Source organism: Streptomyces venezuelae (genome assembly GCF_008642275.1).
Classification (GTDB): Bacteria; Actinomycetota; Actinomycetes; order Streptomycetales; family Streptomycetaceae; genus Streptomyces; species Streptomyces venezuelae_E.
On sequence record NZ_CP029189.1, the window covers coordinates 5,788,358 to 5,845,176 of the forward strand.

Here is a 56,819-nt window from a genome sequence, read left to right on the forward strand (position 1 = left end):
TCCTTCGACTACGCGGGCACGCACTACCAGGTGGAGAACTCGCCCGCGCTCCCCAAGCCCGCCCAGGCCAAGGTCCCCGTCCTCGTCGGCGGCCACGGAGCCAAGCGCACCCCGCGGCTCGCCGCCCGGTACGCGGACGAGTTCAACATGCCCTTCGCGTCGATCGCCGACAGCGAGCGGCAGTTCGCCCGGGTCCGGGAGGCCGCAGAGGAGGCCGGCCGCAAGGCCGACGACCTCCGCTACTCCAACGCCCTCGTCGTCTGCGTCGGCAAGGACGACGCCGAGGTGGCCCGGCGGGCCGCCGCCATCGGCCGCGACGTCGACGAGCTCAAGGCGAACGGCCTGGCCGGCTCCCCGGCCGAGGTCGTGGAGAAGATCGGTGCCTACGGAGCCGTCGGCGCCTCACGGGTCTACCTCCAGCTGCTCGACCTCGACGACCTGGACCACCTGGAGCTGATCTCCGCCCAGGTGCTCTCCCAGCTCCGATAGGCGGGCGGCGACCATGTCACGCGCGTCCGGCCCGCTCGCCGAAGCCCTGGCCCGCAGGGCCGTACTCCTGGACGGCGGGCTCAGCAACCAGCTCGCCGCCCAGGGCTGTGACCTGTCCGGCGACCTCTGGTCGGGCCGGGTGCTGGTCGAGCACCCGGAGCAGGTGGCGGCCGCCCACACGGCGTACGCCCGGGCCGGCGCCGAGGTACTGATCACCGCCAGCTACCAGGTCGGCTACGAGACCTTCGCCGCCCACGGCCACGACCACGCCGAGACCACCGCCCTGCTGCACCGCGGCGTGCGCCTGGCCGCCAGGGTGGCCGAGGCCGCCGACCACGAGGTGTGGGTGGCCGCCTCCGTGGGCCCGTACGGAGCGGTGCTCGCGGACGGCTCCGAATACCGCGGCCGCTACGGGCTGAGCGTGCGGGAGCTGGCCGCCTTCCACCGCCCCCGCATCGAGGCCCTGCTCGCCGCCGGCCCCGACGTCCTGGCCGTGGAGACCATCCCGGACAGCGACGAGGCCGAGGCGCTGCTCGGCGTCCTCGCCGACACCGGCGCATCCGCCTGGCTCTCGTACACGGTGGCCGCCGGCCGTACGCGGGCCGGACAGCCCCTCCGCGAGGCCTTCGCCGTCGCAGCCGCATCCCCGCAGGTCATCGCGGTCGGCGTCAACTGCTGCGATCCGGCCGACGTGCTGCCCGCGCTGGAGGCGGCGGCCGGCGAGACCGCCAAACCGCTCGTGGCCTACCCCAACGACGGCTCGGCGTGGGACGCCGGCACCCGCACCTGGCACACCCCGCACACACCCGTCCCCTGGCCCGCGCAGGCCTGGTACACGACCGGCGCCCGCCTCATCGGCGGCTGCTGCCGCATCGGACCCGACGGCATCGCGGCGATGGCCGCGGAAATGCCCCACAATACAGGGGACGATTCGTCAAACTCATTCAAGAACGGTCGAGTTGGGGGCGGAGGGGCATCAACGTAGCGGCGCCCGGAGTTGCCGGACGCCACCTGCACGGGCTGCGGCGCCCCCGGCACCGGACAGCGCCTTCGCCGAATGGCAGCAGTCGTACCGGTACTTGGCTGAGGAAAGCGCGTCCTGAGTTCCTCAGTTCCTGAGTTCCTGCGTTCCTGCGTTCCTTCCGCCGGTCCCGGGAGGGCGGTTCGTGTTTCCCGGGGAGCGATCCGGTCATCGGCGGCATATCGCGCGTCTCGCTCTCCGCCGGGTGACGCCTCACGAAAAACCGGAGGCGTACGGTACGGATGACCGGCGACAATCGGTCATGTGTTCCTGACGATCTCCACCACCGGTTCCTCTGAACGACCCGCCACCGACCTGGGCTATCTGCTGCACAAGCATCCCGGCAAGACGCAGGCGTTCTCCACCTCGCACGGCGCCGCTCACGTGTTCTATCCCGAGGCCTCGGCCGAGCGGTGCACGGCGGCCCTGCTGCTGGAGGTGGACCCCGTCGCGCTCGTGCGGCGCGGCCGGGGCAAGGGCCGGGGCGGGGCTCCGGACGCCGCGCTCGCGCAGTACGTGAACGACCGGCCGTACGCCGCGTCCTCGCTGCTCGCCGTCGCGCTCAGCGGAGTGTTCCGTACCGCCCTCAAGGGGCAGTGCGCCGCCCGCCCCGAGCTCCCGGAGCAGACCCGGCCGCTGCGCGTCGAGATCCCGGTGCTGCCCGCCCGCGGCGGGGCCGAACTCGTGCGCCGGCTGTTCGGCCCGCTCGGCTGGGACCTCGTACAGGCCGAGGCCGTACCGCTCGACGAGCAGTTCCCGGAGTGGGGGGACTCCCGCTACGTACGGCTCGTCCTGGAGGGCGAGCTGCGCCTGGCCGACGCCCTGCGCCAGCTCTACGTGCTGCTGCCGGTCCTCGACGACGCCAAGCACTACTGGATCTCCCCGGACGAGGTCGACAAGCTGCTGCGCGCCGGAGAGGGCTGGCTCGCGACGCACCCCGAGCACGGGCTGATCACCTCCCGCTACCTGGCCCGCCACAAGCGGCTGACCCAGAACGCCATCGAGCGCCTGGAACTGGTCCGCCTCGCCGAGGCCGACGGCAGCGAGGTCGAGGAGATCGACAACGCGGTCGACGAGACCCGCGACACCGAGGAGCGGCCCGTGCCGCTCGCCGTGCAGCGGCGCGAGGCGATCCTGGCCGCCCTGCGGGTGGCCGGAGCCCAGCGGGTGCTGGACCTCGGCTGCGGCCAGGGGCAGTTGCTCCAGGCGCTGCTCGGGGACCCGGCGTACTCCGAGATCGTCGGTATGGACGTGTCCGTACGGGCCCTGCAGATCGCGGCCCGGCGGCTGCGGCTGGACCGGATGGGCGAGCGGCAGAGCGCGCGCCTGAAGCTCCTGCAGGGCTCGCTCGCGTACACCGACAAGCGGCTGGCCGGCTACGACGCGGCCGTGCTCAGCGAGGTCATAGAGCACCTGGACCCGGAGCGGCTGCCCGCGCTGGAGTACGCGGTGTTCGGCTCGGCCCGGCCCCGTACGGTCCTCGTCACCACCCCGAACGTCGAATACAACGTGCGCTGGGAGACCCTGCCCGCCGGGCACGTCCGCCACGGCGACCACCGCTTCGAGTGGAGCCGCGAGGAGTTCCGCGCCTGGGCCGACGAGGTCGCGCGGCGCCACGGCTACGGGGTCCGGTACGTGCCCGTCGGCGACGACGACCCCGAGGTCGGGCCGCCGACCCAGATGGCCGTCTTCACCCAGCACGACGGCACCGACACCACCGACACCCCGAAGGAGGGCGAGGCAGCATGACCGGCACCGAAACCCCCCGTACGCGCACACTTCCCGTCACCGACCTGTCCCTCGTCGTCCTGATCGGGGCCACCGGATCGGGCAAGTCCACCTTCGCCCGCCAGCACTTCAAGGCCACCGAGGTCATCTCCTCCGACTACTGCCGGGGCCTGGTGTCGGACGACGAGAACGACCAGAGCGCCAGCCGCGACGCCTTCGACGTCCTGCACTACATCGCGGGCAAGCGCCTCGCCGCCGGCCGCCTCACCGTCGTCGACGCCACCAGCGTCCAGGCCGACGCCCGCCGCCAGCTCGTCCAGCTCGCCCGCGAGCACGACGTCCTGCCGATCGCCATCGTCCTGGACATGCCCGAGCAGGTCTGCGCCGAGCGCAATGCCGCCCGCCCCGACCGTGCCGGTCTGCCCCGCGCGGTCATCCAGCGGCACCGCCGCGACCTGCGGCGCTCGCTGCGCGGTCTGGAGCGCGAGGGCTTCCGCAAGGTCCACGTACTGCGCTCCGTCGAGGAGGCCGAGACCGCCGAGGTGGTCCTGGAGAAGCGGTTCAACGACCTCACCCACCTCACCGGCCCCTTCGACATCGTCGGCGACATCCACGGCTGTTCCTCCGAACTGGAGACCCTGCTCGCCAAGCTCGGCTACGAGGACGGGGTCCACCCCGAGGGCCGCACCGCCGTCTTCGTCGGCGACCTCGTCGACCGCGGCCCCGACAGCCCCGGCGTGCTGCGCCGCGTCATGGGCATGGTGAAGTCCGGCAACGCCCTGTGCGTGCCCGGGAACCACGAGAACAAGCTCGGCCGTTATCTCAAGGGCTCCAAGGTCCAGCGGACCCACGGCCTCGCCGAGACCATCGAGCAGCTGGAGAAGGAGCCGGAGGAGTTCGTCCAGGAGGTGCGGGAGTTCATCCGCGGCCTCGTCAGCCACTACGTCCTCGACGGCGGCAGGCTGGTGGTCTGCCACGCCGGGCTGCCCGAGAAGTACCACGGCCGCACCTCCGGCCGGGTCCGCTCGCACGCTCTCTACGGGGAGACCACCGGCGAGACCGACGAGTTCGGCCTGCCCGTGCGCTACCCGTGGGCCGAGGACTACCGGGGCAAGGCCGTCGTGGTCTACGGCCACACCCCGGTCCCCGACACCACCTGGATCAACAACACCATCTGCCTCGACACCGGCGCCGTCTTCGGCGGCCGGATGACCGCCCTGCGCTGGCCCGAGCGCGAACTGGTCGACGTACCGGCCGAGAAGGTCTGGTACGAGCCGGTCAAGCCGCTCGTCGCCGAGGCGCCGGGCGGGCACGACGGCCGCCCGCTCGACCTGGCCGACGTGCACGGCCGCCGGGTCGTGGAGACCCGTCACCTCGGCAACGTGAACGTGCGCGAGGAGAACGCGGCGGCGGCCCTGGAGGTCATGAGCCGCTTCGCGGTGGACCCCCGGCTCGTCCCGTACCTGCCGCCCACCATGGCGCCCACCGCCACCTCCCGCGAGGAGGGCTACCTGGAGCACCCGGCCGAGGCCTTCGCCCAGTACCGGGCGGACGGCGTCGCCCAGGTGGTGTGCGAGGAGAAGCACATGGGCTCCCGCGCCACCGTCCTCGTCTGCAAGGACGCCGACGCGGCCCGCGCCCGCTTCGGGGTCGACGGCCCGACGGGCTCCGTCTACACCCGCACCGGGCGGCCCTTCTTCAAGGACCCGGAAGTCACCGAGGAGGTCCTCACCCGGCTGCGCTCGGCCGTCACCGCCGCCGGTCTCTGGGAGGAACTCGACACCGACTGGCTGCTGCTCGACGGGGAACTCCTGCCCTGGTCCCTGAAGTCCGCCGGCCTGCTGCGCAACCAGTACGCCGCGGTGGGTGCGGCTTCCGGCGCCGTCTTCCCGGGCGCCCTCGCCGCCCTGGAGGCGGCCACCGCCAGGGGCGTCGACACCGGTGAGCTGCTGGAGCGCCAGCGCGGCCGGGCCGCCGACGCGGCCGCGTTCACCGACTCCTACCGGCGTTACTGCTGGACCACCGACGGTCTGGACGGCGTACGGTTCGCACCGTTCCAGCTGCTGGCGGTGGCCGGGCGGTCGCTGGCCGCGGTGCCCCACGACGAGCAGCTGTTCTGGCTGGACCGGCTGGTCGATGCCGACGGCGCCGACCGGCCCGCCGGTACCGGGCTGCTGCACCGCACCGGCCGGATCCTGGTGGACACCGCGGACGAGGACTCCGTACGGGCCGGCACCGACTGGTGGCTGGAGCTGACGGCCGCCGGCGGCGAGGGCATGGTCGTCAAGCCCCTGCAGGCGTACGCCAGGGACGGCAGGGGCCGACTGGTCCAGCCCGGGGTCAAGGTGCGCGGGCGCGAGTACCTGCGGATCATCTACGGGCCGGAGTACACGCGTCCGGACCACCTGGAGCGGCTGCGCGAGCGGTTCCTCGGTCACAAGCGTTCGCTGGCCCTGCGCGAGTACGCGCTCGGGCTGGAGGCGCTGGACCGGCTGGCGGCCGACGAGCCGCTGTGGCGGGTCCACGAGGCGGTCTTCGCGGTCCTCGCGCTGGAGTCGGAACCGGTCGACCCGCGCCTGTGAGCCGAATCCGGTACCGCCCCGGACCGGGCCGCCTCGTCAGCACGGCCCGTAAAGGGACGGCCCCCGTACGGCCTCGAATTAGGTCGTATGGGGGAACTTTCACGGAGAAGGCCGGGAAAACCACCGGCGGGATCGTTCAACCAGGGCAGCGGAATGTCCGCGACCCTGGAAGGACGGAACGTCACCTATGAAGATGACCGCGCGCGGAAGCATTGCGGCACTCATGACCTGTATGGCCGCGGCCGGAGCGGCCACCCCGGCCATGGCCCAGTCGGTGCCGGTCGGTGTCCCGCTGGACGCCGTGAAGACCACGCTGGGCGTGGACACCCCGCGCGTGGGCACCAGCGTGCCGGTGCCGGTGACGGGAGCGCCCGAGGCGCCCCGCTTCCACAAGGGGAACATGCTCCCGACCCCACTGCTCCCGTCGGTCCCGGTCGGCACCGAGCTCGGCGGCACCCTCGTCACCTCCCCGGTGCCGAACCTGCTGGGCAAGCCCGAGACGGACGGAGAGGGTTCCGTCGAGGCGCCGGCCACCGACCTGCTCGCCCGGACCCCCGGCCTGGTCGCCGGCGGCCTGCTGACGATGCCGGACGCCTCCAACTCCGGTGTGCCGAACCTGACCATGCCCGAACTGGGCCTGACCACGCCGGAGCTCACGGGCGCGCCCTCGGCGCTTCTCGGCCTCGGCACCCCTCGCTGAGCGGACGCAGGGTCAAAAAGCCGTTCGGTCTGGGAATGTGTACGGCATGGGATTCCATGTCGACTCCGAGACCGGGCGGCTTCGCCGCGTCATCCTCCACCGGCCCGACCTGGAGCTGAAGCGGCTCACACCGAGCAACAAGGACGCGCTCCTCTTCGACGACGTGCTGTGGGTGCGCCGGGCCCGCCAGGAGCACGACGGCTTCGCGGACGTGCTGCGGGACCGGGGCGTGGAGGTCCACCTCTTCGGGGACCTGCTGTGCGAGGCCCTCGACATCCCCGAGGCGAGGCACCTCGTACTGGACCGGGTCTTCGACGAGAAGGAGTACGGGCCGCTCGCCACGGACCACCTCCGGGCGGCCTTCGACGGGCTGACCTCGGCCGAGCTGGCGGAGGCACTGGTCGGCGGGATGACCAAACGGGAGTTCCTGGAGCGGCACGCCGAGCCGGTGTCGGTGCGCTTCCACGCCCTCGATCTGGACGGCTTCCTGCTGGGCCCGCTGCCCAACCACCTCTTCACCCGGGACACCTCCGCCTGGATCTACGACGGGGTGTCCATCAACGCGATGCGCTGGCCCGCCCGGCGGCGCGAGACGGTCCACTTCGAGGCGATCTACAAGCACCACCCGCTCTTCACCACCTCCGGCGCCTTCCACTACTGGTCGCAGGGGCAGGCGGACTACCCGTCGACGATCGAGGGCGGGGACGTACTGGTCATCGGCAACGGGGCGGTGCTGATCGGAATGAGCGAGCGGACCACCCCGCAGGCGGTGGAGATGCTGGCGCGCGGCCTGTTCGCCGCCGGTTCGGCGACGTCCATCGTGGCGCTGGACATGCCGAAGTCGCGGGCCTTCATGCACCTGGACACGGTGATGACGATGGTCGACGGAGATACGTTCACTCAGTACGCCGGGCTCGGGATGCTCCCCTCGTACACGATCGAGCCGGGCGGCGGGCCGCAGGAGCTGAAGGTGACCGACCACCCGGAGGACCACATGCACCGGGCCATCGCGGCGGCGCTCGGCCTGGACTCGATCCGGGTGCTGACCGCGACGCAGGACGTGCACTCGGCGGAGCGCGAGCAGTGGGACGACGGGTGCAACGTGCTCGCCGTGGAGCCGGGGGTGGTGGTCGCCTACGAGCGCAACGTGACGACCAACACGCACCTGCGCAAAATGGGCATCGAGGTGATCGAGATCCCGGGCAGCGAGCTGGGCAGGGGCCGGGGCGGGCCCCGCTGCATGAGCTGTCCCGTCGAGCGGGACGCGGTCTGAGGCGGACCGGGCCGGGGGACGGGGCCGGGGGTCTCGGCCAGGGGTCTGGGCCGGGGGTGCTCCCCGGTCCGCCCCTCGGACGGTCCGTATATCAATACAGGGCATCGTATAGACTTCCAGCATCCCCTGACATCGTGACGCTGGAGCAACCCCATGGCCACCGACCTCGCCGGCCGCAGTTTTCTCAAGGAGCTGGACTTCACGGCGGCCGAGTTCCGCGGTCTGGTCCAGCTCGCCGCCGACCTGAAGGCCGCGAAGAAGGCCGGGGCCGAGCAGCGTCTGCTCCAGGGCAGGAACATCGCGCTGATCTTCGAGAAGACCTCCACCCGGACCCGGTGCGCCTTCGAGATCGCCGCCGCGGACCAGGGGGCGCACACCACCTACCTCGACCCCGCCGGCTCCCAGATGGGCCACAAGGAGTCGGTCAAGGACACCGCCCGGGTCCTCGGCCGGATGTTCGACGGGATCGAGTACCGGGGTGACAGCCAGCAGGCCGTCGAGGAGCTCGCCGTCCACTCGGGTGTGCCCGTCTTCAACGGGCTCACCGACGACTGGCACCCCACCCAGATGCTGGCCGACCTGCTCACCATGACCGAGCACACCACCAAGCCGCTGGACCGGATCGCCTTCTCCTACCTCGGCGACGCCCGCTTCAACATGGGCAACTCCTACCTCGTGACCGGTGCGCTGCTGGGCATGGACGTGCGGATCGTCGCGCCCCGGTCCTACTGGCCCGCCGAGTCGGTGGTGGCCGCGGCCCGGGAGCTCGCGACGGAGAGCGGAGCGCGGATCACGCTGACCGAGGAGGTGGCCGAGGGGGTCGCCGGGGCGGACTTCGTCGTGACCGACATCTGGGTGTCCATGGGGGAGCCCAAGGAGGTCTGGGACGAGCGGATCGCGGCCCTGTCCCCGTACGCGGTGACCATGGACGTGCTGCGCGCCACCGGGAACCCGGACGTGAAGTTCATGCACTGCCTGCCGGCCTTCCACGACCTCGGCACCAAGGTGGCCCGGGAGATCCACGAGCGGCACGGGCTCGACTCCCTGGAGGTGACGGACGAGGTGTTCGAGTCGGAGCACTCGATCGTCTTCGACGAGGCCGAGAACCGGCTGCACACCATCAAGGCCGTACTCGTCGCCACCCTCGCCCGGCCCGGCCGCTCCGGCCTGAGTGACGCATAGTCATACAGGCGTCACGGTCACGCGTCACGCGCCGGCGGGGCCGGTCCGCCGTGCGGGCAGGGTGAACCAGACGGCCTTGCCGTGCGGGGTGGGGCGGTGGCCGCAGTCGGAGCTCAGGCTCCGGATCAGCAGCAGGCCGCGGCCGTGCTCCTGCCAGGGGTCGGGCCGGCCGGCGTCGGGACGGGCCGACAGGCCGCCGGGCGGGCAGGGATCGCCGTCGTGGACCTCGACCTGGCAGCCGTTCGGGCGCAGTTCCACGACCAGCTCGATCGGGGCGCCGGAGCTCGTGTGCTCCACGGCGTTGGCCACCAGTTCCGCCGTCAGGAGTTCCGCCGTGTCCCGGTCGGCGGAGGCGTCGGTGTCGGCCAGTGCGGTACGCACGAGGGCGCGGGCCATGGGGACGGCGGCCGCCGAGTGCGGCAGGGCGATCCGCCAGGCGGAGGCGTCGGGCAAGGAGGGGCCATCCGTTCCGGGGTCGGGGTCGGGATCGGGGTCGGGTAGGGCGGGAGTGGTGAACTCCTGGTTTCAACGATACGAAGTCGAATTCTCGTTCCGCAGGGCACCCCGTCACGGCCGCGGCGGACCACGGTCGCCCGGGACCGGGGCCTTCGCCCCGTGGGCCCGCATCCGGCCGACGGGGCGAATATGTCGCGCTTCTGTGACGGCAGTCACGATCTGGTGATACCGTCGGTGAGGTGAGCCCCTTCACCGGTTCCACACCAGCGACCGAACGGTGGCACCACCTCCGGGTCACCCGGCAGGACGGCGTCGCCACCGTCACCTTCGACCGCCCCCAGAAGCTGAACGCGCTCACCTTCGGCGCCTACGCCGACCTGCGCGATCTGCTCGGCGAACTGACCCGCGAGCGCTCCGTACGCGCCCTCGTCCTCGGGGGCGAGGGCCGTGGCTTCTGCTCCGGCGGGGACGTCGACGAGATCATCGGCGCCACCCTCGCCATGGACACCGCCCAGCTCCTCGACTTCAACCGCATGACCGGCCAGGTGGTGCGCGCCATCCGCGAATGCCCCTTCCCGGTGATCGCCGCCGTGCACGGTGTGGCCGCCGGCGCCGGAGCGGTCCTCGCACTCGCCGCCGACTTCCGGATCGCCGATCCCACCGCACGCTTCGCCTTCCTCTTCACCCGCGTCGGCCTCTCCGGCGGCGACATGGGCGCGGCCTACCTGCTGCCCCGGGTCGTCGGCCTCGGCCACGCCACCCGCCTGCTGATGCTCGGAGAGCCCGTCCACGCGGCCGAGGCCGAGCGGATCGGCCTGCTCAGCGAGCTCACCGAGGAGGGCAAGGCCCACGTACGGGCCGCCGAACTCGCCGCGCGCCTGGCCGCGGGCCCCGCCCTCGCCCACGCGCAGACCAAGGCGCTGCTCACCGCCGAGCTCGACATGCCCCTGGCGGCGTCCGTGGAACTGGACGCCAACACCCAGGCCCTGCTGATGCACGGCCAGGACTACGCCGAGTTCCACGCCGCCTTCACCGGGAAGCGGCCGCCGGAGTGGAAGGGCAGGTAGCCACATGACTCCTGGTGCCATGCGGGTCGCCGTCGTCGGCGGGGGACCGGGAGGGCTCTACGCCGCCGCGCTGCTGGCCCGCCAGGGCCACACGGTGGAGGTCTGGGAGCGCAACGCCCCGGACGACACCTTCGGCTTCGGCGTGGTGCTCTCCGACGAGACCCTCGGCGGCATCGAGCGGGCCGACACCGTCGTCCACACCGCCCTGAGCGCGGAGTTCGTGCGCTGGGACGACGTGGACATCGTGCACCGCGGCCGGCTGCTGACCTCCGGCGGCCACGGCTTCGCGGCCATCGGACGGCGCCGGCTGCTGGAGATCCTGCACGAGCGCTGCGCGGGCCTCGGCGTCCGCCTCCGCTTCCGCTCAGAGGCCCCGCCGGCCGACGAGCTCGCCGCCTCGCACGACCTGGTGGTCGCGGCCGACGGAGTGCACAGCCAGATCCGGGAGGCCGGCGCCGCGCACTACGGGCCGGCGCTGACCGGCGGACGCTGCCGCTACATCTGGCTCGCCGCCGACTTCGCCTTCGACGCCTTCCGCTTCGAGATCGCGGAGACCGAGCACGGCGTCATGCAGCTGCACGCCTACCCCTACTCGGCCGACGCCTCCACCGTGATCGTGGAGATGCGCGACGAGGTGTGGCGGGCGGCCGGCTTCGACCTGTGCGACGAGGAGGAGTCGGCGGCCCGCTGCGCCAAGATCTTCAGCGAGGCCCTGCGCGGGCGCCCGCTGCGCGGCAACCGCTCCGCCTGGACGCAGTTCCGTACCGTCGTCAACGAGCGCTGGTCGCACGGCAACACGGTGCTGCTCGGCGACGCCGCGCACACCGCCCACTTCTCCATCGGCTCCGGAACCAAACTGGCGGTGGAGGACGCACTCGCGCTCGCCGAGGCCGTGGCAGCCGCACCGGACGACGTCCCGGCCGCCCTCGCCGCGTACGAGACGGCCCGCCGTCCGGCGGTCGCCAGCACCCAGCGGGCGGCGGCCGCGAGCCGGCACTGGTTCGAGGAGCTCGCCGGCTACGTCGACCAGTCCGCCCGGCAGTTCGCCTTCAACCTCCTCACCCGCAGCCGCCGGGTGACCCACGACAACCTGCGGCTGCGCGACGCACGGTTCACGCGGGCCGTCGAAAGGGACTTCGGCTGCCCCGAAGGCACCCCCGCGATGTTCACGCCCTTCACCCTGCGCGGCCTGACCCTGCGCAACCGGGTCGTCGTCTCACCGATGGACATGTACTCGGCCGAAGACGGAGTACCGGGCGACTTCCACCTCGTCCACCTGGGCGGGCGGGCACTGGGCGGGGCCGGGCTGGTGATGACGGAGATGGTCTGCGTGTCCGCCGAGGGCCGCATCACACCCGGCTGCACCGGCCTCTACACCCAGGAGCAGACGGCCGCCTGGAAACGGATCGCCGACTTCGTCCACACCTCCGCGCCCGGTACCGCCCTCGGCGTCCAGCTCGGGCACGCCGGCCGCAAGGGCTCGACCCGGGTGATGTGGGAGGGCATGGACGACCCCCTGCCCGAGGGCAACTGGCCGCTGGTGGCGGCCTCCGCGCTGCCCTACCGGCCGGGCGTCTCGGCGCTGCCGCGCGCCCTGGAGCGCGCGGACATGGCGGCGCTGTGCTCCGATTTCGCCGCGGCCGCCGTCCGTGCCGCCGACGCCGGATTCGACCTGCTCGAACTGCACTGCGCCCACGGCTACCTGCTCTCCGGCTTCCTGTCCCCGCTGACCAACCACCGCGACGACGAGTACGGCGGCTCCCTGGAGAACCGGCTGCGCTTCCCGCTGGAGGTCTTCGACGCGGTCCGCGCGGTGTGGCCGGCCGACCGCCCGATGACGGTCCGCCTCTCGGCCACCGACTGGGCACCCGGGGGCACCTCGCCCGAGGAGGCGGTGCGGATCGCGGCCGCCTTCGCCGCCCGCGGCGCGGACGCCATCGACGTCTCGACCGGCCAGGTCGTCGCGGACGAGGCCCCCGAGTACGGGCGCTCGTACCAGACCCCGTACGCCGACCGGATCCGGGGCGCGGTCGGCGTCCCCGTCATCGCGGTCGGAGCCATCTCGTCCTGGGACGACGTGAACTCCCTGCTGCTGGCCGGCCGGGCCGACCTCTGCGCCCTCGGCCGTCCCCACCTCTACGACCCCCACTGGACCCTGCACGCGGCCGCCGAGCAGTCCTACGAGGGCCCGGGCGCGCCCTGGCCGGCCCCGTACCGTGCGGGCAGCCGCACACCGCCGACGGGCCGCGGCTGAACCCGATTCGTGCGGTGCCGCGGGCGGCGACGGGAGCGGTCAGACGTCGAAGGCCGGGCCTGCGTCACCGGTGGTGCCGGCTCGCGCGCGGTCCGTACGCAGGGCGCTGGGAGTCAGGCCGAGGTGGCGGCGCATGGTGCGGGTGAGGTGGCTCTGGTCGGCGAAGCCGCACGCGTCGGCGACGGCCGCGATCGCGGTGTCGGTGGTGAGCAGGGCCCTGCGGGCCTGTTCGAGCCGCTGACCGAGGACGTACTGGTGCGGGGACCGTCCGGTGGAGGCGCGGAAGACGCGGGTGAAGTGGGAGGGGCTCACGCCGGCGACCCGGGCGAGGTCGTCCAGGGTGACGCGCTCCGCGAGATGGGTGTGGATGTAGTCGGTGACCTGCGCCAGCCGGCGCGGCGGCAGACCGGACGGCGCGGGCGCGAGGCCGGCTCCCCGGGATGCCGAGGTCTTGATGACGTGTGCGGCGACCGCCTGCACCAGTGACTGGGCGTAGAGGGCGTCGGCGGGATCCTTCTGCTCGTACTCGAGGACGAGGCGCTCCACCATCATCGCGAGGAACGGGTCGTTGCGGTGGTAGTCGGGGGTGATCTCCAGGGTGCCGCCGAAGCCGCCCTCGTCGGCGAGCTTCTCCAGCCAGGCCGGGTCGAAGGCGACGAGCATCAGCTCCACGTCGTCCTCCCAGCGGGGGCGGGATGCCCAGCCGGCCGGATTGATCAGGGACTGCCCGCGGTGGAAGCGCTCCCTGCGGGCGTGCCCGTCGGCACTCCAGCGCAGATTCGTCGACGTGCCCGAGTGCACCACCAGGACGTGCGCACTCGGGCCGACGGGCGGCTGGGCGCCGGGGCGCTTCCCGGCGGCCAGCTCCGTGTCGCGTTCCACGACGGCGTGGTCCAGGTCGGGTCCGCTGCCCGACAGGTGGACGAGGTGGGGCTTGATCAGGGACGTCGCAGGGCTGGGCACATCCCCATTATCGGTGCGCGGGTGCCCGATCGCACGGGTCGGGCCGGGCGGCGGTGCGGTGCGTGGCGGCCCGGAGCGATCGCGTGATGCGTTTGTTCCAGGGCGGCCGGATCGTTCAAGAACGGCCGGGGCCGGGCGGGCGACATTGGTGGCGCACCTCGTGCGGACACCGGAAGGAACCAACCATGAGCTCGAACCACTCGCTGTCCGGCAAGACCGTCCTCGTCGGAGCCGGGGCGAAGAACCTCGGTGGTCTGATCAGCACCAGCGTGGCGCGGGACGGCGCCGACGTCGTGATCCACTACCACTCCGACGCCACCGCCGCGGACGCGCGCAAGACCGCCGAGGCGGTCGAAGCGGCCGGCGGCAAGGCCCTGACCGTCCAGGGCGACCTGTCGCGGGTGAGTGAGGTGGAACGGCTCTTCGCCACAGCCAAGGACCACTTCGGCGGCATCGACGTCGCGGTCAACACCGCGGGCATGGTGCTGCGCAAGCCGATCGTGGAGACCGCCGAGGAGGAGTACGACCGGATGTTCGCGGTCAACTCCAAGGCGGCGTACTTCTTCATCCGCGAAGCCGGCCGGCACCTCAACGACAACGGCAAGGTGATCACGGTCGTCACGTCGCTGCTCGCGGCGTTCACCGACGGCTACTCGACGTACGCCGGCGCGAAGGCCCCGGTGGAGCACTTCACCCGGGCCGCCGCCAAGGAGTTCGCCGCCCGCGGCATCTCCGTCAACAACGTGGCGCCCGGCCCGATGGACACCCCGTTCTTCTACGGCCAGGAGACCCCCGAGCGCGTGGCGTTCCACAAGTCGCAGGCACTGGGCGACGACCTCACCAAGATCGAGGACATCGTGCCGCTGGTGACCTTCCTGGCCACCCACGGCTGGTGGATCACCGGCCAGACGATCTTCGCCAACGGCGGCTACACCACCCGCTGATCCGGACCGCGCCGCGCCCGCGCCGCGCCCGCACCGCGCCCGCGCCGCGCCCGCGCCGCGCCCGCGCCGCGCCCGCACCGCGGGCCGGGCCGGGGTGCACCCGGCCACGGGGCACCTCCGGCCCGGCCCCGGCCCGCGGCTCTACGCCTTCGACACCTGGGTGTTCTGGCAGACGGTCAGCAGCCAGCGGCCGTCCTCGTCCTTGGTCATCACGTACGTCGGGACGCCCTCGTCCCCGGGCCCGTCGGCCGAGTGGTAGACCTGGCTGACCTTGACCGCGGCCACGTCCGGGCGCAGGAACTGGAGGTGGGTGACGGTGTACCCGACCCGGCCGTCCCAGCTCGCGCCGGGCAGGACCGCGCGGGTGAAATCGGAGATGGCGTCGAGGCCGATGAGGACCTTGCCGCCGCCGGTGGTCCAGAGGGCGTCGGGATGGAAGAGGGAGAGGAAGGCGTCGGGGTCCTTGGCCTGCTGGGAGGCCTCGACGGCGGCCACCACCTGGTGGATGGCCTCGATGTCGGCGGTCAGGGCCGTGCTTTCGTTCGTCATGCGGATCATCATGCAACCTCAAGGGAAGTTGAGGTCAAGGTCCGTCTCGTGCAGCGATCACCGCCGGAACTCGCCTTCAGGGCACTAGGATCGACCGCGCCGGCATGGCTTGAGTGACGCTCCGGGAGAGCGGTCCGGCCGAAGCGGACCCTCCACGCCCGGAGCTGATGGAAGCGGACCGACCGGCTTCGGTGAGGGCGACTAGGGATCCAGGGGGCGCACGTGCAGTTCATGCTCATCGGCCAAGACGGGAGCGACGCAGGCGCGTCGGCCCGCCGTTCGGCGGTGCGTGAGGCTCATATCGCCCTCGGCGACAAGCTCGTGGCCGAGGGAAAGATGCTCTTCGGGACGGCTCTGCTCGGGGACGACGGCGGCATGATCGGTTCCATGCTCGTTCTCGACTACCCGTCGCGGGCCGAGCTCGACCAGTGGCTTGCCATCGAGCCGTATGCCACCTCGGGAGTATGGGAAGAGATCACGATCACCCCGGTGCGGGTCGGCCCCTCCTTCGAGGGCCTGCACAAGTAGCGGCGGATCCGGTCCGCCCCGGCACCCGCGCCCGTGTTCACGCCGGGACGATCTCGGCGCGGTCCTCGACCGGGGTGTAACCCAGGCGCTGGTAGACGCCGTTGCTGGTGGGGTTGGCCAGGTCCGTGAAGAGGAGGACCTCGCCTGCGCCGGCCGCGTACGCCGCTTCGCTCACCGCGTGCGTGACCCCGGCGGCGTATCCGCGGCCCCGGTGCTCGGGCGGGGTGTAGACGGGGCCGACGCGTGAGGCGGAGCCGATCGGGCGCGAGAAGCCGGCCAGGGAGACGGGAACACCGGCGTGCTCCCACAGCCGGACCCCGCCGTAGGAGATCCGGTCGCGCAGCCTGGCCTCGGAGGCAGTGCCCGGGACGTTCACCTCCGTGTTGAAGGCCGTGACCCACTCCAGCAGCAGCGGGAGGTCGGCCACGGAGGCGGGCCGGGCCCGGCCCGCCGGTGCCGGATCCGGGGGGACCAGGCCGGCCAGCCGGTACAGGCGCAGCTCCTCGGCGATCCGGGTCGGTCGCCCCCAGGCCTCGGCCAGCACGTCGGCGTCCGGGCGGCGGGCGTTGAACCCGTGCGCCCCGGCGAGCAGCGGTTCGCCGGCGAGCGCGGCCCCGAGCGCCCGGACCGCCTCCCCGGGCAGCACGCCGAGCACGACCGGGTACGGCGGCGTGCACAGCAGACCACCGGCGACGGCGCCGTCGGCCCCCGTCCACCAGCCGAAGAAGGGGGCGCCGTCGCCATAGGCGTCGGTCCCGCGCCGCCGCAGCCCGTCTGCCACGGTCAGCAGCAGGGTGTTGGACACGGGCAGCGCGGCCGCGGCCGGGCCCGCCGCGGCCAGGTAGGCCGTCAGATCCGTGGTGAAGGTCCAGGTCATGGCCCATCGTGGCGCGACGGGGCGGGCGCCCGCACCTGGAGGGCAGCCAGTTCGGCCACCACGGCGGCACGTCGTCCGGGCCGCACCGCTCCGGGTCCCCGGGGCAGCCGTCCAGCGTCCCCGTCGTGGCGAAGAACGCGAGCACCACCGCCGCGCGCACGAGCAGGACCGGCACGGGCCGCAGCAGCACGGGCAACCGCCTATGCCGGCGGTTCCACGAACCCGGCCCCGACGTCCCGCAGCCGGGAGTGGAGTTCACCGAAGACGGCCGCCGCCCGGTCGCCCGGCCAGTCCGCCGGGAGCAGGTCCCGCGGCAGGCCCGGGTCGGCGTACGGCAGCCGGCGCCAGGTGTCCAGGGCGAGGAGGTAGCCCCGGTAGGCCTCCTCCGGAGTCGGCCCGGGGCCCGAGCGCAGGGCGCGCAGGACGGGTTCGTGGAGGTCGAGGAACTCCTCGTGCTGCTTGGCCAGGGCCGCCAGGTCCCACCAGCGGGCCACCGCCTCGGCGGTCGGGGCGAAACCGAGGTGGGCGCCGCGGAAGAGTTCCACGTACGGCGTCAGGTGCAGGCGCTCCAGGGTGTGCGCGGTCTCCTCGGCCAGCCGGGCCGGGGCGATCCACACGCCCGGCGCCACCGCGCCGAAACCGAGCCGGGCGAGCCGCGAGCGGAGCAGGTGCCGTTTGTTCCGCTCCTGCTCCGGGACCGAGAACACCGCCACCAGCCACTCGTCCGACAGCCGGGTGCTGCCGTAGATCCGGCGGTCGCCGTCGTCCAGCAGCTGCCGCGCCTCCTCGGAGAGCCCGTACGCAGCCGAGCCGTCCGCCGCGCGTTCGGGCAGCAGGAAGCCGCGCCGCTTCAGCCGGGACACCGACGAGCGGACCGACGGGGCGTCCACGCCGGCCGCGCCCAGCAGGCGGATCAGCGCGGCCACCGGGACGGGGCCCTCGAAGGCCCGCCCGTAGGCTCCGTAGAACGTGACGATCAGGGATCGCGGAGTGTGCTGCTCGACCACGGGTTCACTCTAGGCCGTCTCTTCCGGACCTTGCCGGGCCCGCGACGCCCGGCACCGCACCCGGCCGCGTTGTCGGGGCCGCCCGGGTACGTCCAGTACACGGGCGCCCCTCCGCCTTGCCGGCCACGGCACCGGACGCCGCGGGCTCGGCCGGCAAGGTCCGGAAGAGACGTCCTAGGTGTATTGCCCAGTGAGGTTGGGGACGCGGCTGGCGGGTGGTTTGCCTGCGAGCGCGGTGTGTCCGCGGTGGTGATTGTAGGTGTGTAGCCATTGGGGGAAGGCGTCGCGTCGTTCCTGCTCGGAGCGGTAGGGGCGGGCGTAGGCCCACTCGTCCAGCAGGGTCCGGTTCAGTCGTTCGACCTTGCCGTTGGTCTGGGGCCGGTAGGGCCGGGTTCGCTTGTGGGCGATCCCGGCCGCTGCCAGCAGGTCACGCCAGGCGTGGGACTTGTAGCAGGAGCCGTTGTCGGTCAGGACCCGTTCGACGGTGATTCCGGCACTGGCGTAGTAGGCCTGGGCCCTGCTCCAGAAGGCCGTGGCGGTTTCCTTCTTCTCGTCGGCGTGGATCTCGCTGTAGGCGAGGCGGGAGTGGTCGTCGACGGCGGTGTGGATGTACTGGTAGCCGACGCCGGTCTTGGTTTTGCGGCCGGCCTGCCGGCCGAGGGTCTTGTGGCCGCCGCCGTCGGGGATGTTGCCGAGCTTTTTGATGTCGACGTGGACGAGTTCGCCCGGACGCTCACGTTCGTAGCGGCGTATGACACGGCCGGTGGCCCGGTCCAGATGCGTCAGGCGGGCCAGGCCGAACCGGGCCAGCACACGGTGCACGGTCGAGGGCGCCAGGCCCAGCAGGTGGGCGATGCGGGCCGGACCCCACCGCCGCTGGATGCGGACCTTGATGATCCGGCGTTCGGTGCGGGTCGCGGTCCGGCGAGGGCTGTGGTGCGGTCGGGAGGAATGGTCGGCCATACCGGCCTCGCCCAGGGCCCGGTAGCGGATAGCCCACCGCTGGGCGGTGGTCGGCGAGACCTGGAAACGCTCGGCAGCCCGCCGAAGGGGCCAGCCGTCCACGACCACACAACGGGCCAGGCGTAGTCGTCCGGTCTCGGTCAGGGGTGCATTACGGTGGGGCACGAGGGCCTTTCTGGTCGCCGGTGCAGATGTCGCAATCCACACCAGGCCAGAAGGCCCTCACCCATTTCAAGATCCCTCAACCGAGACCTGCATCACCCGTCCACAACCTCCCCGGACAGAACACCTAGGCCGTCCCTTCCGGACCTTGCCGGGCCCGCGGCGTCCGGCACCGCACCCGGCCGCGTTGTCGGGGCCGCCCGGGTACGTCCAGTACACGGGCGCCCCTCCGCCTTGCCGGCCACGGCACCGGACGCCGCGGGCTCGGCCGACAAGGTCCGGAAGAGACGACCTAAGCCGTCCCTTCCGGACCTTGCCGGGCGTCGGGATCGCGCAGCCGGAAGCGCTGCAGTTTGCCCGTCGCGGTACGGGGGAGGGCGGGGAGGAAGACGAAGGAGCGCGGACACTTGTGCGGGGCCAGTTCCGCCCGCATGAAGGTGCGCAGGACCTCCTCCGTCAGCACCGCGCCGTCACGGGCCACGGTGTACGCCACCACGACCTGCCCGCGGCGCTCGTCCGGGAGGCCCACCACCGCAGCCTCCACCACGTCCGGGTGGCGAAGCAGGGCCTCCTCCACCTCGGGGCCCGCGATGTTGTAGCCGGCCGAGACGATCATGTCGTCGGCCCGGGCGACGTAGCGGAAGTAGCCCTCCGGATCGCGCACGTAGGTGTCACCGGTCAGGTTCCACCCGTTCTGTACGTACTCCGCCTGCCGGGGATCGGCCAGATATCGGCAGCCCACCGGGCCGCGCACGGCCAGCAGGCCCGGCTCGCCGTCCGGGAGCGGACGGCCGGCCCGGTCCACCACCCGGGCCTCCCAGCCCGGGACCACCCGGCCCGTCGAACCGGGCCGGATGTCCTCGTCGGCGGCGGAGATGAAGATGTGCAGCAGCTCGGTCGCCCCGATGCCGTTGATGATGCGCAGGCCGGTGCGTTCGTACCAGGCCCGCCAGGTGGCCGCGGGCAGGTTCTCCCCGGCCGAGACGCACCGGCGCAGCGCCGACAGGTCGTACATGCCCACGTCGTACGGGCCCAGCGCGTCCAGCATCGTCCGGTAGGCGGTGGGCGCGGTGAACAGCACCGTCACCCGGTGTTCCGCGAGCGCGGGCAGCAGCCGGCGCGGCACCGCCTCCTCCAGCAGCAGCGCCGACGCCCCGGCCCGCAGCGGGAAGACGACCAGTCCGCCGAGGCCGAAGGTGAAGCCGAGCGGCGGGCTGCCCGCGAAGACGTCGTCCGGGCGGGGCCGCAGCACGTTCCGGGAGAAGGTGTCGGCGACGGCTAGCAGGTCGCGGTGGAAGTGCATGCAGCCCTTGGGCCGGCCGGTGGTCCCCGAGGTGAAGGCGATCAGGGCGACGTCGTCCGCGGAGGTCGGGGCTGCCGGGAAGGGGTCGGGATGTCTCTCGGCCAGCCGGAGCAGGTCGTCCGGGGCGGTGCCCCCGTACGCGGTGATCCGCAGCCCCGGCACCTCCGCCTTGACCAGGTCGTCCAGCACGTCCGCATGGCACAGGGCGTGCCCCACCCGGGCCATCGCGCACACCGTGGCCAGCTCCTGCGCGCGCTGCTGGGGCAGTACGGTGACGGCCACCGCGCCCGCCTTCATCACCGCGAGCCAGCAGGCGGCGAGCCAGGGGCCGGTGGGCCCGCGCAGGAGCACCCGGTTGCCGGGGACCACGCCGAGGTCGGCGGTGAGGGTGTGCGCCAGGCGGTCCACCCGCTCGCGCAGCCCGCCGTACGTCCACACCTCACCCGACCCGCTGCGGAAGGCCGGGCGGTCGGCGCCCGCCGGACCGAACCGGTCGATGGTGGCGTCCAGCAGCTCGGCCCCGCAGTTCAGGCGGTCCGGGTAGGCCAGTTCGGGCAGATCGAAGAGGAGCTCCGGCCACGTGTCCGCGGGTGGCAGATGGTCGCGGGCGAAGGTGTCGGTGTGAGCGGAAGGCTTGAGGTCCAAGGCGGGTCGCCCCCCCTTGCAGCGGTCCGGGGTGGGATGGAGCCGGCCGTGCGGTGTTCTCCCGGCCACGGCCGGAAGGTCCTTCCAGGAGCGTATCGTGATGGTGACGGCAGTCAACAGGACGCGATAGATGCGGGGATGTTCGGATGACCGGATTCGCGCTCGGGGTGGACCAGGAGGAGTGGTGCGGGCAGTTGCGCGCACTGGCGGTGGAGCGGCTGCGGCCACTGGCCGAGAAGGGGGAACCGGGGAGGGTCAACCGGCCGCTGCTGGCGGCGCTGGGGGAGCTGGGCCTGCTGGAACGGGTGTTCGCCTCGGGCGCGCTGGAACTCTGCCTGCTGCGGGAGTCCCTCGCCTACGGTTGCACCGAGGCCGAGACGGCGCTCGCCCTGCAGGGGCTGGGGGCGTACCCGGTCCTGCGGGCGGGCAGCGAGGAGCAGCGGGAGCGCTGGCTGCCGCAGGTGCGTGCGGGGCGGGCGGTGGCGGCCTTCGCGCTGAGCGAGCCGGGGGCGGGGTCGGACGCGGCGGCGCTCGCGCTGGCGGCGACGGCCGACCCCACCGCCGATCCCACCACCGGGGCCGGCTGGCGGCTCAGCGGTGAGAAGTGCTGGATCTCCAACGCCCCCGAGGCGGATTTCTACACCGTGTTCGCCCGAACGGGCGAAGGGCCGGGGGCGAAGGGGGTCTCGGCCTTCCTGGTCCCGGCCGACCGTCCCGGACTCTCCGGCGCGGCCCTGGACATGCTCTCCCCGCACCCCATCGGCTCCCTCGCCTTCGACGGCGTGCCGGTCGGACCGCGGGACCTGCTGGGCGAGCCAGGGCGGGGCTTCCGTGTCGCGATGGACACCCTGAACCTCTTCCGGCCGAGCGTCGGTGCCTTCGCGGTGGGCATGGCCCGGGCCGCGCTGGACGCGACCCTCGCGTACACGGCGGACCGGGCGGCGTTCGGCGGAACCCTCAGCGACCTCCAGGCGGTGGCGCACCGGGTGGCCGAGATGGCGACCCGCACGGAGGCGGCCCGGCTGCTGGTGTACGCGGCGGCGGGCGCATACGACCGGGGCGCCGGGGACGTCCCGCGCCGGGCGGCGATGGCGAAGCTGCTGGCCACGGAGACGGCCCAGTACGTGGTCGACCACGCGGTCCAGCTGCACGGCGCGGTCGCCCTCCGGCGCGGCCACCTCCTCGAACACCTCTACAGGGAGGTGCGGGCGCCGCGGATCTACGAGGGGGCGAGCGAGGTGCAGCGCACGATCATCGCGAAGGAGCTGTACGCGGGCGTGGCGGGCGTTCCGGGCGCGGCGGGCGTGGCGGGCGCGGCGGGGGTGACGGCGCGATGAGCCTGGACCGGATCAACCCGGCGGAGCTGTCGCCCGCGACGGGTTTCTCGCACGCGGTCGCGGCGACGGGCACCCGACTGGTGTTCCTGGCGGGCCAGACCGCGCTGGACGGAGCGGGCAAGGTGGTGGGGGAGAGCCTGCCGGAGCAGTTCGAGGTCGCCCTGGCCAACCTGTTGACGGCCCTCGCCGAGGCGGGTGGCACCCCTGCGGACCTGGCCCGGGTGACGGTGTACGCGGTGGACGTGTCGGCGTACCGGACGCACGCGGCCGAACTGGGCCGCATCTGGCGGCGGTTGGCGGGCCGCGACTATCCGGCGATGGCTGTCATCGGCGTGGTCCGTCTCTGGGACGAGGAGGCCCTGGTCGAACTGGACGGCGTCGCGGTCCTTCCCTAGGCGTGGGGGTGGCGAGGGCGACGTCCGCGGCGGCCGGCCCGCGGCGGCCGTGAAACTCGCTGTCCGATCACCGGAGCAGGGTGATAGACATCCGGAGTGGAAAAGAATCTTGAATTCCCCGACCTGCTGCGCCTGATCGACGAACGGTCGACCGCCTTCCGCGCCGCGGTGGCCGCCGCGCCCAGCCTCGACGTTCAGGTGCCGACCTGCCCCGAGTGGACGCTCTTCGATCTGGTGAAGCACCTGGGCGGGGGAGACCGCTTCTGGGCCGCGATAGTCGGCGCGGGGCCCGCCGACGCTCCCCCCGCCGAGGCCGCCGCCGCGCGCGCCGCTCTGGAGGTGCCGCGGGAGCGTGAGGCCCTGCTGGCCTGGCTGGCCGAGTCGACGGAGCTTCTGCTGAGCACCCTGCGCGAGGCCGGCCCGGACGCCGGCTGCTGGGCGTGGTGGAGCGGCCTGCAGACGCCGCGGACCTCCGGCGGGGTCGCCCGGCACCGGGTCCAGGAGAGCGCGGTGCACACCTACGACGCCCGGCTCGCCGCGGGCGCCCCGGAGCCGCTGCCGGCCGAGGTCGCCCTCGACGGTGTCGAGGAGTTCCTGTTCACCTGCGTCGCGACGTCCAGCGCCTGGCCGCACAAGCCCACGGCCTTCGACTTCCACGCCACCGAGGGCCGCTCCTGGCGCCTCACGCTCGACGGCGACGGCGCACGTTCCGCCCGCATCCCCGCGCCCACCGCCGCGACCGGCGAGGACCAGGGCGCAGCAGGCATCTCCATCCACGGCACGGCGAGTGAGCTGGTTCTCCACCTGTACGACCGTCTCCCGTCCGACTCCTTGCGCGCTGACGGGGACGCAGGGCTGTGGGACGTGCTCCGTGCTTGGGAGCCGGAGAACTAGGCCCTCTCCTCCGGATCTTGCCGGGCGTCGCGGGCCCGGCAAGGTCCGGCAGACGCACACCTGGGCCTTTGCGGGGGCCAGGGGATGGCCGGGTGCCCGTTCTAGCGGAGCAGCCGGCCCATCCACTCCTCGATCCCGGCCACCGTGCGCGGCAGCGCGCCCGACATCAGGCGGGCGCCGTTCGCCGTGATCACCAGGTCGTCCTCGATGCGCACGCCGATGCCCCGCAGTTCGGCGGGGAGGGTCTCGTCATCGGGCTGGAGGTAGAGGCCCGGTTCCACCGTCAGGACCTGGCCCTCTTCCAGGACCCCGTCCAGGTAGGTCTCCGCCCGGGCCTTCGCGCAGTCGTGCACGTCGAGCCCCAGCATGTGGCCGCTGCTGCACAGCGTGTACCGCCGGTGCAGGTCGCCCTCCGCGTCCTTCAGGACGCCCCAGTCGGCCAGGCCCTCCGCGATCACGCGCATCCCGGCCCGGTGGAAGTCCCCGAAGCTCGCGCCCGGGCGCAGCGCGGCGATGCCCGCCTCCTGTGCGGCCAGGACCAGTTCGTACACCTGGCGCTGGACGGGGGAGAAGCGGCCCGACAGCGGCAGGGTGCGGGTGATGTCCGCGGTGTAGAGGGTGTCCGTCTCCACGCCCGCGTCCAGGAGCAGCAGTTCCCCGCCGTTCAGCCGGCCGTCGTTGCGGATCCAGTGCAGGGTGCAGGCGTGGGCGCCGGACGCCGCGATCGTCTCGTACCCGGTGCCGTTGCCCTCCGCCCGCGCGCGCAGGCCGAAGACCCCCTCGATCCAGCGCTCCCCGCGCGGGTGCGCCAGCGCGCGCGGCAGGGCCCGTACGACGTCCTCGAAGCCCGCCGCCGTGTGGTCGACGGCCAGCTGGAGCTGCTCGACCTCCCACGCGTCCTTCACCAGGCGCAGCTCGGAGAGGGCGGAGGCGAGTTCGGCGTCGGAGGCCGCGCTGCGGCCGGCCGGTGAGCCGAGGGTGTCCAGGTGGGCGCAGCGGATGCCGGTGAGGCGTTCGGCCTCCGCGAGGTCCGGCCGGCGGCCCACCCAGAACTCCCCGTACCGGCGGTCGCGGTAGAACTCCCCGTCGCCGTCCGCCCGCGGCGAGCGCGGCCGCAGGTACAGCACGGCCTCGTGGGCGTGCGGGCCCGACGGTTCCATGACCAGGACGTGGCCCGCCTGGTCCTCGCCGGTGAGGCCGGTCAGCCAGGCGTACGCGCTGTGCGGGCGGAAGCGGTGGTCGCAGTCGTTGGAGCGGACCTTCAGTTCCCCGGCCGGGACGATCAGCCGCTCGCCCGGGAAGCGGGCCGAGAGCCGGGCCCGGCGGGCCGGGGTGACGTCGTGGCCGGGGACCCGGTCGGAGTCCGGCAGCGGGGTCGCGGCCCAGTTGCCCGCCATGTACCGGGACAACTCCGGGGATACCGGGCGGTCGTGACTGCCCGTGTTGAGGCGGGCGGACGCGTCGGTCACGAGGACTCCCTCAGGAAAGATGCGAACTGGTGGGCGCACAGGTCTTGTCAGTGCAATTTCACATTACTATGTTACAGCTCACATCGCGGCACGTTAACCCCCGTCAAACGCCGTGTGACGCAGGGCAGTTCACGCACCACCCCCCACCTCCCCTTCTCCGATCAGGAGTTCTCGGTGCTCAAGCACAGAGCTGTGCGCTCTTCCCTCCTCGCCTCCGCCGTGGCCGTCACCCTCCTCGCCACCGCGGGGCAGGCCGCCACGCAGGCCGCCGAGTCCAAGGCCCCCGCCGCCTTCGCCGGTGCACGAGCCGTTCCCGCCCCCGGCCCCACGGGGAACCCGTTCGACGAGGTCGACCGCCTGGCCGACGCGAAGGACAGCACGCCCGCCCCGGCCCCGGCCCCCGGCGGGCAGAACATCGCCGGGCAGGTCCCCGGGGCCGCCACGGCCGCCGCCCAGCCCGCCGACGACCTGCAGAAGCGCGGCAAGGCGGTCGAGGCGGCCCCCACCGCGAAGAGCGTCGCCGCAGGCGTCCCCTGCACCCTCGACGGGATCACCGGTCTCACCCCGGAGCAGTTCGCCGACTTTCTCGCCGACCAGGCCGTCCTCGCGGACGGATGTCTGCGCGGTCTCATCTGGACCTGGGACGCCCGCCTGGCCCCCGTCATGTCGGACGCGCACGTACAGGCCGTCTCCCGGCGGATATCCGGCCTGGCCGCCGCCCACGACGGCCGTAACTCCTCCCACCTGGAGGAGATGTTCACCTACCTGCACGCGGTGGCCTACCACGACTACTCGCGCTCCGAGATCGACGTCACCGACGCCCCCACCGTCGACGCCATGCGCCGCGCCATCGCCGACTTCGGCGCCGCCGCCCGCACCTTCGACGTGACTCCCTCCAACGCCCGCACCCTGCGCGAGGCCCTCTACGCCGGCAGCGCGCCCGGCCTGCGCCAGCACCAGCTCGGCCTCATCAAGAAGGTCCTGGCCACCATGGACCCGGCGCACCCGGCCACCCACCTCGACGCCGGCTGGGCGGGCGCCGCGCTGGCCGCCCTCTCCGTCACCTACCTGGGCGTCTATCCCGGCAACCAGGACGCCGTCTTCCACTCCGCGGTGGCCGCCGACGCCTCCTACCGCGACGCCTTCAAGGCCTTCTCCACCTACACGCACCTCAAGGACACCGGCAACGCCTGGGTGGTGCGCGACGCGCTGAGCGAGTACGCCCGCTTCGGCCAGGTCGAGGGCCTGCGGGACCGGGTCGTCGCCGACCTCGGCGCGATGCTGGAGCCCGTCAAGGCCGCCTTCGGCGCCGGCAGCGAGCCGTGGGCCAAGATCGTCTCCTGGCTCAACTTCTACGAGGCCTGCAAGCCGTACGGGGTGTGCAAGGAGGACATCGAGAAGCAGCTGTTCCCCTACACCTACTCCTACGACAACGGCGCCATCAAGGTCCGCACCGCCCTGGACCGCGCCACCGTCGACCAGCTGTACTACGCGAGCAAGCAGGTGAAGGCCCAGTACCACCGCGTGCTCGGCACCGACCAGCCGCTCGCGGGCGACCCCAACTCCACGCTGAACATCGTGCTCTACGCCTCCCGCGCGGACTACGTGAACTACCACCCGATCCTGACCGGCTACGGCACCAACAACGGCGGCATCTACATCGAGAACGGCGCCACCTTCTACACCTACCAGCGCCGCGTCCCGCAGGACTCCTCCCTCACCCTTGAGGAGCTCTTCCGCCACGAGTACACGCACTACCTCAACGGCCGCTTCGCCGTCCCCGGCTTCTTCGGCCAGGGCCCCTGGTACGAGAGCGACCGGACGACCGCCATGGACGAGGGAACGGCCGAGTTCTTCGACGGCGCCACCCGCGACAACGGCATCGCCGTCCGCAAGTCCCTCGTCAAGAGCATCATCGGCGACACGGCCGGCGGCGGCCCGCGCATGAGCGTCGAGCAGCTGCTGAACGCCACCTACGACGGCGACGGCTTCCGCTTCTACAGCTACGCGGGCACCTTCTTCGAGTTCCTGTGGACCGAGAAGCCCACGCTGCTGCGCGAGATGTACACGCACCTGCGGAACGACGACGTGGCGGCGTACGACGCCTGGCGCTACCGGATGGGCACGGACACCTACCTCCAGCGCGACTACGACCGCTTCCTGGACGCGCAGATCGCCAAGGTCGACCAGCTCTACGTGCCGAACACCTCCTTCACCCCGAACGACCGGCTGCGGGACGCGGCGCTCGCCTCGGTGAAGTCCTCCTTCGCCGCGGCCACGTACAACACCCCGGACTGCGTGGAGAACGGCGACCCGGGCAAGCGCCGCTTCACCTGTACCGGGCGGATCACCGCGAACCTGAAGAACTGGCGCAACGACGACCAGAACTTCAAGGACATGTCGGAGACGGTCGACTACTTCATCCTCGACCGGGCGGGGGCGGCCTCCAACAACCTCGCCGACATGAACTGTTCCTTCGGGCCGGTGGAGATCTGGAGCAACAAGGTGGCGGGCACCTCCGGTTACAGCTGTGAGGGGCCCCTCCGCAGCTGACCGGTACTGCCCGGCGCCGGCATCTGACCGCACCGGTACCTGTCCGGCGCCGGCATCTGACCGGTACCTGCCCGGCGCCCGTCCGTCCCGCATCCGAGGGGGGTGCGGGACCGGGCCGGGCATCTGGGCAGCTTCTAAAGAATGTGACATATTACTGTCGTGCTCAAGAGACACTCCCTGGACGCCGTGATCATCGGCGCAGGCGTCGTCGGGGCGGCCTGCGCCTACTACGCGGCCCGCGCCGGACTCTCCGTGGCCGTGGTGGACCGGGGACCCGTCGCGGGCGGCACCACCGGTGCCGGCGAAGGCAATCTGCTCGTCTCCGACAAGGAGGCCGGACCCGAACTCGACCTCGCCCTGCTGTCCACCCGCCTGTGGACCGAACTCGCCGCGGTCCTCCCGCGGGAGATCGAGTACGAGCCCAAGGGCGGGCTCGTCGTCGCCCCTGACGAGCGGACCGTCAAGGCCCTGCGGCACTTCGCGGAGGGCCAGCGCGCGGCGGGCGTCGACACGGCCGAGGTGGCGGCCGACGCCCTGCGCGACCTGGAGCCGCATCTGGCCCCGGGCCTGGCGGGCGGCTTCCACTACCCGCAGGACGCCCAGGTCCAGCCCGCCCAGGCGGCGGCCCGGCTCCTGGCCGCCTCGGGAGCCGAGACGTACCTCGGTGAGGAGGTGACGGAGATCCTGCTGGACCGGGGCGCCGTACGCGGGGTGCGCACGCCGCGCCGTGAACTCCTCGCCCCGGCCGTGGTGAACGCGGCCGGCACCTGGGGCGGCCGCATCGCCTCGCTGGCCGGGGTCACCCTGCCCGTCCTCCCGCGCCGCGGCTTCGTCCTGGTGACCGAACCGCTGCCCAGGGTGGTCCGGCACAAGGTCTACGCCGCCGACTACATCGCGGACGTCGCCAGCGGCTCCGCCGCCCTGCAGTCCTCGGCGGTCGTCGAGGGCACCCCGTCCGGCCCGGTCCTGATCGGCGCCACCCGGGAGCGGGTCGGCTTCGACCGGAGCCTGTCCACGGAGGCCCTGCGCCGACTGGCCGCCCAGGCGGCGGGGCTCTTCCCCGTCCTGGCCGACGTCCGGGTGATGCGCAGCTACCACGGCTTCCGCCCCTACCTGCCCGACCACCTCCCGGCGATCGGCCCGGACCCGCGGCGCCCCGGGCTGCTGCACGCCTGCGGCCACGAGGGCGCCGGCATCGGCCTGGCCCCCGCCACGGGGCTGCTGATCGCCGCCGCCCTGACGGGAACCGAACCCCCGCTCCCGGTCCACCCGTTCCGCCCGGACCGCTTCGGGGCGCACGCGGAAGACGCCGAAGAGGGCCCGGCGGGCGTCGGCGGCGGGCCGCGGTGAGGCCCGCCGCGTCGCACGCGATCCGCAGCGGCCGCCGGCCCGACCCCGGCGCCGGCCGGAAGGCCCCCCGCGCACCGCACCGTCCCCGGCCCGCCTGTACCACTTCGAGGAGGACCCCCTGATGCGCAGCCCCCGCTCACTCGTAGGCGGCAGTCCGGCGTCCTGCTTCACGGTCGACTTCGACGGCCGGGAACTGCCCGCGCAGGAGGGGCAGAGCGTCGCCGCCGTGCTCTGGGGCGCCGGCATCCTCGCCTGGCGCACCACCCGGGAGGGCGGCGCCCCGCGCGGCGCGTTCTGCGGGATCGGCAGCTGCTACGACTGCCTCGTCACCGTCAACGGCACCCCGAACCAGCGCGCCTGCCTGGTCCCGGCCCGGCCGGGGGACTCCGTCACCACCCAGGAGGGGACCGGCCGTGCCGAACTCGCCGTCTGAGCCCGCCGAGCCCGCCCGCCCCGCGGAGCGGCCCCGGTCCGCGCAGCCGTCCGGCGCCGCCGGGCCGGCCGCTGCTTCCGGGCCGTCGACGTCCGCGGAGCCGGGTGCGCACGCCGGGCCCGCGCCCTACGGGCAGGCCGGCGCCGCCGGGAGGCCGGGGTCCGACGGGCCGCCCGCTTCCGCCGCGGCCGTGGACCCGGTCGACCTGGCCGTCGTCGGGGCCGGGCCGGCCGGGCTGGCCGCGGCCGTCACCGCCGCCGGGCTCGGGCTGCGGGTCACGCTCCTCGACGCGGGCGACCGCCCCGGCGGGCAGTTCTACCGCCACCCGGCCCCCGGGCTGGGAGCGGCCCGCCCCGAGGCGCTCCACCACGGCTGGCCGCAGTTCGCCGCCCGTGAAGCCGCCCTGCGCGCCCACGAGTCGGCCGGCCGGATCGCCTGCCTCACGGGCCACCACGTCTGGTCGGTGCTCCCGCACGAGGGCGCCTGGACGCTGCACGCCGTCGCCGGCCACGCCCCCGAGGAGCGGCCCGCCGTCGTCACGGCGCGGGCCGTGCTCATCGCCACCGGAGCCTACGAGCGCCAACTCCCCTTCCCCGGCTGGACCCTGCCGGGAGTGGTCGGGGCCGGTGGGGCGCAGGCCATGCTCAAGGGCGGGCTGGTCCTGCCGGGCAAGCGGGTCGTCGTCGCCGGAAGCGGGCCGCTGCTGCTGGCCGTGGCCGGGTCGCTCGCCGCTGCCGGAGCCACCGTGCCCGCCGTGGTGGAGGCCGCCGCCTACACCGCGTACACGGGCCAGGTCCCCGCCCTGCTGCGCAACCCCGGCAAGATCGTCGAGGCCGCCGGCTACGGCGGGGCGCTGGCCCGCCACCGGGTCCGGCTCCTCACCCGGCACGCCGTCACCGAGGCGCACGGCACCGACCGGGTCGAGGCCGTCACCGTGGCCCGGCTCGACCGCGACTGGCGGCCGCTGCCCGGCACCGCCCGCCGGATCCCCTGCGACGCCCTCGCCGTCGGGCACGGGCTGGTGCCCCAGCTGGAACTCGCCACCGGCCTCGGGTGCGAGACCCGTCCGTCCCCCGACGGCACCGTCGCGCTCGTCCTCGACGCCGAGCAGCGGACCTCCGTCCCCGGCATCTGGTCGGCGGGCGAGACCGGCGGCATCGGCGGTGCCCAACTGGCCATGGCCGAGGGGGAGCTGGCCGCGCACTCCGTCGCGGGGGCGCTGCCCCCGGCCCGGCTCGTCCGCCGCCGCGCCCGGCTGCGCGCCTTCGCCGGGGCGATGGCCGCCGCCCACCGCCCCGGCGGGGGCTGGACCGGCTGGCTCCGGGACGACGCCGTCGTCTGCCGGTGCGAGGAGGTACCGGCCGGGCGGATCCGGGAAGCCGCCGGGGAGCTCGGCGCGCGGGACGCCCGTACGGTCAAGCTCCTCACCCGCGCCGGCATGGGCTGGTGCCAGGGCCGGATGTGCGGCCCGGCCGTCGCGGCCCTGGCCGGGGAGGAGCCCGCCCCCGACCGGCGGCCGCTGTCCTGTCCGGTTCCGCTGCGCCACCTCGCCGAACTTCCGCCCGCCGAGCACTGATCGGGGCGCCGCGGCCCTTGTGGCCGCCCCGCACCCGCTAGTAAAATGTCACACACCACACTAGGGAGCTCTCACATGACCCACGCGCACACCCCCGCGCCCCGCACCCGCCCCTGGCACGGAATCATGGTCGCCACCGCGCTCCCGCTGCGCGAGGACCTCGGCGTCGACCACGACGCGTACGCCGAGCACGTGGCCTGGCTGATCGAGAACGGCTGCGACGGCGTGGTCCCCAACGGCTCCCTCGGGGAGTACCAGACCCTCACCGACGAGGAGCGGGCACGCGTCGTGCGAACCGCGGTCGAGGCGGCGGGCGACGGCGACCGCGTGATGCCCGGCGTCGCCGCCTACGGCAGCGCCGAGGCCCGCCGCTGGGCCGAGCAGGCCGCCGAGGCCGGAGCCGGCTCCGTGCTCCTGCTGCCCCCCAACGCCTTCCGGGCCGACGAGGACGCCGTACGCGCCCACTACGCCGAGGTCGCCCGCGCCGGGCTGCCCGTCGTCGCGTACAACAACCCCATCGACACCAAGGTGGACCTGACCCCGGACCTGCTCGCCCGGCTGTACGCCGACGGATCCATCGTCGCCGTCAAGGAGTTCAGCGGGGACGTGCGCCGGGCCTACGAGATCGCCGAACTCGCCCCCGGCCTCGACCTGCTCATCGGCGCCGACGACGTCCTCCTCGAACTCGCCCTCGCGGGCGCCGTCGGCTGGATCGCCGGCTACCCCAACGCGCTGCCGAAGTCCTGCGCCACCCTCTACCGGGCCGCGGTCGCCGGGGACCTGGAGACCGCCCTGCCGCTCTACAAGTCCCTGCACCCGCTCCTGCGCTGGGACTCCAAGACCGAGTTCGTCCAGGCCATCAAGCTCTCCATGGACCTGGCCGGGCGCCCCGGCGGCGCCACCCGCCCGCCGCGGTTCCCGCTCACCGGCGAGACCGAGGCCGCCGTCCGCGCCGCCACCGAGAAGGCCCTCGCCGAGGGCCTCAACTAGTACTCCGGGGGACCGCACATGCGTACGCGTCACGTCTACCACGCGGTGGACTCGCACACCGAGGGCATGCCGACCCGGGTCATCACCGGGGGAGTCGGGGTGATCCCCGGCGCCACCATGGCCGAGAAGCGGCTCCACTTCATCGAGCACATGGACCACGTCCGGACCCTGCTCATGTACGAGCCGCGCGGGCACTCCGCGATGAGCGGCGTCATCCTGCAGCCCCCGACCCGCCCGGACGCCGATTACGGCGTCCTCTACATCGAGGTGTCGGGCGTGCTCCCCATGTGCGGGCACGGCACCATCGGGGTCGCCACCGTCCTCGTCGAGACCGGCATGGTGGCGGTCGTCGAGCCGGTCACCACCGTCCGGCTCGACACCCCGGCCGGACTGGTGAGCGTCGACGTCCGGGTCGAGGACGGGGCGGCCACCGCCGTCACCCTCACCAACGTGCCCTCCTTCGGCGTCGGCCTCGACCTCAAGACCGAGGTCCCGGGCCACGGCACGGTCACCTACGACCTGGCCTACGGCGGCAACTTCTACGCCTTCGTCGAACTCGACGCCCTGGGACTGCCCTTCGACCGCGCCCGGGGGGACGAGCTGATCGCCGCCGGGCTGGCCGTCATGGACGCGATCAACGCCGGCCCGGACCGGCCCGTCCACCCCGAGAACCCCTCCATCGCCGGGGTCAAGCACGTCTACCTCGCCGCCCCCGGCTCGGACGCCCACCGCTCCCGGCACGCCATGGCCATCCACCCCGGCTGGTTCGACCGCTCGCCCTGCGGTACGGGGACCAGCGCGCGGATGGCCCAGCTGCACGCCCGTGGCCTCCTGGAGCTCGGCGCGGACTTCGTCAACGAGTCCTTCATCGGGACGGAGTTCACCGGCCGGCTGGTCGGCGAGACCACCGTCGGCGGGCTCCCGGCGGTCGTCCCCACCGTCACCGGCCGGGCCTGGATCACCGGCACCGCCCAGTACTTCCTCGACCCGACCGACCCCTTCCCCGGAGGGTTCCTGCTGTGACGACCGTCCGCACGGTGGACTACCACACCGCCGGCGAGCCCTTCCGGATCGCCGACTGCGCCCTCGAAGGGATGCCACCGGTCCCCGGGGACACCGTCGCCGAGCGCTGCGCCACCGTCATCGGCCCGGGAGGCTCCGGGACCGCCCCGCGCCGGGGCGAGCTGGACGACGTACGGCGCCTGCTCGTTCAGGAGCCGCGCGGACACGCCGGGATGTACGGGGGGTTCGTGGTCCCCGCCGACGACGACGGGGCCCACTTCGGCGTGCTGTTCTGGCACAAGGACGGCTACTCCACCGCCTGCGGCCACGGCGCCATGGCCCTCGGGGTCTGGGCCGTGGACACCGGCCGGGTCGCCGCCCCGGCCGACGGGGACGCCCCGGTGCGCATCGACGTACCGTCCGGGCGGGTCACCGCCACCGTCCACCGGGCCGGGGGCCGCACCACCGGGGTCACCTTCCGCAACGTCCCGGCGGTGGTGGGTGCGCGCAAGGTGCCCGTCGCCACCTCGTTCGGGCTCGCCGAGGTGGACATCGCGCACGCCGGGGCCTGTTACGCCACCGTCCGCGCGCGCGACCTCGGCCTGGACGTCTCCCGGGCGGCGCTGCCCGCCCTGGTGCGGGCCGGGCAGGAGGTCCGGGCGGCGCTGGCCACCCACCCCGCCACCTGGCACCCGGACGGCCCGCTGCTCTCCGGGGTCTACGGGGTGATCCTCCACGAGGAGCTGCCCGACACCCCCTTCGGGCCGCACCAGCGCAACGTCACCGTCTTCGCCGACGGGCAGATCGACCGCTCGCCCTGCGGCTCCGGCACCTCGGCACGGCTCGCGCTGCTCGCCGAGGACGGGAGGCTCGGCCCGGGCGAGGACCTGCTGCACGAGTCGGTCACGGGCACGGTGTTCACCGGGCGGATGCTGGACGGCGGGGTCACCGAGGTCACGGGCACCGCCCACCGCACCGGCGAACACGCCTTCGTGGTGGACCCGTACGACGCACTCGGCAGCGGATTCCTCCTGTGACGGGCATCCCCCAGCTCGGCGCGGGGCGGATGGCCGCCCTGCTCACCCCTGCGGCGGCGGCCGACGCCGTGGCCGCCGCCCTGCTCGGCGGCCTCGACCCGGAGAGCTGCCCGCCGCGCTCCGCGATCGGGGTGCCCGGCGGGGGCGAACTGCTGCTGATGCCGGCCGCCTCGGGCGCGTACGCCGGGGTGAAGATCGCCGGGGTCGCGCCCGGGAACCCGGCCCGCGGGCTGCCCCGGATCACGGGCTCCTACCTGCTCCTGGACGGCCCCACCCTGCGGCCCCTGGCCCTGCTGGACGGCGCGGCGCTGACCACCCTGCGCACCCCGGCGGTCTCCGCCCTCGCGCTGCGCCACCTGGCGCCCGCCGGGCGGCCGCTGCGCCTGGTGCTCTTCGGCACGGGACCGCAGGCGTACGGACATCTGGAAGCAAGCCTGGCGGTAGCGGAGTTGGCCGAGGTGGTGGTGGTCGCGCGGAACCACGGGCGGGCGGAGCGGCTCGCCGCCCACGCCCGTACCCTGGGCCCGGCCGCCCGGACCGGCACCCCGGAGGACGTGGCCGACGCCGACCTGGTGATCTGCTGCACCACGGCCCGGGAACCGCTCTTCGACGGGCGTCTCGTCCGGCCCGGCGCCACCGTCGTGGCCGTCGGCTCGCACGAGCCGACGGCCCGGGAGACGGACACCGCCCTTGTGCGACGGGCGGCGGTGTACGTGGAATCCCGGGCGGCGGCCCTGCGCGAGGCGGGCGACCTGCTGGTCCCGGAGGCCGAGGGGGCCATCGGCCCCGGTCATGTCAGCGGGACCCTCGCCGACCTGGTGGGCGGCCGGATCCCGGCATCCGGGCCGCGGAGTTGTCCACAGCTCTTCAAGAGCGTGGGCATGGCCTGGGAAGATCTCGCCGTGGCGGTCGCGCTGTACGAGGCCGCAGGAGTGTGAGCAGCGCAACGTGACATTGTACGCTGGTCCTCTCCTCGTCGGTGGCGTACGGGGGTCTCGGAGGAAGAGTTATGGGTGACCTGAAGCAGCACAGTCTCATCAAGGCCCAGGAACGCCTCCGCGACCAGGTCGGCCACGCACTGCGCGCCGCACTGATAGCGGGCGAGCTGCGCCCCGGGAGCGTCTACTCCGCGCCGGGCCTCGCGGCCGAACTCGGCGTCTCGGCCACACCCGTCCGCGAGGCCATGCTCGACCTGGCCCGCGAAGGACTGGTCGAGCCGGTCCGCAACAAGGGCTTCCGCATCACCGAGGTCAGCGAGCGCGACCTGGACCAGTTCACCGAACTGCGCACGATGATCGAGGTACCGACCATCGGACGCATCACCAAGACGGCCACGGCCGAGCAGCTGGAGGCGCTGCGCCCCGTCGCCGAGGAGATCGTCACCAGCGCCCGCGAGCACAACCTCATCGGCTACCTGGAGGCCGACCGCCGCTTCCACCTCTCCCTGCTGGCCCTCGCGGGCAACGACCGGCTGGTGGAGACGGTCGGCGACCTGCGCAAGCGCTCCAGGCTCTACGGCCTGACCGGCCTGGACGAGGCCGGCAAGCTGGTCTCCTCCGCGGAGGAGCACATCGAGCTGCTCGACCTGATGCTGAGCGGCGACGCCGAGGCCGCGCAGGAGTGCATGCTCCGCCACCTCGGCCACGTCCGCTCGCTCTGGGCCCAGGGCCGCGACGAGCCGGTCGGCCGCGTCCCCGGAGGCCTCGGCTCCGGACTCCAGTAGCCGGCCGCCGCCCCACCGGGCTGCGGCCGGTGGATCAGCAGGGCGGGCGGCCGCCGCCACGGGCCGCCCGCGGCCGGTCCGCCGAGATGATCGCCGCCTCCGGGCGCGGGACGGGCGTCCCGTCGGGCAGGAGCAGGACCGGCGGGTCCACGACGACGCCCACGTCGGCCCCCGCGCCGGCCGCGTTCGCCGCCGTGACCCGGTCCCTGGGCTGCGGAGCGAGCACCCCCGTCTCGCGTACGTACGCCACGAAGCTCTCGAAGTCCCGCTGGTGCCGGTACGGCTCCTCGAACGCGGAGAGGGACGGATAGCCGTCGTTCGCGAGGAGCGTGTACGACGGGGCCGCGAGCCGGTATCGGCGGCCGAGGTCCAGCGGGACACCGTCGACGAGGACCTCCTCGGGGTGCACCCGGTCCCCGACCGGCCCCCGCGCGTCGAAGGTGTAGCGCACGTTCCGGGAGACGGCGAGGGGAGCGAAGCGCAGCTCGCCGGACTCCGTCGTCGTCCACTGCTCCTCCAGCGCGTCGTGGATCCGCTGCCCGCTCACCCACGCGCTGACGATCGGATCACCGAACCCGATGGCCCGCCAGGCACTGCCGAAGGTGATGGTGCCGCCCGAGGCCGGGTCGAGGACGAGGTCCCCGGCGACGACCGCCTGGCCGACCCGGGGCGCCGCTGCGACCACGGCGAGCTGGGCCGGGACGTTGGGGTGGACGTTGGCGTCGTTCTCGGGGTCGGTGGGTCTGCCGCCGGCCCACAGCGCCCAGTCGGCGGCCAGGTTCCCCATGGTGCTCTCGCCCGCCGTGTTCCGGGCGCGCAGGAACGAGCCGCTCTGCCGCCCGAGCGGGGTCCGGTCGCGCGCCGCCGCCTGCCCCGCCCAGTAGGTGACGACCTCCTGCAGCTCCGGATGAGGGGCGACGTCACGGGTGTTGGGGTGGTTGGTGGACACCGTCAGCTCCCGGACCACCCGGCCGGTGAGCGGGTCGAGCCGCAGGTTGATCTCGTTGATGACCTGGCCGTAGCAGCCGGCCTCGACGAACGGCCGGGGGACGCCGTCCGGGTCGGGGACCATCATGTTGAACCGGGTGTGCCAGTGCCCGGTGACGATCGCGTCGATGTCGGGGGAGACCCGCAGCGCGAGGTCGAGGGCGGGCCCCGAGGGGTCGGCGCCGCTGTTGAAGTCGGTCCCGGCCACCGCCCCGTCGTGCAGGCTGAGCACGATCGCGTTCACGCCCTGGCTCTTGAGCAGTGCCGCGTAGTGGTCGGCGGTGGCGACCTCGTCGAGGGTGGCGAGGCCCGGCTGGTAGGAGCCGGGGAACAGCTCGCTGCCCACGGCGGTGAGGTGGATGAACCCGATGGGCAGCTCGCGGCCGTCGGCGGTGAGCACCCGCTCGATGTTGTAGGGGGGCAGGACCGTCGCGCCGCCCCCGCCCCGGACCAGGTTGGCGCTGTAGTAGCGGAAGTCGGCGCCGTGGAAGCGCAGGCCGGAGGAGTCGGTGAAGGAGGTGTCGCGGCCCTCGACCGGGAACGGGACGCCCTGCTCCATGTGGCGCCGGAGCATGGCCGGTGACTTGTCGAACTCGTGGTTGCCGGCCGTCGCGAAGTCGAGCCCCATGCGGTTGAGGGCCTCGATCGTCGGCTCGTCGGCGAAGGCCGCCGCGTCGAACTCCCAGCCGGAGAAGGCGTCTCCGGGGGTGAAGAACAGGGAGTTCGGGTGGCCGTCGCGGAGGCGTTCGAGGTGCGCGGCCATGTACGCGACGCCGCCGACGGTGTAGCTGCGGCCGCCGTTGCCGACGATGACCGAGTTGCTGCCGGGTGCGCCCTGCAGATAGCCGTGCAGGTCGGTGATGTCGAGGAGCTGGACGTCGACGTACTCGGCGGCGGTGGCGGCGTCCCGGGCGTGGGCGGTGGCCCGCGCCGGGACCCCGAGCGCGAAGGTCGCCGCCGCGGCCCCCAGGGTCGTGAGGAAGTCCCGCCTTCCCGGCTCCGGCCGCCCGTGTGCCGGCCGCCCGTGTGCGGGCTGTCCGGGCTGTCCGTGTGCGGGTTGCCCCGGCCGCCCGGGCTGTGAACTCCTGCTCCGCTGCGTGGCCTTGGCCTGGGTGATCACACCCGGCATGTTCCCGCCCGCAGGGGCGGCTGTCGCGCCGACGCGCCGCCCGCCGGTTTGGACACGGCTGGATAACGGCGACCCCCACCCCTTGTCAGTGCAATTTCACATTACTATGTTACCGGTCACATCCTAGAGCGCGGCCCTTCCCTGGAGTGACCATGACCAAGCGCACCCAACTCGCCCTCGCCACCGCCCTGGTGGCCGCTCTCGCACTCGGCGCCTCGGGTTGCTCCGGCACCAAGAAGGGCACGGCCGGCTCGGGCGCTTCCAACCCCGCCGCCGCCAACGACGGCAAGATCCTCGGCGGAACCCCCGTCAAGGGCGGCACCTTGACCGTCCTGTCCAACCAGGACTTCGCGCACCTCGACCCCGCCCGCAACTGGACGATGCCGACCATGGACTTCGGCACCCGGCTGCTCTACCGCACGCTCGTCACCTTCAAGGCCGAGCCCGGCAAGGCGGGCAGCGAGCTGGTCCCCGACCTCGCCACCGACCTCGGCACCTCCTCCAACGGCGGCCGCACCTGGACCTTCACCCTCAAGGAGGGCGTGAAGTACGAGGACGGCAGCCCGGTCAGGGCCCAGGACGTCAAGTACAACGTCGAGCGCTCCTTCAGCCCCGACCTCACCGGCGGCCCCGACTACGCCGCCCAGTACCTGGCCGGGACCGAGGGCTACAAGGGCCCGCTCCAGGGGCAGCACCTGGACTCCGTCAAGACGCCCGACGACCGCACGATCGTCTTCGAACTGAAGCGCCCGGTCGCCGAGTTCTCCGCGACCGCCACCCTGCCGACCTTCGCCCCCGTGCCCCAGTCCCAGGAGAAGGGCACCCAGTACGACGCCCGCCCGTTCTCCTCCGGCCCGTACAAGATCGAGTCGTACGACCGCGACAAGAAGCTGGTCCTGGTCCGCAACGAGCACTGGGACCCGGGCACCGACACCGTCCGCAAGGCCTACCCGGACAAGTTCGTCGTCGTCATGGGCCTCAAGGGCGGCCAGATCGACGACCGGATCATCGCCGGCGAGGGCGCCGACGCCTCCACCGTCCAGTACGCCGACATGCGCCCCGAGAGCGCCCCCAAGGTGCTGCCCAAGCCGGAGGTCAAGGCCCGGCTGCTCGCCGAGTCACAGGGCTGCACGGAGATGCTCCACCTGAACAACTCCCGCGCCCCCTTCGACGACCCGAAGGTCCGCGAGGCCATGCAGTACGCCGTCGACAAGGAGGCCGTCGTCACCGCGGGCGGCGGCCCGGCCCTCAACGAGGTCGCCACCGCCTACCTGCCCCCGGCCCTCTCCGGAGGCAAGCAGGCCGACGTACTGAAGATCGCCCCGGCCGGCGACCCGGCCAAGGCCAGGGAACTCCTCAAGGCCGCCGGCAAGGAGAGCCTCAAGGTGTCCCTGTCCGTCTCCACCGGCGACAAGGGCAAGGCCGAGGCCATCCAGCAGGGCCTGTCCCGCGCAGGCATCGAGGTCGTCATCGACACCGTCGACCCGGGGGCCTACTACGACGTCATCGGCGACCTCTCCACCACGCCCGACATGACCCTCACCGGCTGGTGCCCCGACTACCCCTCCGGCTCCACCTGGATCCCGTTCGTCTTCGACGGACGCACCATCAAGGAGAAGGGCAACCAGGGCAACTACAGCCAGTTCCGCGACGAGGCGACCATGAAGCGGATCGACGAGATCAACGCCATGGCCGACGCCAAGGAGGCCAACCAGGCCTGGATCGACCTCGACGCCGCCCTGATGGCCAAGTCCCCGAACGTCCCGCTCCTCCTGGAGCGCAAGCCGCTCCTCGTCGGCACCAACATCGCGGGCGCCTTCGGCCACCCCGTGTGGACCGGCACCATCGACTACGGGACCGTCGGCCTCAAGGACCCCTCGAAGAGCCAGGGCTGAGGAATCCGGAGCCCCCGACACCATGACCACCACCGCACCGGTCCCGGAGGACCGGGCACACCGGGCCACCGCAGGCCCCCCGGCCCCGGACGCCGCCCCCGCCCCCGATGCCGCCACCGTCCGGCCCGCGGCAGCGCCCGGCAGCAGCCCCTGGCAGCTCGCCCGGCGGGAACTGCGCCGCCGTCCCGCCGTCCGCGCCAGCCTCGGCGTCGTCCTCCTCTTCGTCCTGATGGCCGCCACCGCCCCCTGGCTGGGCGCCCTCGGCGGCTGGTCCCCGAACGAGTTCGACAAGACCGCCATCGACCCCTACCTCGGCGGCCAGCCGCTCGGCGCCCTCGGCGGCATCAGCCCCGAACACTGGCTCGGGGTCGAACCCGTCACCGGCCGCGACCTGTTCGCCCGTGTGATCCACGGCGCCCAGGTCTCCCTCCTGATCGCCTTCGCCGCCACCGCCATCGTGGTGGTCGCCGGCACGGCCGCCGGGATCGCCGCCGGCTACTTCGGCGGCCGCACCGACACGGTCCTGTCCCGGCTCATGGACCTGACCATGTCCTTCCCCTCGCTGATCTTCATGATCGCGATGCTGTCCGTGGCCAAGGACGTCAACCGGATCGTCCTCATGACCACCGTCATCGGCGTCTTCGGCTGGCCCGGCGTCGCCCGCGTGGTCCGCGGCCAGACCCTCTCCCTCAAACACCGCGAGTACGTCGACGCCGCCCGCGTCGGCGGCTCCGGCCCCTGGCGGATCCTGACCCGCGACATCCTCCCGGGCGTCTCGGGCCCGGTCATCGCCTACACGACCCTGCTGATCCCCGGAATGATCAGCACCGAGGCCGCCCTCAGCTACCTCGGCGTCGGCGTCCGTCCGCCCACCCCCTCCTGGGGCCAGATGATCGCCGAGTCCGTGGCCTACTACGAGACCGACCCCATGTACTTCGTCATCCCCAGCGTCTTCCTCTTCCTCGCCGTGCTCGCCTTCACGCTGCTCGGCGACGCCCTGCGCGACATCCTCGACCCGAGGGGCGGCCGCACTTGATCCTCTACCTCGCCCGCCGGCTGCTCGCCCTCGCCGGCGTGCTCCTCGCCATCGCCGCCGTCACCTTCCTCATCTTCTACGTGCTGCCCGCCGACCCGGCCGCGGCCGCCTGCGGCAAGACCTGCAGCGCCGAACGCCTGGCCGACGTACGCACGTACCTGGGCCTCGACCAGCCCCTGTGGCGACAGTTCACCGACTTCCTCACCGGCATCTTCACCGGCCGCACCCTGGGCACCGGCCAGTACGCCGTCGACTGCGACTTCCCGTGCCTCGGCTACAGCTACGAGAACTCGCTGCCCGTGTGGGACCTGCTGACGGACCGGCTCCCGGTCTCCGCCTCCCTCGCCGTGGGCGCCGCCGTGCTGTGGCTGCTCCTGGGCCTCGGCGCCGGGGTCACCGCCGCCCTGCGCAAGGACACCGCCACCGACAAGGCCCTGATGGTCGGCGCCGTCGCCGCAGCCTCCCTGCCCGTGTACTTCACCTCCGTGATGCTCATCTACGGCGTCATCCGCGTCGCCGGCCTCCTGCCCTACCCCACCTACCAGGCCTTCACCGACGACCCGCTCGCCTGGGCCGCGAACCTGACCCTGCCCTGGATCGCGCTCGCCCTGCTCTACGCGGCCATGTACGCGCGCCAGAGCCGCGGCTCGATGATCGAGGCGATGGCCGAGCCGTACATCCGTACCGCCCGGGCCAAGGGCATGCCCGAGCGCACCGTCGTCGTCAAACACGGGCTGCGCTCCGGCATGACCCCGATCCTCACCATCTTCGGCATGGACCTCGGCGGACTGCTCGCCGGAGCCGTCATCACCGAGTCCATCTTCGGACTCCCCGGCATCGGGCGGCTGTTCTACGGCGCGCTGGTCAACTCCGACCAGCCCGTGGTCCTCGGCGTCACCCTCCTCGCCGCCTTCTTCATCGTCGTCGCCAACCTCCTCGTCGACCTCCTGTACGCCGTCATCGACCCGCGAGTGAGGTACTGAATGGCCGCGGAGGCTCCCCTTCTCGAAGTACGCGACCTGCGCGTCACCTTCACCACCGGACACGGCACCGTACGGGCCGTCGACTCGGTCGGCTTCACCGTCGAGGCCGGCCGCACCCTCGGCATCGTCGGCGAGTCCGGCTCCGGCAAGTCCGTCACCTCGCTCGCCGTCATGGGCCTGCACCGGGGGCCCGTCGAGGTCGGCGGATCCGTGGCCCTCGACGGGCGCGAGCTGACCGGGCTCCCGGAGCGCGAGCTGTCCAGGATCCGAGGCCGCCGGATGGCCATGATCTTCCAGGACCCGCTCTCCAGCCTGCACCCCTACTACACGGTCGGCGAGCAGATCGCCGAGCACTACCGCGTGCACTTCAAGGCCGGCCGGGCCGCAGCCCGCAGACGCGCCGTCGACATGCTCGGCGAGGTCGGCATCCCCGAACCGGCCCGCCGCGCCGGGGAGTACCCCCACCAGTTCTCCGGCGGCATGCGCCAGCGCGCGATGATCGCCATGGCCCTGGCCTGCGAGCCGGACCTGCTGATCGCCGACGAGCCGACCACCGCCCTGGACGTCACCGTGCAGGCGCAGATCCTGGAGCTGATCGCCCGGCTCCAGCAGGACCGCGGACTCGGCGTCGTGATGATCACCCACGACCTGGGCGTCGTCGCCCGCGTCGCCCACGAGGTGCTCGTGATGTACGGCGGCCGCGCCGCCGAACAGGCCCCGGCCGACGACCTGTTCACCGACCCCGCCCACCCCTACACCCGGGGACTGCTCGACTCGCTGCCCCGCCTCGACACCGCCGACGACGTCCCCCTGCCCTTCATCCCCGGCTCCCCGCCCTCCCTGCTCGCACCCGCCCCCGGCTGCGCCTTCGCCCCGCGCTGCCCCGTGGCCGCCGCCGACCCGGACGAGCGCGGGGCGCGCTGCTCGGGCGAGCGGCCCGGACTCCGCCCGTACGGTGCGCGGGGACGGCTGGCCGCCTGCCACTTCGCGGGATCCGCCGCGACCCCTCCGGGCGGATCCGCGCCCGGGTTCCCTTCGACCGCCCCGGGGGTGTCCCGATGACCGTCGGAGCCGAGCCGTCCGTGAACGCCGCAGCCCGGACCGCGGCCGGAGCCCAAGCAGCCGCCGGGCCCGGCGCGGCCGTGCCACTGCTGTCCGTACAGGACCTCACCATGACCTTCCCCGGCCGGCGGTCCGTGACCGGGCGCCGGGGGGCGCCCGTGCGCGCCGTCGACGGGGTCTCCTTCGACCTGGCGGCCGGGCAGACCCTGGGCCTGGTCGGGGAGTCGGGCTGCGGGAAGTCCACCACCGGCCGGATGCTGGTCCGGCTGCTGGAGCCCACCGCGGGCCGGGTCGTCTTCGAGGGCAAGGACATCAGCCGCCTCTCCCCGTCCGCCATGCGCCCGCTGCGCAGGCACATCCAGATGGTCTTCCAAGACCCGCACTCCTCGCTCAACCCCCGGCAGACCGTGGCCCGGATCATCTCGGACCCGCTGCTGGTGCAGGGCTGGAGCGCGGCGGACGCCCGCCGCCGGGCCGCCGAGCTGATGGAGCTCGTCGGACTGATCCCGGAGCACATCGACCGCTACCCGCACGAGTTCTCCGGTGGCCAGGCCCAGCGCATCGGCATCGCCCGCTCGCTGTCCACCAGCCCCCGCCTGATCGTCGCCGACGAGCCGGTCTCCGCGCTGGACGTCTCGGTGCAGGCGCAGATCGTCAACCTGATGGAACGACTACGGGCCGAACTCGGCCTCGCCTACGTGTTCATCGCGCACGACCTGTCGGTGGTCAAGCGGGTCAGCGACCGGGTCGCCGTCATGTACCTCGGCCGGATCGTCGAGATCGGGGACAAGAAGTCCCTGTACGAGAACCCGCAGCACCCGTACACCCGGGCGCTGCTGTCCGCCGTACCGCTGCCCGACCCGGCGGCGGAACGGCGGCGGGAGCGGATCGTGCTGCTCGGCGACCCGCCGAGCCCGGCCGCTCCACCCCCCGGCTGCACCTTCCACCCGCGCTGCCCCAAGGCGCAGCAGATCTGCCGCACCGAGCGCCCGGTGCTGCGACCCGCCGCCTCCCGCGAGGTGGCCTGCCACTTCCCTGGTGACTGACGGGGACCCACGGGAAGCGGCGGTGCCCCGGAGACGAAGGCGTCTGCGGGGCACCGCCGTACGTGCGGCCCCGCCGGTGGCCGGCCGGGCGGTCAGGGCAGCGCTCAGGCCAGTTCCCGGCGGAAGAACTCCAGTTCCAGCGCCATCAGCTTCTCCCGGGTGCCGCCCGGGGTCATGTGGGTGACCCCGGGGAGGGCCAGGAGCTGGTGCGGGCGGCCCGCGTCCGTCAGCGCCTGCGACAGGCGCAGGGTGTGCGACGGGTGGACGTTGTCGTCGGCCAGGCCCGTGATCAGCAGCAGGGGGCGGGACAGCTCCGGGGCGTCGGGGAGGAGGGAGTCCCGCTCGTACACCTCGGGGTGGTCCTGCGGGAGGCCCAGGTACCGCTCGGTGTACGCGGTGTCGTAGTGCCGGAAGTCGGTCGGCGCGGCCCCGGCGGCTGCCGCGTGGAAGACGTCCGGCCGCCGCAGTACCGCCATGGCCGCGAGGTAGCCGCCGTACGACCAGCCGCGCACCCCGACCCGGCCGAGGTCGAGGTCGGGATGGCGGTCGGCGAGCGCGTGGAGCGCCGCGACCTGGTCGTCGAGGGTGACCTCGGAGAAGCCGCGGTACATGGCGTGCGTGTAGGCGGGGGAGACGTACGGGGTGCCGCGGTTGTCGACGGTGACCACCGCGAAGCCCTGGTCGGCCCACCACTGGCGGTGCTGGCGGCGGCGCTGGTCCGCGGTGACGTCCTGCATGCCGGGGCCGCCGTAGCCGTCGACCAGGACGGGCAGGCGCCGGCCGGGGACGTGGCCGCGGGGCAGCACGAGGGCGGTGGGGATGCCGCGCTCGGTGACCCGCTCCAGGACCGCGTCCACCCGGTAGGGCAGCGGCTCGGACAGGTCGGCGGGGGTGAACTCGCGCCCGTCGGGGGTGCGTACGGTGCGCCGTACCCCGTCGGCGTCGGCGCAGGTCAGCAGCAGGGTCCCGGCGGACGCGGACACGGTGTGCACGCCGGGCCCGTCGGCGACCGGGGTCAGCTCCCCGGTGGCCGGGTCCAGCAGCAGCACCTGCTGCTCGGACGGGTCGCGCAGGCCCGCCTCGATCAGCAGGAGGCCCTGGTGGATCCCGGCCACGCCGCGGACCTGGATCCCGTCCCCGGTGAGGAGCGCGCCGTCCACCGCGAGGGCGCGGGCGGCGCCGCCCGGGGTGTCGGCCGAGGTCAGCATCCGCCCGTCGGCGAGGCGGGCCGGGGTGCCGGGGACCAGCGGGTCCACCCACTGCGGGTGCGTGGTGCGGGACAGCTCCCGGGTACGGCCGGTGGCCGGGTCGGCGGAGAGCAGCAGGACGCGTCGCTGGAGCCGGTCCTGGACGGTCAGCAGGATCTCGGTGGCGGACTCCCAGCCAGCGTCGGAGACGTACGGGTAGGTGTCGGCGTCCCAGTCGAGCCGTATCCGGGTCCCGCCCTCGCCGAGCACCCACAGCTGGACGTCGGCGTTGGGCCCGCCCGCCTCGGGGTAGGCGAAGTCCTCGGCGGGCAGTTCCGGGTGGGCCGGGTCGGCGAACCAGCGCCGCTGGAGGGCGGATTCGTCGACGCGGGCGGCCAGCAGGGTGACACCGTCCGGGGACCACCAGTGGCCCCGGTGGCGGCCCAGCTCCTCGGCCGCGGCGAATTCGGCGAGGCCCCAGCGGGCCCCGTCGTCCGGGCTGATCCGGCCGCCGGGGGCGACGTACAGGACGTCGTCGGCGACGTACGCGGTGCGCGAGCCGTCGGCGTTCGGCCGCGGGTCCAGCGCGGGTCCGGCGGCCGGGATCTCCTTGGGGGTGCCGGCGCCGCCCGCGCAGACCTCGAAGAGCCGCCCGTACAGGGCGAAGGCGGCGTGGCGGCCGTCGCCGGAGAGGGCGTACGAGCCGATGCCGGCGGCGACGAGCCTGGTCCGCTCGCGCAGTCGGCGCTCGGCCGCGGGGAGGGGGCCGGGCTCGGGACACAGCTCGCGGGGATCGGCGAGCCGGGTCTCGGCGCCGGTGGTGGTGTCGAGCACCCAGAGGGAGTCGAAGGCGTCGGTGGGGCCCGTCGACCGGAGGAACCAGAGCAGCCGGCCGTCGTCCCCGAAGGAGAAGGCGCGCGGGGCTCCGTGGGTGAAGCGGGCCGTGCGCGCGGAGAGCCTGAGGAAGTCATCCATGATCGTAGTGTGACATGTGAAATGTCACTACTACTAGGCTGTTCGAGTGGTGACCCCAAGGGTGCGGGCTTAGCGTCGAAAAGGTGGATCCGAACCCATCGCCGAGCACCAGCGGGACCGAAGGCAAGGTCCAGGGAAGCGGTAGCGGACTCGCCCTGTTCGTGATCGCCTCCTGCCAACTCATGGTCGTTCTCGACATCACGATCGTGAACATAGCGCTGCCGCACATCCAGACCGCCCTCGACTTCTCGACCGAGAGCCTTTCCTGGGTCGTCAACGCCTACACCCTCGCCTTCGGCGGACTGCTCCTCCTCGGTGGCCGCACCGGCGACATCCTCGGCCGCAAACGTGTCTTCATCTTCGGCGTCCTGCTCTTCGGACTCGCCTCACTGCTCGGCGGACTCGCCCAGAACGAGGGCCAGCTGATGGGCGCGCGCGCCCTCCAGGGCGTCGGCGGCGCCATCGCCTCGCCGACCTCCCTCGCGCTGATCACGACCACCTTCCGCGAAGGCCCGGCCCGCAACCGGGCGTTCGGCGTGTTCGCCGGCGTCTCGGCCGCCGGCGGCGCGATCGGCCTCCTCGCGGGCGGCATCCTCGTCGAATGGCTCGACTGGCGCTGGGTGCTCTTCGTCAACGTCCCCATCGCCATCGTGATCGCGGTGCTGGCCACCAAGGTCCTGCGCGAGTCCGAACGCCACCCGGGACACTTCGACTTCGCGGGCGCGCTGCTGTCCACCCTCGGCATGGTCTCGCTCGTCTACGGCTTCATCCGGGCGTCCCAGGAAGGCTGGCGCGACCCGGTCACCCTCGGCTCCTTCGGCGCGGCCGTGGTCCTGCTGACCCTCTTCATCCTCAACGAACGGCGCTCGCCACAGCCGATCACCCCGCTGCACATGTTCGCGGACCGCAACCGGGCCGGGACCTACGGCATCATGCTCATGCTCGCCTGCGCGATCTTCGGCATGTTCTTCTTCCTGACCCTCTTCGTGCAGATCGTGCTGGGCTTCAGCCCGATCCAGGCCGGCCTCGCCTTCCTGCCGGTCAGCGCGGTGATCGCGGTGGGCGCGGCGACCACGGCGAAGCTGCTGCCCAAGTTCGGCCCCAAGCCCTTCATGGTCACCGGCGCGCTGTCCTCGGCGGCCGGACTCGCCTGGCTGACCCAGACCGACGTCGACTCGACGTACCTCGGCAGCATCCTGGGCCCGATGCTGCTCTTCGCCCTCGGCATGGGCCTGCAGTTCGTCTCGCTGACGCTGATGGCCCTGTCCAACGTCACCGACCGGGAGTCGGGCGCCGCGTCCGGGCTGCTGAACACGATGCAGCAGGTGGGCGGCTCCCTGGGCCTGTCGATCCTGGTGACCGTCTACGGCACGGCGAGCCGCAACGAGGGCAAGGAGCAGATACCGGACTTCCTCGCCACCGCCGGCCCGGTGCAGAAGGCCTTCTTCCAGCGCACCGGCCAGCTCCCGAAACCGTGGGGCGACCAGGTCCTCACCTCGGGCATCAGCTCGGCCTTCGTCGTGGCCTCCCTGTTCACCCTGGTCGGAGCGCTGATCGCGCTGTTCGTCATCCAGGTCCGCCCCTCGGACCTCGCCCGCCTGCAGGGCAACCACAAGCCGGCGGCCGACCGGACCTGAGGTCCGGTGACCGCGGCGCGGCTACGCCGCGGTGACGCGGGCGGCGAAGGCGTCCAGGTTGTCGGACATCCGGGCGAGCCGTTCGTCCAGCGTCAGGGACTCCTCGTACCGCCCGGCGCGCAGCTTCGGCAGGCGCTTGCCGCGTACGTACAGGGGGCAGGCGAGGTCGGCGCAGATGTACGTACCGACCGTGTTGCCCTCGCGGCCCCGGGCGCCCGCCAGTGGCGCGGCCAGCAGGGTGACCCCGGAGGAGGCGTGACCCGTCAGGCAGATCTGGCACAGGCTGGACTTCACCACGCTGGTCCGGCCGACGGCCGGTACGCGCAGCGAGATCCCCAGCGGACCGGTGCCGTCCTGCCGGGGCAGTACGAGGTGGGCCCGCAGGGGCGCCCCTGGGTCCACCCACCCCAGGAAGTCCAGGTCCTTCCAGGGCAGTTCGGCGAAGTCGAGCGGCAGCCGCATGCGCGCCGCCTCTCCCCTCGTGCAGTTCACGAAGGACGAGCGGATCTGTTTCTCGGTGAGTGGTTCCACGGGCATCGACCCTAAGAGCCGCCCTGAGCTGCCCGCATCCCAATATCCGGCAGAGAAGGCCTAGGCGGACACCCCCTGAGGATTGTCCAGGCGCCGGATCCGGCAGCGCGCAGGTCCGTTCGTCTTCAAAGTGATTCCGGCGGCCACCGGGACCTCGGTGTCCACGGCCTCGAACGCGTAGGCCCGCAGGATCATCGCCAGCGCGATCACCGACTCCAGCATCGAGAAGTGCTGCCCGATGCACGCGCGCGGACCCCCGCCGAAGGGGAACCAGGCGTAACGCGGCCGCCCCGCCTCCGCCTCGGGCGTGAAGCGCCCGGGGTCGAAGCGGTCCGGCTCCGGCCAGTACGCGGGATCGCGGTGCGTCACCCAGGGCGCCAGGATCACGTCCGCGCCCGCCGGGACGGTGTGCTCCCCGATCCGGGTGGCGGCGACGGCCTTGCGCCCGATGACCGGTGCGGCCGGATAGAGCCGCATGGCCTCCTTGAGGACCTGGGTGAGGTACGGGAGCCGGTCCAGGTCGGCGGCGCCGGGCGTACGGCCGCCCAGCACGCGGGAGATCTCCTCGCGGGCCCGGTCCTGTTCCCCGGGGTGGCGGGCCAGCAGGTGCAGGGCGAAGCAGAGGGAGGTGGCGGTCGTCTCGTGCCCGGCGAGCAGGAAGATCAGCACCTGGTCGCGCAGTTCGGCGGCGTCGAACTCCCCGTCGTCCGAGCTCTTCGCGGCGGCGAGCAGCGTCAGCAGGTCCTCGCCGGGAGCCCCGGCCACCGTACCGGCCCCGCCGCGCCGCCGCGCCGCGATGATCCCGTCGCACACCCCGTACAGCTCGTCCATCGCGGCGGCCGCGCGCCGGTTGCCGGGGGTGGGCCATGCGCGCGGGACGTTGACGGGGGAGTAGCCGCGGCGCAGCACGTAGTCGGTGATGACCGGGAAGCATCCGGCCACGACACCGGCGGCGGCCTCCACGTCGGTGCCGAAGAGGATGCGGGCCACGGCGCGCAGGGCGAGGTGCGTCATCTCGTCGGAGACGTCCACGATGCCGTCGCGGGCCTCGCCCCAGGCGGAGACGACGGAAGCGGTCTCGGCGGCTATCGCCTCGGCGTAGCCGTCCACCCGGCGCCGGGTGAACAGCGGCTGCACGAGCCGGCGCTGGCGCAGGTAGTCCTCGTCCTGACTGGTCAGCAGCCCGTTGCCGATGGACTCCCGGACCTCCTGGTAGAAGTGGTTGTCCTTGCGGAAGCGGGCGGCGTCGGAGGCGAGCACCTGCTGGACGCCCGCGGGGGAGAAGACGCAGTACAGCTCGGCGCGCATCCCGGGCGGCCCGGCCGTGATCCGTACCAGGTCGCCGTGCTGGCGCCGGGCCCGCAGGTAGGTGCCGAGGGAGTCGGACTTCAGGTCGAGGAGCGACCCGAGCAACGGCGTCCCGGCCGGCCCGGGCACCGCCTTCCCCGTGTCCGCTCCGGAGTTCGTTCCCACTGCCATGGCCGCCCCTTCGTCCTACGGAAGCCCGATTCTGCCGCGCCCGCGCGTACCTGGCGAGGACGCGGTCCGATCAGGCCGACGACTGGCCGGATGACCACCGTCCGCACCTCCGGGGGCCCGACCCGTTCCGCGTGGCGATCAGCAGGGGGCGCGGCCACAATGGAGGGGTTGTCGGCGTCGCACCCCCGAGGTGATGGCTCATGTGTCGGTGGCTCGCGTATTCGGGAACACCCCAGCTGCTCGAAACCATCCTCTACAAACCGGCCCACTCGCTGATCGACCAGAGCCTGCACTCCCGGCTTGGTGTGGAGACGACGAACGGCGACGGCTTCGGCGTCGGGTGGTACACGCAGGAGGACCTGGCGACCCCGGCCACCTTCAGGGACATCGGCCCCGCCTGGAACAACCGCAACCTGCGGGAGCTCGCGGACCACGTCCGCTCCCCGCTGTTCTTCGCCCACATCCGGGCATCGACGGGCACGGCGGTCCAGCAGACGAACTGTCACCCCTTCCGGCACGGACGCTGGATGTTCATGCACAACGGGGCCATCGCCGAGTTCCACCGCATGCGCAGGGAACTCACGATGCTCATCGACCCGGAGCTGTACCCGAACGTCGAGGGGACGACGGACTCCGAGGTGATGTTCCACCTCGCTCTCACCTTCGGACTGGAAGGGGACCCGCCGGGCGCGGTGGCCCGGATGGCGGGCGTGGTGGAGCGCGTCGCGCGCGAACACGGTGTGGAGTCCCCCCTCCAGATGACGCTCGCCATCAGCGACGGCGAACACCTCTGGGCCTTCCGCTACTCCAGCCGGCACGAGTCGAGGTCGCTGTTCTACAGCAGCCGCGTGGACACGCTGCGCAAACTGCACCCCGACATGGAGTTCCTCCAGGAGGTCTCCGACGAAACCCGCCTGGTCGTCTCCGAACCCCTGGGCGACCTCCCCGGCGCCTGGAACGAGGTACCGGAGAGCACCTACGGCATCGTCGGCCCCGGCGGTGACTCCCTCCACCCCTTCACCCCGCAGGCGGCGTAGGGTCCGCGCACACGGTGTACGACGATGGGCCGCATGAACGGAACCGCCGCGTACGACACCGTGGCCCGCCTCTGGCAGGACCACATGGACACCCCCTTCCCCGCCGCGCAGCGCGGCGCGGTGCTCCCCGCCCGTGCGGGGGGAGAGGGCCAGGGCATCGACATGGTGCTGCTCGACACCTACACCGCGGGATGCGTCATCACCTGGCTGCGCGAGGGCGGTTCCCTCGACGAGCTGAACCGCAGGATCCTGCGCGACTGCACGGCCGACCTGGACCACGTCCTGCCGCTGCTCGAAACCCCGGAGGACCACGCCTACTACCGCCGCCTCCGCGAGGTGGCCGGCCTCATCGCGCAGGAGCGGCCGAAGCCGTGAGCCGCTCCGGCCGGTGTCCGACCCGGTTGCCGCACGGGGTCTGACACCATCGGCCGATGGATCTTTCGAAGAAACTGGCGGACTGGACCGACTCGGACGGTGCGGCGTACGAGGTGGGAAGAGCGCTCGGCATCTTCGCCGAGCACGACGGCTTCACCTCCCTGAAGTGGGTCTTCTGGAGCGACAACCCGGTCGGCCGGGCCCTGCACGAGACCCTGCTCCAGCTCGTGGCCGCCGGCGTCCTGGAGCAGGACGAGGACGAGGACCGGTTCAGGTGGGCCGGCGACATACCGGGGGTTCTGGAGGCAGCCCGCTGGGGCCCGACCGGCGGATCGGATCAGAACAACCCCTGAGGGATGCCCCGTCGTGATGCCCCGTCGTGATGCCCCGCTCTCCGGTGCTGCCGGAGGCGGGGCGCCGTGCCGGGTGGGGTCAGCGTTCGAGGTAAGCCACGGTCCCGGTACGCCGGGCGGCGTCCGCGGCCTTGAGCCGGGTGAAGCTGACCGGGCTCATGATCTCTTTCCACTCCTCCATGGTGTGGACGCGCAGTTCGGTGTGCTCGGCGGGATCGAGGACGATGGCCTTGATCTGTGCGCCGGTGAGCTGCCCGCCGTCGAAGATGACGCCGAACTTGTTGAGCGGCCAGTGGGCGCCCTGGACGATGAAGTGGACCGCGAGGAGATTCTGCGGGCCGTCGAAGACGATTCCGGTCTCTTCGACGCACTCGCGCAGGGCGCACTCCCACGGGGTTTCGCCGAGGTCCATGTTGCCGCCCGGCCACTGCCAGGTCTCCGCGCTGTGGGCTGAGCGGAGTTGGACGGGGCGGCCGGCGGTGTCGGTGAAGTAGAAGCCCGCGTAGCTGGTGGACTGCGCGATGGTCTTGACGTATTCATCGGCCGGTACCCAGTTGGCGCTCATGTGGTGGTCTCCGATCAGACGACGGTCAGGACCCGGGCGAGTGCGGCTGCGGTCGGGCCGGGGCGGCGGCGCGGTGCCGACGGGGGAGCGGTTCGACGGGTCGGTGTGGTGGCGCCGTTTCAAGTCGGTTGATGACATGCCGTCCGTATAAGACGCTGGTCGCCGGCGTTCGAGTCGTCCGTGACGAGACCGTCGTGCGTCCCACCGTGAAGAGAGAGCGCCACCGATGAACGAAACTCCCCTGGTCCGACCTGTTCCCGTCAGTGGATTTCCCGAGTGGTTACCCGGAATCCGCATGGTCGAGCAGAAGTGGCTCGATGTCATTCGGGCGGGTTTCGAGAGGTACGGGTTCTGCTCGATCGAGACCCCTTCGGTCGAGCCCCTCTCCGTACTCACCGCCAAGGGCGAAACCTCCAACGAGGTGTACGTACTGCGCAGGCTTCAGGAAGACGCCGACGACACCAGTGACTCCCGGATCGGGCTCCACTTCGATCTGACGGTGCCGTTCGCGCGCTACACGGCCCAACACTTCAACGAGCTCGTGTTCCCTTTCAAGCGCTATCAGATGCAGCGAGTATGGCGCGGCGAGCGGGCTCAGGACGGGCGGTTCCGCGAATTCACACAGTGCGACATCGACGTGATCAACGTAGACCACCTGCCGTCGCACTTCGATGCCGAGCTGCCGCGCGTGATCCACGAGATCCTGACCGGCCTGGAACTCCCGGCGTGGACCATCGACATCAACAACCGGAAGGTCCTCCAGGGCTTCTACGAAGGACTCGGCGTCGACGATCCGGCGGCGGTGATCCGTGCCGTCGACAAGCTGGACAAGGTCGGCCCGGAGGGCGTCGCGAAGATACTTTCCGACGAGGTCGGCCTGTCCGCACGAACCGTGGATTCCTGCCTCGCGCTCGCCCGGATCCGGGGCACCGGTTCCGCCGTCGTGGAGGAAATCAAGGCCTTGGGCGTGACGTCCGAGCTCCTCACCGAAGGTCTCGGCGAGCTGGGCCACGTGCTGGACTCCCTCGGCGATCTGCCGGCCGGTAGCGTCGTCGCCGACCTCTCGATCGCCCGTGGCCTCGACTACTACACGGGAACGGTCTATGAGGGGAAGTTCGTCGACTGGCCCAACTACGGCAGCATTTGCTCCGGCGGGCGCTACGAGAACCTGGCCGGGTCCTTCATCCGGCGCAGGCTCCCGGGGGTGGGAATGTCGATCGGACTGACGCGCATCTTCGCCAAACTCCTGGCGGAGGGACTTCTGGCGACTCCCGCGACGTGCCCCACCGACGTACTCGTGGTGCTCCCGCGGGACGACCGCCGGAACGAGGCCGAGGCCACGGCGGCGCGCCTGCGCGGACGCGGGATGAACGTCGAGCTCTACCACCAGGCCGACAAGGTGGCCAAGCAGGTCCGCTACGCGTCCCGGAAGGGCATCCCGTTCGTCTGGTTCCCGCCGTTCGAGGAGGGGGCGGCGCACGAGGTGAAGAACCTGGCGACGGGCGAACAGTTGGCGTCCGATCCCACGACCTGGCTCCCGACCCCACGCTGACGACGCCCCGCCCCCGAACGTCAGGCCACACGTGCGGCGGGGAGTCCTCGCGCGGCGGGGATGGCCGGAACAGATCCGTGTGCGGATGTTCGAAGCCAGTCCGAGCAGTTCCTTCACCCTTGGGACGGCCACTGCGGCGATCCGCGGGATTCGAATCCAAGGCTTCTGGAACGCCCGATGATCTGGACCTGGAGGACCCCTTGTTCGCCGGGAAGCCCTTCGGTGAGGTCTCCGTGCTGGTGGGGCCAGGCTTGACCTGACCACCTCATGAACGGCGCCCCCTGTCCCATCCGTGCGGGAGGGGGCGCTCCGTGTGCGGGGTCAGCCCACCTCGGCGATCGACATGATCAGGTCCGCCGTTTCGCTGAGTGACGACTTCAGCCCGATGACGTGCTCCGGAACCCCCGGCAGCAGGTCTTGGGCGCGGTACCAGTCGGCCATCTCGTCCGCACCGAAGTCGGCGGCCTGCGGGCGTGTGGCGTGGCGGGCGAGGGTCTCTTCGAAGGGCACGTCGAGGTAGAAGAAGTGGCCGCCGTGGTCGCGGTGAAGCTGCTGGAGCATCTCGCCGTAGCGGGTGGCGCTGAGGATGCCTTCGACGAGGGTGTGGAAGCCGTGGATCAGCGAGTAGCGGGTGATCGTGTCGATGAGCCCGATGTTCGCGGCCCCGGGGGTGTCGCGTTCCTTGAGGATCACGCGGCGGACGTTGTCCTGTCCCACGACGGCGAGCCGGCGGCCGAGGCGGTGGCGGAGTTCGGTGGCGACGGCGGTCTTACCGGATCCCGAGTTGCCCCGCAGGACGATCAGCCGGGGAAGCCGGGCAGCGGACGTCATGGTGGTGGTCTCCCTACTCCCAGGCGGTGCGGTGTCTGAGCCACGACAACGCGGCGGCACCGTAGACCGCACGGTTCTGCCGCAGGAACGGCGCCCCAGGGGGATCGAGGTGCCGGGAGCACCAGATCCAGTATCCGGCCAGCCCGGCGGCGAACCCGGTCAGCGCGTCGGGGGCTGGCTGCGGCAGATGAGCCACGGCGGCCTCGGCTTCGGCGGGGGTGTGGCCGCCCACGATCAGCGCGGGGACCAGGAGAGCGGGGTCGATCCAGTCGGCGCCCCGGAAGCGGTAGGACCAGTCGATCAGGATCACGGAGTTGTCGGGGCGGCGGATCATGTTGTCCGGCCGGATGTCCCAGTGGACGAGGGTGTCGCCTCCGGCAGCGGTCTTCCACTGCTGCTCGACGCCGACGAGGTTCTCCAGATGGCGCTCCGCCCAGGGATCGAGTCCCTCGGCGTCCTCGCCGTGAAGGTCGGCCCAGCCGGTGAACCACTTCCCGAGGACGTCCTCCACGGGAACCGCGTCTTCGACCGGGCAGGGGGTCAGCGTCTTCCCTGCGGACTCGACAGCCGCGACGGCGGCCTCGACGTCACCCTCCGGGCTGAAGTCGGGGTCTTGCCCGGACACGCTCTCCAGGCACAGCAGCCACCACTCCATGCCGTCGCGGGGGGCCGACCACCACAGCACCTCCGGCCCTGTACCGCGAGGCAGCGACGAGGTGACGGCCACCTCGTCCGCGTACTGCCGGGCGAAGGGGTGCGCGCCGTCCATGCCCTTGAGGAACACCTCGCGGCCGTCCCCGAGCCGCAGCCGTGAGGCCATGCCCGGCGTGTACCCGCCGCCGCAGGTCCGCGCCTCCACGACCGGAGACCCCATCTGTTGCTCTGCGTGGGCGCGTACCGCGTCGGGCAGGGTCGCCCAGTCCGGACGTACGGAGGTGGCAGTCATGGCCGCCACTTTAGGGATGATGCGCTCACCCATACGGTCCTTTCTCGTGAAGTCCGAGCAATCGGGTCAGCCGGCCGGACGCTCCGGCCGGGACGTCTTCGGGCATGCGGTAGTTGACGAAGGGGTAGAACCGCTGGCTGACGAACCGGCGCCCGTACGCCGTGGTCAGCAGATAGCGGGTCCGGTCGGACTGGTTCGGCGCACCCCGGTGCCAGGTCTGGCTGTTGACGAGGTAGGCGTCGCCGGCTCGCGCCAGCAGGGATACGGGCGTGTCGGGCAGATCGGGCGTGTAGGCCGGGCGGCGGCCGGAGAGGTGACTTCGGGGGATGACCTGCGTCGGCCCGTGGTGCTCGTCCTCGATGTTGCTGAGCGCGATCATGACGTTCACGGTGTAGCAGGGGATGGTGCGGTCGGCGTCAGCCATGGACGGCAGGGTGTTCAGGAAGGGGAAGAACAGCTCGTCGTCGATGTGCCACCTGGTGATGCCCCGGCCGGGCGGGATGCGAAGCGCGTTCTGGGAGATCATGTGGCAGTCGGGGCCGAGGATCCCGTCCACCAGGTCGGCCACCGGCGTGTAGTCGATCATGTCGCGGAATGCCCGGTCGTACTCGAACATCCGCATGAGGCTGACATCTCCCCGCAGGAGATCCTGCTCGGGACTTGCGGAGCGGGTGGCCGGGTCCTGGTAGCGCTGCTCCACCAGATCCCGAAGGTGCCCGGCCGCGGCGCGCGGGACAAGGGACGGCAGTATGGCGAACCCCACCCGATGGAACGTCGACAGGGCACCTTCGAGATCGCGCACGTCAGCTCCTCGTGGGCATCTTGGCGTAGTCCTCTTCGGGGACCTCGGGCGGCATGTGCTCGGCCCCCACCCAGATGCGGCGGCTGAAGTCCTCGTACTGCTCGGTGTTGAGGATGAACGCGTGCCAGACCATGTCCACGGGACCGGACGGCGCGTTGTGCTCCGTGGGATAGAGCATGGACAGCGCCACGTACTGACGGAACTCCGCGATGAGCGGGATGGCGTGCTTCTCGAAGAAGTAGTCGCGGAACTCGACGGCCTTGGTGTCGTCGGTGCCCTCGAAGTCGCCTTCGGAGGGGTTGAACACGAGCCACTGCCGCATGACCTCGGAGGCCCAGTAGCGGCAGTGCTTGTCCCACTGCCCGAACCACAGCAACAGAGGGAGAACCTGCTCGTTGTCGAACAGCCGCCCCTCACGCAGCAGCCGGCGCGGACTCAGGCCCAGGAGCAGGAACCCCAAGTCGTACTCCTCCAGCAGCGTCAGCCGCTTGCGGAGGTCGTCGTCCATGTTCGGCTTGGCCGCAACGCACTTGTCGAGGATCGATCCGCGCTCGGCGGTCAGAACCTTCATCTCCACGTTCATCCTCCGGTCTGGGAGGGGCCGGACACTTCCTGCGCCCGGCCCCCGGTGGGCGTGACTAGGCGGTGGCGGCCGTGGTGGTGACGGGCGGCGTCACGCTGTAGCACTTCGAGCAGGTGTCCTCGCCCGAGGGCCACACGCGGGCGTCACGAGCGCCGAAGACGTCCGCCATGCGGTCCCGGGTGGCGTGGTAGACCGACACCCCGCCGGGAGCGGTGTTCTCGTTGGATGCGATGTGTCCGCGCATCGGTGTTCCCTTTCTCCTTGGTTGTCCCGCGGGGGATCCCGTGGGAAGTCCTGGTGGAATCCGGTGCCTTTCGCATGTCGCAAGGCGTATCCCGGACAGCAGAGTGGGGGCCTGGCCTATCCGCCGGGGCGG

General features: G+C 72.5%; 51 protein-coding genes (1 of these 51 cut by a window edge). 33 read left to right on the plus strand and 18 right to left on the minus strand.

The genetic code is table 11. From position 1 onward, the window contains the following. The 7 genes from DEJ51_RS25760 to argF form a co-directional block, all read left to right on the plus strand. Positions 1-489, plus strand: partial view of an LLM class F420-dependent oxidoreductase gene (locus DEJ51_RS25760; protein ID WP_150259988.1) — the 3' portion only. It extends 435 nt beyond the left edge of the window; the window shows 489 of its 924 coding nt (coding positions 436-924); its start codon lies off the left edge, out of view; the stop codon is at positions 487-489. 13 nt (positions 490-502) lie between these two features. Further along, the gene (gene mmuM, locus DEJ51_RS25765) at positions 503-1,474 is read left to right on the plus strand and encodes a homocysteine S-methyltransferase (RefSeq protein ID WP_150259989.1); all 972 of its coding nucleotides are present in this window, start codon (positions 503-505) and stop codon (positions 1,472-1,474) included. Between the two features lie 300 nt (positions 1,475-1,774). Further along, on the plus strand, positions 1,775-3,259 hold the full coding sequence (locus DEJ51_RS25770) for a 3' terminal RNA ribose 2'-O-methyltransferase Hen1 (RefSeq protein WP_150259990.1): 1,485 nt from the start codon (positions 1,775-1,777) through the stop codon (positions 3,257-3,259). After that, on the plus strand, positions 3,256-5,820 hold the full coding sequence (locus DEJ51_RS25775) for a polynucleotide kinase-phosphatase (RefSeq protein ID WP_150259991.1): 2,565 nt from the start codon (positions 3,256-3,258) through the stop codon (positions 5,818-5,820). Before DEJ51_RS25770 ends, DEJ51_RS25775 begins: the two co-directional genes overlap by 4 nt. Before the next feature lie 223 nt (positions 5,821-6,043). Beyond that, positions 6,044-6,520 (plus strand): hypothetical protein, encoded by a 477-nt coding sequence (locus DEJ51_RS25780; protein WP_223835963.1) that lies wholly within the window; start codon positions 6,044-6,046, stop codon positions 6,518-6,520. Positions 6,521-6,566: 46 nt separating this feature from the next. After that, the gene (locus DEJ51_RS25785; RefSeq protein WP_150259993.1) at positions 6,567-7,793 is read left to right on the plus strand and encodes an arginine deiminase; all 1,227 of its coding nucleotides are present in this window, start codon (positions 6,567-6,569) and stop codon (positions 7,791-7,793) included. A 153-nt stretch (positions 7,794-7,946) separates the two neighbouring features. Further along, on the plus strand, positions 7,947-8,975 hold the full coding sequence (argF, locus tag DEJ51_RS25790; RefSeq protein ID WP_150259994.1) for an ornithine carbamoyltransferase: 1,029 nt from the start codon (positions 7,947-7,949) through the stop codon (positions 8,973-8,975). 24 nt (positions 8,976-8,999) lie between these two features. Here argF and DEJ51_RS25795 read toward each other — a convergent pair whose 3' ends face one another. Then, positions 9,000-9,428, minus strand: a complete 429-nt coding sequence (locus tag DEJ51_RS25795) for an ATP-binding protein (protein ID WP_263411716.1) — start codon at positions 9,426-9,428, stop codon at positions 9,000-9,002. A gap of 242 nt (positions 9,429-9,670) precedes the next feature. Between DEJ51_RS25795 and DEJ51_RS25800 the strand changes: the two genes are divergently transcribed. Next, positions 9,671-10,498 carry an enoyl-CoA hydratase family protein gene (locus DEJ51_RS25800; protein WP_150259995.1) on the plus strand — a complete coding sequence of 276 codons (828 nt, stop codon included), beginning with the start codon at positions 9,671-9,673 and terminating at the stop codon, positions 10,496-10,498. Positions 10,499-10,502: 4 nt separating this feature from the next. After that, complete coding sequence (locus DEJ51_RS25805; RefSeq protein ID WP_150259996.1) at positions 10,503-12,752, plus strand: bifunctional salicylyl-CoA 5-hydroxylase/oxidoreductase; 2,250 nt, start codon at positions 10,503-10,505, stop codon at positions 12,750-12,752. 39 nt (positions 12,753-12,791) lie between these two features. On the opposite strand, the gene DEJ51_RS25810 is transcribed toward DEJ51_RS25805, so the two are convergent. Beyond that, positions 12,792-13,715: an AraC family transcriptional regulator gene (locus tag DEJ51_RS25810; RefSeq protein WP_223835964.1), complete on the minus strand. Its 924-nt coding sequence runs from the start codon at positions 13,713-13,715 to the stop codon at positions 12,792-12,794. Between the two features lie 185 nt (positions 13,716-13,900). Between DEJ51_RS25810 and DEJ51_RS25815 the strand changes: the two genes are divergently transcribed. Beyond that, positions 13,901-14,659: an SDR family oxidoreductase gene (locus DEJ51_RS25815; protein ID WP_150259997.1), complete on the plus strand. Its 759-nt coding sequence runs from the start codon at positions 13,901-13,903 to the stop codon at positions 14,657-14,659. Positions 14,660-14,800: 141 nt separating this feature from the next. Here DEJ51_RS25815 and DEJ51_RS25820 read toward each other — a convergent pair whose 3' ends face one another. Then, a complete protein-coding gene (locus DEJ51_RS25820) occupies positions 14,801-15,217 on the minus strand; it encodes an SgcJ/EcaC family oxidoreductase (protein ID WP_150262148.1) in 417 nt (138 codons plus the stop codon). Positions 15,218-15,439: 222 nt separating this feature from the next. Between DEJ51_RS25820 and DEJ51_RS25825 the strand changes: the two genes are divergently transcribed. Continuing rightward, positions 15,440-15,736, plus strand: coding sequence for a YciI family protein (locus tag DEJ51_RS25825; RefSeq protein WP_223836215.1), 297 nt, complete (start codon positions 15,440-15,442; stop codon positions 15,734-15,736). A 37-nt stretch (positions 15,737-15,773) separates the two neighbouring features. On the opposite strand, the gene DEJ51_RS25830 is transcribed toward DEJ51_RS25825, so the two are convergent. The 4 genes from DEJ51_RS25830 to DEJ51_RS25845 form a co-directional block, all read right to left on the minus strand. Then, positions 15,774-16,613 (minus strand): GNAT family N-acetyltransferase, encoded by an 840-nt coding sequence (locus DEJ51_RS25830; protein ID WP_150259999.1) that lies wholly within the window; start codon positions 16,611-16,613, stop codon positions 15,774-15,776. A gap of 200 nt (positions 16,614-16,813) precedes the next feature. Next, a complete protein-coding gene (locus DEJ51_RS25835; RefSeq protein ID WP_150260000.1) occupies positions 16,814-17,620 on the minus strand; it encodes a PaaX family transcriptional regulator C-terminal domain-containing protein in 807 nt (268 codons plus the stop codon). Between the two features lie 174 nt (positions 17,621-17,794). Further along, positions 17,795-18,748: an IS481 family transposase gene (locus tag DEJ51_RS25840; RefSeq protein ID WP_150256526.1), complete on the minus strand. Its 954-nt coding sequence runs from the start codon at positions 18,746-18,748 to the stop codon at positions 17,795-17,797. A gap of 289 nt (positions 18,749-19,037) precedes the next feature. Then, the gene (locus tag DEJ51_RS25845; RefSeq protein ID WP_150260001.1) at positions 19,038-20,693 is read right to left on the minus strand and encodes an AMP-binding protein; all 1,656 of its coding nucleotides are present in this window, start codon (positions 20,691-20,693) and stop codon (positions 19,038-19,040) included. Positions 20,694-20,839: 146 nt separating this feature from the next. Here DEJ51_RS25845 and DEJ51_RS25850 point away from each other — a divergent pair, with 146 nt between their 5' ends. The 3 genes from DEJ51_RS25850 to DEJ51_RS25860 all read left to right on the plus strand — a co-directional run bounded on the left by DEJ51_RS25850 (position 20,840) and on the right by DEJ51_RS25860 (position 23,319). Beyond that, positions 20,840-22,030 (plus strand): acyl-CoA dehydrogenase family protein, encoded by a 1,191-nt coding sequence (locus DEJ51_RS25850; RefSeq protein WP_150260002.1) that lies wholly within the window; start codon positions 20,840-20,842, stop codon positions 22,028-22,030. Next, entirely contained in the window at positions 22,027-22,425 is a 399-nt protein-coding gene (locus DEJ51_RS25855; RefSeq protein WP_150260003.1) for a RidA family protein, read from the plus strand. Before DEJ51_RS25850 ends, DEJ51_RS25855 begins: the two co-directional genes overlap by 4 nt. Before the next feature lie 96 nt (positions 22,426-22,521). Then, entirely contained in the window at positions 22,522-23,319 is a 798-nt protein-coding gene (locus DEJ51_RS25860) for a maleylpyruvate isomerase family mycothiol-dependent enzyme (RefSeq protein WP_150260004.1), read from the plus strand. A 101-nt stretch (positions 23,320-23,420) separates the two neighbouring features. Here the strand turns inward: DEJ51_RS25860 and DEJ51_RS25865 are convergent, their stop codons facing one another. Continuing rightward, complete coding sequence (locus DEJ51_RS25865) at positions 23,421-24,788, minus strand: aminopeptidase P family protein (protein WP_223835965.1); 1,368 nt, start codon at positions 24,786-24,788, stop codon at positions 23,421-23,423. A 174-nt stretch (positions 24,789-24,962) separates the two neighbouring features. Here DEJ51_RS25865 and DEJ51_RS25870 point away from each other — a divergent pair, with 174 nt between their 5' ends. The 9 genes from DEJ51_RS25870 to DEJ51_RS25910 all read left to right on the plus strand — a co-directional run bounded on the left by DEJ51_RS25870 (position 24,963) and on the right by DEJ51_RS25910 (position 35,452). Further along, entirely contained in the window at positions 24,963-27,341 is a 2,379-nt protein-coding gene (locus DEJ51_RS25870) for a collagenase (protein WP_150260005.1), read from the plus strand. Positions 27,342-27,500: 159 nt separating this feature from the next. Next, positions 27,501-28,691, plus strand: coding sequence for an NAD(P)/FAD-dependent oxidoreductase (locus DEJ51_RS25875; RefSeq protein WP_150260006.1), 1,191 nt, complete (start codon positions 27,501-27,503; stop codon positions 28,689-28,691). A 121-nt stretch (positions 28,692-28,812) separates the two neighbouring features. Further along, entirely contained in the window at positions 28,813-29,124 is a 312-nt protein-coding gene (locus tag DEJ51_RS25880) for a (2Fe-2S)-binding protein (protein ID WP_150260007.1), read from the plus strand. Between the two features lie 190 nt (positions 29,125-29,314). Then, entirely contained in the window at positions 29,315-30,700 is a 1,386-nt protein-coding gene (locus tag DEJ51_RS25885; protein WP_150262150.1) for an NAD(P)/FAD-dependent oxidoreductase, read from the plus strand. 75 nt (positions 30,701-30,775) lie between these two features. Next, positions 30,776-31,690, plus strand: coding sequence for a dihydrodipicolinate synthase family protein (locus tag DEJ51_RS25890; RefSeq protein WP_150260008.1), 915 nt, complete (start codon positions 30,776-30,778; stop codon positions 31,688-31,690). 18 nt (positions 31,691-31,708) lie between these two features. Then, on the plus strand, positions 31,709-32,713 hold the full coding sequence (locus DEJ51_RS25895; protein WP_150260009.1) for a proline racemase family protein: 1,005 nt from the start codon (positions 31,709-31,711) through the stop codon (positions 32,711-32,713). Continuing rightward, positions 32,710-33,729 carry a proline racemase family protein gene (locus tag DEJ51_RS25900; RefSeq protein WP_223835966.1) on the plus strand — a complete coding sequence of 340 codons (1,020 nt, stop codon included), beginning with the start codon at positions 32,710-32,712 and terminating at the stop codon, positions 33,727-33,729. The genes DEJ51_RS25895 and DEJ51_RS25900 overlap by 4 nt, the downstream gene beginning before the upstream one ends. Positions 33,730-33,758: 29 nt before the next feature. After that, positions 33,759-34,667: an ornithine cyclodeaminase family protein gene (locus DEJ51_RS25905; RefSeq protein ID WP_150262152.1), complete on the plus strand. Its 909-nt coding sequence runs from the start codon at positions 33,759-33,761 to the stop codon at positions 34,665-34,667. 71 nt (positions 34,668-34,738) lie between these two features. Continuing rightward, a complete protein-coding gene (locus DEJ51_RS25910) occupies positions 34,739-35,452 on the plus strand; it encodes a GntR family transcriptional regulator (protein WP_150260010.1) in 714 nt (237 codons plus the stop codon). A gap of 34 nt (positions 35,453-35,486) precedes the next feature. Here the strand turns inward: DEJ51_RS25910 and DEJ51_RS25915 are convergent, their stop codons facing one another. After that, complete coding sequence (locus DEJ51_RS25915; protein ID WP_223836216.1) at positions 35,487-37,409, minus strand: bifunctional metallophosphatase/5'-nucleotidase; 1,923 nt, start codon at positions 37,407-37,409, stop codon at positions 35,487-35,489. Between the two features lie 311 nt (positions 37,410-37,720). On the opposite strand from DEJ51_RS25915, the gene DEJ51_RS25920 reads away from it, so the two are divergent. The 5 genes from DEJ51_RS25920 (at position 37,721) to DEJ51_RS25940 (ending at position 43,590) form a co-directional block, all read left to right on the plus strand. Further along, positions 37,721-39,463 carry an ABC transporter substrate-binding protein gene (locus tag DEJ51_RS25920; protein ID WP_150260012.1) on the plus strand — a complete coding sequence of 581 codons (1,743 nt, stop codon included), beginning with the start codon at positions 37,721-37,723 and terminating at the stop codon, positions 39,461-39,463. Positions 39,464-39,485: 22 nt separating this feature from the next. Continuing rightward, positions 39,486-40,499 (plus strand): ABC transporter permease, encoded by a 1,014-nt coding sequence (locus DEJ51_RS25925; protein ID WP_150260013.1) that lies wholly within the window; start codon positions 39,486-39,488, stop codon positions 40,497-40,499. Beyond that, entirely contained in the window at positions 40,496-41,482 is a 987-nt protein-coding gene (locus tag DEJ51_RS25930; RefSeq protein WP_150260014.1) for an ABC transporter permease, read from the plus strand. Before DEJ51_RS25925 ends, DEJ51_RS25930 begins: the two co-directional genes overlap by 4 nt. Then, complete coding sequence (locus DEJ51_RS25935) at positions 41,483-42,544, plus strand: ABC transporter ATP-binding protein (RefSeq protein WP_150260015.1); 1,062 nt, start codon at positions 41,483-41,485, stop codon at positions 42,542-42,544. A gap of 110 nt (positions 42,545-42,654) precedes the next feature. Beyond that, a complete protein-coding gene (locus DEJ51_RS25940) occupies positions 42,655-43,590 on the plus strand; it encodes an ABC transporter ATP-binding protein (protein WP_190621005.1) in 936 nt (311 codons plus the stop codon). A gap of 104 nt (positions 43,591-43,694) precedes the next feature. On the opposite strand, the gene DEJ51_RS25945 is transcribed toward DEJ51_RS25940, so the two are convergent. Beyond that, positions 43,695-45,752 (minus strand): S9 family peptidase, encoded by a 2,058-nt coding sequence (locus DEJ51_RS25945; protein WP_150260016.1) that lies wholly within the window; start codon positions 45,750-45,752, stop codon positions 43,695-43,697. Between the two features lie 83 nt (positions 45,753-45,835). Between DEJ51_RS25945 and DEJ51_RS25950 the strand changes: the two genes are divergently transcribed. Continuing rightward, positions 45,836-47,389: an MFS transporter gene (locus tag DEJ51_RS25950; RefSeq protein ID WP_150260017.1), complete on the plus strand. Its 1,554-nt coding sequence runs from the start codon at positions 45,836-45,838 to the stop codon at positions 47,387-47,389. A gap of 21 nt (positions 47,390-47,410) precedes the next feature. Here the strand turns inward: DEJ51_RS25950 and DEJ51_RS25955 are convergent, their stop codons facing one another. Together DEJ51_RS25955 and DEJ51_RS25960 are read right to left on the minus strand one after the other, a co-directional pair. After that, positions 47,411-47,920, minus strand: a complete 510-nt coding sequence (locus DEJ51_RS25955) for an FBP domain-containing protein (RefSeq protein ID WP_150260018.1) — start codon at positions 47,918-47,920, stop codon at positions 47,411-47,413. 60 nt (positions 47,921-47,980) lie between these two features. Then, positions 47,981-49,399 carry a cytochrome P450 gene (locus DEJ51_RS25960; RefSeq protein WP_150260019.1) on the minus strand — a complete coding sequence of 473 codons (1,419 nt, stop codon included), beginning with the start codon at positions 49,397-49,399 and terminating at the stop codon, positions 47,981-47,983. Between the two features lie 200 nt (positions 49,400-49,599). Here DEJ51_RS25960 and DEJ51_RS25965 point away from each other — a divergent pair, with 200 nt between their 5' ends. From DEJ51_RS25965 to DEJ51_RS25975, 3 genes are read left to right on the plus strand one after another with little or no spacing between them, the layout of a single operon-like run. After that, positions 49,600-50,436, plus strand: a complete 837-nt coding sequence (locus tag DEJ51_RS25965; RefSeq protein ID WP_150260020.1) for a class II glutamine amidotransferase — start codon at positions 49,600-49,602, stop codon at positions 50,434-50,436. Between the two features lie 33 nt (positions 50,437-50,469). Continuing rightward, the gene (locus DEJ51_RS25970) at positions 50,470-50,811 is read left to right on the plus strand and encodes a hypothetical protein (RefSeq protein WP_150260021.1); all 342 of its coding nucleotides are present in this window, start codon (positions 50,470-50,472) and stop codon (positions 50,809-50,811) included. A gap of 56 nt (positions 50,812-50,867) precedes the next feature. Further along, the gene (locus DEJ51_RS25975) at positions 50,868-51,164 is read left to right on the plus strand and encodes a hypothetical protein (RefSeq protein WP_150260022.1); all 297 of its coding nucleotides are present in this window, start codon (positions 50,868-50,870) and stop codon (positions 51,162-51,164) included. Between the two features lie 79 nt (positions 51,165-51,243). On the opposite strand, the gene DEJ51_RS25980 is transcribed toward DEJ51_RS25975, so the two are convergent. Beyond that, entirely contained in the window at positions 51,244-51,729 is a 486-nt protein-coding gene (locus DEJ51_RS25980; protein ID WP_150260023.1) for an NUDIX domain-containing protein, read from the minus strand. A 226-nt stretch (positions 51,730-51,955) separates the two neighbouring features. Between DEJ51_RS25980 and hisS the strand changes: the two genes are divergently transcribed. Then, a complete protein-coding gene (gene hisS / locus DEJ51_RS25985; protein ID WP_150260024.1) occupies positions 51,956-53,281 on the plus strand; it encodes a histidine--tRNA ligase in 1,326 nt (441 codons plus the stop codon). A gap of 321 nt (positions 53,282-53,602) precedes the next feature. On the opposite strand, the gene DEJ51_RS25990 is transcribed toward hisS, so the two are convergent. The 5 genes from DEJ51_RS25990 to DEJ51_RS26005 form a co-directional block, all read right to left on the minus strand. Continuing rightward, complete coding sequence (locus DEJ51_RS25990; protein WP_150260025.1) at positions 53,603-54,112, minus strand: zeta toxin family protein; 510 nt, start codon at positions 54,110-54,112, stop codon at positions 53,603-53,605. A gap of 13 nt (positions 54,113-54,125) precedes the next feature. After that, positions 54,126-55,058 carry a phosphotransferase gene (locus DEJ51_RS25995; protein ID WP_190620634.1) on the minus strand — a complete coding sequence of 311 codons (933 nt, stop codon included), beginning with the start codon at positions 55,056-55,058 and terminating at the stop codon, positions 54,126-54,128. Positions 55,059-55,083: 25 nt separating this feature from the next. After that, entirely contained in the window at positions 55,084-55,860 is a 777-nt protein-coding gene (locus DEJ51_RS26000) for a phytanoyl-CoA dioxygenase family protein (protein WP_190620637.1), read from the minus strand. Position 55,861: 1 nt separating this feature from the next. Then, positions 55,862-56,431: a hypothetical protein gene (locus tag DEJ51_RS34650; protein ID WP_190620639.1), complete on the minus strand. Its 570-nt coding sequence runs from the start codon at positions 56,429-56,431 to the stop codon at positions 55,862-55,864. A 67-nt stretch (positions 56,432-56,498) separates the two neighbouring features. Further along, a complete protein-coding gene (locus DEJ51_RS26005) occupies positions 56,499-56,687 on the minus strand; it encodes a hypothetical protein (RefSeq protein ID WP_150260027.1) in 189 nt (62 codons plus the stop codon). Positions 56,688-56,819 lie beyond the last annotated feature (132 nt).

Excerpts from the sequence above, each read along its gene's own strand:
- DEJ51_RS25905 (WP_150262152.1), top strand. The coding sequence starts at position 33,759 with ATGGCCGCCCTGCTCACCCCTGCGGCGGCGGCCGACGCCGTGGCCGCC.
- DEJ51_RS25910 (WP_150260010.1), top strand. The coding sequence starts at position 34,739 with ATGGGTGACCTGAAGCAGCACAGTCTCATCAAGGCCCAGGAACGCCTC.
- DEJ51_RS25820 (WP_150262148.1), bottom strand. The coding sequence starts at position 15,217 with ATGATCCGCATGACGAACGAAAGCACGGCCCTGACCGCCGACATCGAG.
- DEJ51_RS26005 (WP_150260027.1), bottom strand. The coding sequence starts at position 56,687 with ATGCGCGGACACATCGCATCCAACGAGAACACCGCTCCCGGCGGGGTG.
- DEJ51_RS25830 (WP_150259999.1), bottom strand. The coding sequence starts at position 16,613 with ATGACCTGGACCTTCACCACGGATCTGACGGCCTACCTGGCCGCGGCG.
- argF (WP_150259994.1), top strand. The coding sequence starts at position 7,947 with ATGGCCACCGACCTCGCCGGCCGCAGTTTTCTCAAGGAGCTGGACTTC.
- DEJ51_RS25815 (WP_150259997.1), top strand. The coding sequence starts at position 13,901 with ATGAGCTCGAACCACTCGCTGTCCGGCAAGACCGTCCTCGTCGGAGCC.
- mmuM (WP_150259989.1), top strand. The coding sequence starts at position 503 with ATGTCACGCGCGTCCGGCCCGCTCGCCGAAGCCCTGGCCCGCAGGGCC.
- DEJ51_RS25890 (WP_150260008.1), top strand. The coding sequence starts at position 30,776 with ATGACCCACGCGCACACCCCCGCGCCCCGCACCCGCCCCTGGCACGGA.
- DEJ51_RS25785 (WP_150259993.1), top strand. The coding sequence starts at position 6,567 with ATGGGATTCCATGTCGACTCCGAGACCGGGCGGCTTCGCCGCGTCATC.
- DEJ51_RS25980 (WP_150260023.1), bottom strand. The coding sequence starts at position 51,729 with ATGAGCGCCAACTGGGTACCGGCCGATGAATACGTCAAGACCATCGCG.
- DEJ51_RS25775 (WP_150259991.1), top strand. The coding sequence starts at position 3,256 with ATGACCGGCACCGAAACCCCCCGTACGCGCACACTTCCCGTCACCGAC.
- DEJ51_RS25920 (WP_150260012.1), top strand. The coding sequence starts at position 37,721 with ATGACCAAGCGCACCCAACTCGCCCTCGCCACCGCCCTGGTGGCCGCT.
- DEJ51_RS25995 (WP_190620634.1), bottom strand. The coding sequence starts at position 55,058 with ATGACTGCCACCTCCGTACGTCCGGACTGGGCGACCCTGCCCGACGCG.
- DEJ51_RS25880 (WP_150260007.1), top strand. The coding sequence starts at position 28,813 with ATGCGCAGCCCCCGCTCACTCGTAGGCGGCAGTCCGGCGTCCTGCTTC.
- DEJ51_RS25935 (WP_150260015.1), top strand. The coding sequence starts at position 41,483 with ATGGCCGCGGAGGCTCCCCTTCTCGAAGTACGCGACCTGCGCGTCACC.
- DEJ51_RS25990 (WP_150260025.1), bottom strand. The coding sequence starts at position 54,112 with ATGACGTCCGCTGCCCGGCTTCCCCGGCTGATCGTCCTGCGGGGCAAC.
- DEJ51_RS25940 (WP_190621005.1), top strand. The coding sequence starts at position 42,655 with ATGACCTTCCCCGGCCGGCGGTCCGTGACCGGGCGCCGGGGGGCGCCC.
- DEJ51_RS25960 (WP_150260019.1), bottom strand. The coding sequence starts at position 49,399 with ATGGCAGTGGGAACGAACTCCGGAGCGGACACGGGGAAGGCGGTGCCC.
- DEJ51_RS25970 (WP_150260021.1), top strand. The coding sequence starts at position 50,470 with ATGAACGGAACCGCCGCGTACGACACCGTGGCCCGCCTCTGGCAGGAC.
- DEJ51_RS25945 (WP_150260016.1), bottom strand. The coding sequence starts at position 45,752 with ATGGATGACTTCCTCAGGCTCTCCGCGCGCACGGCCCGCTTCACCCAC.
- DEJ51_RS25805 (WP_150259996.1), top strand. The coding sequence starts at position 10,503 with ATGACTCCTGGTGCCATGCGGGTCGCCGTCGTCGGCGGGGGACCGGGA.
- DEJ51_RS25855 (WP_150260003.1), top strand. The coding sequence starts at position 22,027 with ATGAGCCTGGACCGGATCAACCCGGCGGAGCTGTCGCCCGCGACGGGT.
- hisS (WP_150260024.1), top strand. The coding sequence starts at position 51,956 with ATGAACGAAACTCCCCTGGTCCGACCTGTTCCCGTCAGTGGATTTCCC.
- DEJ51_RS25825 (WP_223836215.1), top strand. The coding sequence starts at position 15,440 with ATGCTCATCGGCCAAGACGGGAGCGACGCAGGCGCGTCGGCCCGCCGT.
- DEJ51_RS25975 (WP_150260022.1), top strand. The coding sequence starts at position 50,868 with ATGGATCTTTCGAAGAAACTGGCGGACTGGACCGACTCGGACGGTGCG.
- DEJ51_RS34650 (WP_190620639.1), bottom strand. The coding sequence starts at position 56,431 with ATGAAGGTTCTGACCGCCGAGCGCGGATCGATCCTCGACAAGTGCGTT.
- DEJ51_RS25965 (WP_150260020.1), top strand. The coding sequence starts at position 49,600 with ATGTGTCGGTGGCTCGCGTATTCGGGAACACCCCAGCTGCTCGAAACC.
- DEJ51_RS25895 (WP_150260009.1), top strand. The coding sequence starts at position 31,709 with ATGCGTACGCGTCACGTCTACCACGCGGTGGACTCGCACACCGAGGGC.
- DEJ51_RS25780 (WP_223835963.1), top strand. The coding sequence starts at position 6,044 with ATGACCTGTATGGCCGCGGCCGGAGCGGCCACCCCGGCCATGGCCCAG.
- DEJ51_RS25850 (WP_150260002.1), top strand. The coding sequence starts at position 20,840 with ATGACCGGATTCGCGCTCGGGGTGGACCAGGAGGAGTGGTGCGGGCAG.
- DEJ51_RS25925 (WP_150260013.1), top strand. The coding sequence starts at position 39,486 with ATGACCACCACCGCACCGGTCCCGGAGGACCGGGCACACCGGGCCACC.